Source organism: Bradyrhizobium sp. AUGA SZCCT0160 (assembly GCF_018130105.1).
In the GTDB taxonomy this organism is placed as follows: Bacteria; Pseudomonadota; Alphaproteobacteria; order Rhizobiales; family Xanthobacteraceae; genus Bradyrhizobium.
The window spans coordinates 1-56,094 of the sequence record NZ_JAFCMD010000033.1 but is presented as its reverse complement, the minus strand read 5'-3'; the positions used below and the strand labels follow the sequence as shown (position 1 = coordinate 56,094).

Genomic DNA, 56,094 nt, shown 5'->3' with positions numbered 1-56,094 from the left:
AAGGGTTCGACAAGGCTCGCCTTGGCTCCGTTGTCGCGCCAGATGACGTTGCGATGAAGGTTGTTGCCGCCCTCGCCCGAGGTCCATTCATAACCGATGAAAGCACTGAATCGGCCGGGCTCATTGGCTTCGTCGGCGGCCTTGATCGTTTCGCGCCAGGCGCTGCGATAGGCCGGCGTCCCCGGCGTGGGGAATCCCTTGGGCAGTTGGCCCCTGCCGAAGCTGGTGATGATATCAACGGCCGCCTGCGCACCTTTACCGGTACTGATTTCGTCGAACCATTTCCGACCCTGCGGCGTCGCCAACAGGACTGGGTCGCCCCCCATCAATTGCGGGAAAAAGCCCATGCCGTCCGAATGATCCGCGACCACCATGAAATCCAGCGGTCGCGAAAGTTTGGCGCGTTGACCGCTTGAAGCAATTACTTCCTCGCCCTTGGCAAAGCGGTAAGCGTCCTTTGGACCCAGGCGCGCGCCGAACGCGCCCGCGTCCATCGAGTACGAGGTGTGTGTGTGCGTATCGCCGAAGTAGGGCCGCGACGGAAAATTGCGCCCGGCATAGGGTGAATAAGGCGGCTTCGTCGGAAACACCTTATCGGCAGTCTCTTTGCTGAACGTGCCGATGTCCGTCGTCACATCCTCCGCGGCCACCGTGGTTGCAAACATGCTTGCGGCACAAATGGCGGCAAGTGTGGCTGCGGAAATCGAAGGCAAACGGATCATCATAGGTGCCCCTAAGAATTGGCTTTAATAAATTTCGAGCTATCGCGATGTTAGGCCTTCCCGAAACCGCTGGGAAGCGCGCAGAGCTCTATATGGTCAGGCATGCTACCGTTTCCGGAGTTGCCGTAACCGGCGCCTCCGTCCGAGAACGCCATATGGTCCATTACTTGGTAGCGATCCGGCGGGTGGGGGCCACAGTGCTGGTGGGCGCCATCGGCGAGATCGAGAATGTCAGCCAGGTATTCCAACCTGATGGCCGGTTGGCGGCTTCAAACTCGCCGTAACCTTTCAGGTTAAGATAACCCTGCATGTCGCCTACCGGAAACAGGAACCCGATCTGCGGCCCGATTCCCAGAACACGCGACCGGAAGCCGCCCAGGATCGGATGGGCGCCGAAGTCGTCCGTGATCTGTTGATATCCATACCCCACAAGACCTACGAACACCTGCTTCGACAGAAACTTCGAAGCACCCCAATCGATGTGGAAATCGATGCCGTTCTGGTAATTCGTATCCTTGTTCTTGAAATTATAGGTAAAACCCGCGACCGCCGAGAATTCATGCCCCGTTGCTGGATTGAAGTAGGTGTAGCCGCCGCCGCCATCGATGGCGGCGTGACCGATGCCGAGATTGGCAAGGCGGCTGGAATCGTAGGCGCCGACGGGGATGTCGCCCGTTACATAGGTCATGAAGTTGTGCACGCCGGCGTTCCACTTCAACGTCGCCTGCGGATAGAGGTCACCGACGGAAGTGATCGAATCTCCTAGGAAGCCAGTTCGAGTCGCGAAAAGGGGTCCGACCGCCGCCGTCAGCGTCCCATCGATGCTGGCGCTCGACCGCCCGAACAAGCCAGTTACGCCAATGGCCAACTGTCCGCCCAAAACAGGCGTTCCGAAGGTGTAAGTGGGATTGAGCAGAATGAGGTCGGCCTGCGCCTTCAGGTTCACATTCAGATCGACATTGACCGTCGCCGGGATTCTGCCGATCTGAATTTCTCTTGCAGCCGCCGCAGCGCCCGACGCCCCGACAGTGGTGTGATAATACACCTCCGCCATCGACCAGCCGGGCACGGTCGGCGCTGCTGCGAGGCTGCCGAAGCGGCCGGGGACCCAGTACGATACCCCGGCTTGATCGGCATGAACCGGCCCGGACAGCGTGCCGACCGTCAGCGCGGCGGCGCCGAGACCGGCATGCATGAGCCAGCGACCTGTCCTTAGCTGGGATTTCCCATGTGCCATGTCGCATCCCCCGCAGCGAGTTATGTCTGGACATGGATTGAATGCCTGACCGCATGTCAGTGCAATGCAAAAACGGATTGGCGGAAACGTCGCGCTTTGATGTTGCTCGAAAGCCACTTAGTGAAGACCGATTGAGCCAGGCCCTCTGGCATTGCACCATTGAGGCCGTGCAGATTGGCGGCAAACCGCGGTCCGCAAGCATCGCGCTGACCCAGCTATGAAGCACCATTTGCTATTTGGTCTCCTTCGACGCAAACTCGGCCAAGGCGAAAGGTAACTCAAGACCGCTAAGAAGTTTAATCTATTCCTGCGGGCTTATTGATCTTGCGAGGCCCATGTACGCGGATCGCGACAGTTATATCGATCTTCTAAAGCCAACTCTGCGCTCAGTTAGCAACGCGTTGCCGAAAAGTCTTCGAAGTCTTTAGGGCTTGCGAACCCGAGAAGGGCATTAAGAAAAAGCAGTGACCGAGAAAGGCTCCGGCTAAATCAGTCGGCGAAACAGAGGAGGTCAGGATGAAGATTCGGTTCGCATTATCGGCGCTACTGAGCACTGGGTTCATGGCCGCAGGCAGTGTACCGGCCAGTGCCGTAGTGTACTGCCAATACGTTTCGTATCCGGCTGGATGCATCGTGAGGCCCGGCGTCGTGCTGCGGCCGCGACCTGTCGCGCGAGCGGTGGTAACTCCCGGCCTCGGTGCCCCTGGTGTCGGAGTGCGGGCAGGAACGCCGATGAATCGTGGCGGTCCGGTAAATCGAGTCGGCAGGCGCTGATATTCCCGAAGAGTCATGCGTTGATGCATCCGGGCGAATACCTGCAAGACTGCATGTTCGTCGTTGGCCGAAGCTGACGGACGTAATGGCCCGCCTTTGTCCATGTTGTGCAAGCGAAGTATCTGCGCTGCCGTTTGCTTTCGCCTACTGCAGCGACGGTGTTGACCGATAGCCTTCACCTCACAGGGCTGATTGTGAGGCGCCTGACCGGGCTACGGCTTTGCGGAGGGAACATGATTGCAAAAGCAAGACGAGTGGCCCTGCTGCTGATAACGATCTTGGCTGTAACGCTTTTCGGTTCCTTAGCATTGGCGCAGACCGCACGCCCTGGAGCAGAAGCAACGGATGTGCAAGCGGCCGGCAAGATCGATTGGCGGGAGCAGTACGCCTACACGCTGGGTGTACAGGCCTATATCTTCGGCTTTCCTTACGTATATCTACCAAGCCTGCGGGCGGATTGGGTCACCCGGCCCAAGTCCTCTAGCGAATTACCGCTGTATGCACCCATCAATCATTTCAGCCATGTGAGAGCGCTGGCAGATGCGTCCTATCGGGGCGGCGGTTCGCCCAATCAGGACACGCTTTATTCGACGGCCTGGCTCGACGTCGGAAAGGAGCCGCTGATCCTTTCACATCCGGACATGGGCGACCGCTACTTCGCATTTGAATTGGCGGGCGTGGACTCGGACAATTTTGCCTACGTTGGCAAACGCACCACGGGCGGCAGGGCTGGAAGCTTCGCCATCGTCGGCCCCGGCTGGAAGGGCGAACTGCCGGAGGGGGTTAACGCATTGGCTCCGTCGCTGACACCGACCGTGCTGATCTTCGCACGGACGCTGATCGACGGCCCGGCCGATGCGAAGACGGTCAATGCGCTGCAGGATCAGTACTCCCTGATTCCGCTCAGCCTATGGGGAAAGAAGGACGCCATGCTGCCGGCGAGCCGCGACGTCTGGCAACCCTTCGATCCGAAAACCGATCCACGCGCCGAGTGGCGGACCATGAACCGCGCGATGACCGAGAATCCGCCCGAAGCGCGCCTGGACAAGTTGGTCGGACTGTTCGCAAGGATTGGCGTCGGTCCCGGGCAGGACATCGATCAAATGGACGACGCGACCAAGCGCGGACTCACACGCGCCGCAGTCGATGGCCGACGATTAATCAAAGCCGCCATCGATTCGGGCCAACTCGGCAGGCAGGTCAATAACTGGAACATTCCGCCTCGCACTTTAGGGCGCGCCGGGCTCGTGGACGATTTTCTGCTGCGTGCCTCGATACAGGCGATGGGCGGCATCCTCTCCAATGAGCTGGAGGAAACCGTTTACTACAACACGACGAAGGACGGCGCAGGACATACCTTCGATAGCGGGAAGAACTACACGATCCGGTTCGCCCCCGGCCAACTGCCGAAGGTCAACGCCTTCTGGTCGCTCACGATGTATGACCAGACCTTCAACTTCACGGACAACCCACTCAATCGCTATTCAATAGGCGATCGCACCAAAGGCTTGAAGAAGGACGCCGACGGCGGCTTGACCCTCTACATCCAGCGCACCTCACCGGGAAAGGACAAGGAGTCCAACTGGCTGCCGAGCACACAGAACGGCGCATTTTTTCTGATCCTGCGGACCTACATGCCCGGCGCCGAGATCATCGAGCAGAAGTGGGCGCCTCCTCCTGTCGTCGCGACGGCGCGGGAGACAAAGTAGTTTTCGATGGGAAGCGGTCGACTTAGCCCGCAGTACTCTCCGGGGTTTCTTCCGTTTCTGACTGAGTGCCATCACGAAGGGAGAGAATAAATGAAAATCCCGGCGCGGACAATTCTGATAGTCGTGGCGATGATCAGTCTAAAGTCGGTATCTCCTGCACAGGTGCCCAGCCTCTCGATGACCCCAGAGCAGTTGCAGGAGCTTGAGAAGAAGGGGTTTCAGGCAGACCCGAAGATCTTGCAGGATATCGCCACGGCCGGCCGACCACTCGGACGCTGGAAGGAAGGGCTCATGTTTGACGGCATCGCACCGATGCCGTGGCTGAAGAGCGCTGCCAACTGGACCCCCGGCACGGAAGAGGTGCAGCCGGAAGAAATCCGCGTGACCTTCATGGGGAGTTCGCCCTTGCCACGACCGGGCCAAATGGGCACGTCGATCTATGTCGAGCTAGGCAATGGCGACCGCTTCATCTTCGATTTTGGCCCCGGCTCCATCGCCAACTATTTGGCCTCCCGCGTACCTCTGAACCAGATCAACGACATCTTCATCACCCATCTGCATTGGGATCATTTCGCTTCCGTGCCGTATGCCTTCGTGTTTGGCGCCTGGGGTGGCCGCTGGCACGAAACCTTCCGGATCAATGGCCCCTCCGGACGGACTCCGAAACACGGCATCAATCATATGGTGTATCATATGAAGGAGATGTTGTTTTGGCACATGGAGAACTTCAGTGCCGGTAGCCCGATTGGCAAAGGCTATGACATCGAAGTCAACGAATTTGACTACAAGAATGACGGCGGCGTGGCCTACGAAAAGAACGGTGTAAGGATCACCCACTGGCAGCAATCCCATGGGAGCGATGGCGCCTCGGCGTATCGTCTTGATTGGAACGGCATGTGTGTCGCGTTCACCGGAGACGGTCGCCCCAATTCGCTGACAATAACGTACGCCAAGGGTTGCGACCTGCTGATCACCGAGATTCAGCCGGAGACGGTGGCCATCAGCTCTTCGGTGTCAGGCACCATGCCCCTGACTTCGCGCACTACCATTGATGGCTGGCATAATCCCGCCTACGCCGCTGGGTACCTCTACAATGAAGTGAAGCCGCGCCTCGCGATGGCAACTCACGTATCTTACGACGAGTACGTGATGCCGGAACTCGTGGCAGAAGTGCGCCACCATTGGAAGGGTCCGTTCCAGTTTGGTGCGCCGGACATGGTAGTCGTGAACATGACCAAGGACAAAATCTGGGTACGGGATGGCGTAGTGCCCAAGTATCCAAACATGGCGCCGCCCCAGTTCGACGTCTCGACATCGGGCGGGCTGATCATGCCGCTGCCGCCAACAACGCGCCGTGAGGTACAGTCGCAATCCATTCGTGACGCGGAAATCTCCCCGCAGAAATACTATCCGGAAGGCTATCATCCCCAGCTGATGCCCTGGTGGCCATCCGACAAGCCGATCTTTCTTCCCGAGGCGCTTGTGCCGGAGCAGATGAAGAAAAGGCCGAAGTAAGCATGCATGCTTTCGCTGATGAGCTAATCGAATAGGTCGGTAGCTTGTTACGGCACTTCTCGAACATGGCTAATCAGGGCGGGCGATGGCCGCTTCTGAGTGAAAAGCAGACTCGTTATTATTCGATTTGCGACTGGCCGCTCATGACGGATTGTGTTGAAAAACTCGACTGTTGAAGCCGAAGGAGATCGCTGATTCATTTCCCCTTGGTGGGTGGAGACTTGAATCGATGATGGGTCCTGGGCTGGTCGATCAGGCGGCACTGTTTTACGAGTTCTCGCTTGAGCGACATGTTCCGGCCGCTCACTTGCTGAGGGCAATCGACCGGTTCGTCGATTTGTCAGAGGTTCGGGGCCATCTTGCGCCATTTTATAGCTCGACCGGCCGGCCTTCGATTGATCCCGAACTGCTCGTCCGGATGCTGCTGGTCGGCTACTGTTATGGCATTCGCTCCGAACGGCGGTTGTGCGAGGAGGTGCACCTGAACCTCGCCTACCGCTGGTTCTGCCGGCTCGGCCTCGATGGCGAGGTGCCGGACCATTCGACCTTCTCCAAGAATAGGCATGGCCGCTTCCGCGATTGCGATCTGCTGCGCAAGCTGTTCGAGACCGTGGTCCGACGCTGCATGGCAGAAGGGCTGGTTGATGGGACGGCCTTTGCTGTCGACGCCAGCCTGATTGCTGCCGATGCCAACAAGCAGCGCTCTTCTGCCGGGTCTGATGATGTCGACTGGGAGGCCGTCGCCAGGACGCGCCGATCCGTCCGGGAATATCTCGATACCCTGGATGAGGCTGCCTGGGGCGCAGCCAGCGAGACGGTACCGAAGTTCATCTCTAGGTCGGATCCGGCTGCCCAATGGACCGGCGCTCACAAAGGGCATGCCTTCTTTGCCTACGCCGACAACTACCTGATCGACCTAAAGGCGGCGATTATTGTCGATGTCGAGGCGACGCGAGCTATCCGGCAGGCGGAGGTCGGTGCGGCCCGCACAATGATTGAGCGCACCGAAAATTGCCTCGGGCTGTGTCCCGAGCGCCTGGCCGCCGACAGTGCTTACGGCTCAGCCGAGATGCTGGGGTGGCTGGTCAACGAGCGCGCGATCGAGCCGCACATTCCGGTGTTCGACAAGTCGGCCCGCGACGATGGGACGTTCTCGCGTGGAGACTTCGCCTACAATCAGGAAGCCGATATCTACGTCTGTCCAGGCGGCAACGCGCTGACCTCAACCGGAACTCTGGTGAACGATGGGGCAACACTGCTCTATCGCGCCAGCAAATATGACTGCGACGCCTGCGAGCTTAAGTCTCGTTGCTGTCCGAAGATGCCCGCCCGCAAGGTCCCACGTTCAATCTACGAGAACGCCCGAGACGTCGCGCGCGATATCGCCAAGACTGAGGCCTACGTGACGTCGCGGCGTCAACGTAAGAAGATCGAGATGCTGTTTGCACATCTCAAGCGCATCCTGCGCCTCGACCGACTCAGGCTGAGAGGTCCATTTGGCGCTCAAGACGAGTTCCTCCTCGCTGCCACCGCCCAGAACCTCCGAAAGCTGGCAAAGTTGATCCCGCTGCCTGCCCCAATGCCGACCTGACAGCAAACAAACTCACGCGCGCTCTGATTCCTTGCAACATCCCAAATCGTTTGGGTCGCCGACTTCTTCAACACAATCGACGCGAAGCGGACGTTCGACGAAAAGTCCTAAGGCAGTCCTGCCAGAAACGGTAGCTATTTGGCGGTAGTGGGCCCGACGAGCAGGCTCGCTTTTGATTTATCGATTCCGGAACATGAGCACTCGTTCGCAAAGTGGTCAGGAGCCCGGCACACCACCGTTCCAAGCTAGGGGTGCGCCTGACTCGTCCGCCAAGCCCGTCATTGGTAGATAGGAAAGGCCCAGCGCCGCGTGAAAGTGCTTATGATTCTTCGTCAGATGGAGACGGTCGCGGCGGTAATAAGGTGCCGTGCCGGGTCGAGAGCGGCGAAATCCTGTGCATATTCAGCCGGCGGGTCATTCGAAACTCGGGTAGCCTAGGGAGCTACCGCGTCATGAGGTCTTATGCCGCCGAACCGCAATGTGCTGACCAATTTAATGGGCAGACGACGGACGGCACCTACCAGCGGTCGCGGATGTTTTTCTACCAAATCGCCGGGTCTTTTTGCATATTGGTATTGCAATTTAGCACTTCGAGGAGGGCGACAGTTTGAACCAGCGGCTGCTCCGTTCCCGAAGCAGGGCTGCGCCGAATCCACACGGCGTGCGCCGAGCTGGAGCGGACCACTCAGGCCCCGATGCCGCTATTGAGATGGCCCGCATCTTGGACGAGCCACCGGTACTGGTGCCCGAGGTTTTGCACGGCGATACGCGTCTGACCTCGAAATGGGCGCATGGCGGGTTGCAAGAAGATTACATGCGGGGCGTTGCTGGGCACGTCGCCGTCGGCTGCTACGAAGGACAGCACGAGATATCCTGGCGGATTGAAAACAAGCGTTTGACTTCCAGAACCAACGCGAAAGCTTTCACTCTCATTCCGAAAGGCGTTGACGGCTACTGGAATATTGCTGGCCCGGTGGTCGTCTCGCACGTCTATCTCACTCAGGAACGCCTCCAGGCATGCGCCGACGAGATTGCGAATGGGGGACGTGTCGAAATTCTTCCGCGTGTCGCTTTTGCCGATCCAGCGGCGGCGGGGCTGCTTGAAATTCTGAGTCACGAGGCGACGCGGGACAGTGCATCGTCCCGTCTGTTCGTGGAGCAGGCGATCGACCTTCTCTGCGCGCGGCTGATCCGGGAGCATTCATCATTTGGCGGCCTGCCTGCTCCCGTCAGAAAGGGGGGCCTTGCTGACTGGCAGGTGCGGCGTGTTACGACGTACATGCGCGAGAATCTCGAACAGCATATCGGGCTCAATGAACTCGCCGCTCTCGTCGGCCTAAGCCGCTTTCACTTCTGCACGGCTTTTCGGCAGTCGACCGGCCATACCCCGCATGCATGGTTGACCGCGCAACGCATGTGCCGCGCCCGCGAGCTTCTCACCCATTCAGATCTGAGTATCACGCAGGTCGCGCTTGCAGTCGGTTACGAGACGCCATCAGCCTTCACGGCGGCTTTCCGTACGATTGTCGGAGTGACCCCCTCGGGGTTCCGACGCTCTCTGTAGTGCCGGTGCAATTCATCGCAACACCGCGATAGTCGCCGCAAAATCCGAACGGTACGTGCCGTCGCACAATGCTTAACTCACGATGCTCATCTGAGGCGAAGGCTGGCTGCGCTTGATACGGCAGCGCGCAGCACCATCCGATCCGCTTCCGAGCGTCGAATTGTGGGCCATCCTGTCGCAATCAGAGAACGATCATCACCTCATAAACAGGCGAGCAGACGACCATGAAAAGCGAGAAGCCATTCAGCGACGATGCCGTCCAGATCGAACAAAACTGTGGCGGATTATCGCGGCGTGCGATCCTGCTTACGGTCGGAGGCGTGGCCGCTCTCGCGGCCGCACCGACCGCACAATCCATATCTGAACGGCCTCCCACCGCATCCACGGGAAGGGTCCGCCTGGTCGTCAACGGAAAGCCGCATGAGCTTGACCTGGATCCCCGCCGTTCACTGCTCGATGTGCTACGCGAAACGCTCGACCTCACCGGCACGAAGAAAGGCTGCAACCAGGGCGCCTGCGGCGCCTGCACGGTGCTTCTGAACGACAGGCGGGTCGTCTCCTGCCTGACATTGGCGGCGATGCATGACGGGGCTCAGATCAGGACGATCGAGGGCCTTGAAGCGAATGGCGAGCTTCATCCGCTTCAGACTGCATTTGTCGAGCACGATGGTTTGCAGTGCGGCTTCTGCACCCCTGGACAGATCATGTCGGGAATAGGCTGCATCGCGGAAGGTCATGCGGGGACGCCGGATGAAATCAGGTTCTGGATGAGCGGCAATATCTGCCGTTGCGGGGCCTACCCGGGGATCGTCGCCGCGGTCGCAGACGCTGCCAAAAGGGCCTGACCATGCTTCCATTCACGATCGAGAAGGCTACCTCCATCCAAGGCGCTATCGCCGCCGCGTCGTCCGGCCGGCGTTTTATCGCCGGCGGTACGACGTTGATTGACCTGATGCGGGAAGAGGTGGAGCGGCCGGAACACCTCGTCGACATCAACACGCTCCCGCTGTCCGACATTCGCATCGAGGGCTCCGATCTCGTGATCGGCGCGCTCGCCCGCATGGCCGATGTCGCAGCTCATCCCGATGTACAACGCCTGCATCCACTCGTCGCGGAAAGCCTGATTGAGGGCGCCTCGCCGCAGTTGCGCAACATGGCTTCGATCGGCGGCAACCTGCTCCAGCGTGCGCGCTGCCCCTATTTCCGGATGCTCGATGCATCCTGCAACAAACGCAGCCCAGGCTCCGGTTGCGCCGCCATCAATGGCCTCAATGCCGGCCACGCCATTTTCGGTACCAGCAATCATTGCGTCGCAACCCATCCTTCGGACATCGCCGTGGTGCTGGTCGCCCTCGAAGCTACGATGCAGGTGAGGGGACCGCGGGGCGAGCGTTCCTTTCCAGTCGAGGAGTTGTTTCGTTTGCCGGGCGATACGCCCCATCTCGAACACACCCTGCTGCCTGGCGAACTCATCCTCACGGTGCGGGTCCCTGGTAGCCCATACAGCCGGCGGGCGCGCTATCTCAAGGTGCGCGACCGTGCCTCCTATGAGTTCGCGCTGGTGTCCGCGGCCGCCGCACTCGACGTTGGTGGGGGAGTAATCCGCCAGGCGCGGCTCGCTGTAGGCGGTGTGGGCACGCGGCCGTGGCGCCTGGGCGCGGTGGAGAAAGCGCTGATCGGCAAGACGCCGGATCGCAAAGTGTTCGAAACGGCCGCCCGGTTGGCAATCGAAGGAGCCCGTCCCCTGTCGGGCAATCATTACAAGCTCGAACTCCTGCCCCGAACCATTGTCCGCGCTCTTGAAATGACGGGAGAAGCCGCATGACAACGAACGTGATCGGGAAGCCGCTGCCGCGCGTGGATGGTCGCGCCAAGGTCACGGGCGTCGCGCGATATGCCGCCGACTTCAACCAACCCGGCCAGGCCTGCGCCGTGATCGTCGGTGCCACGGTCGGTCTCGGCCGCGTGACCGGCATCGACACGGGGCCGGTTGAGAAGATGCCGGGCGTCATTGCAGTCATCACGCATCGCAATGCGCCACGCCTGCCATATGCACCCCATAAGAGCTACATCGATCCGGCCACGGGGGAGCGGCTGCATGTGTTGCAGGATGACCACGTGCGCTTCTATGGACAACCGGTAGCGGTCGTCGTCGCCGACACGATCGAGCAGGCGGAGCGTGGCGCTGCCGCGCTACATATCTCATACACACCCGAGCGGCCGATCATTGATCCTGCCGATGCACAAGCCCTGCCAGTCGTTCCGGAAGCCGGGAAGCAGCCAGATGCAAGGCTGCCGGCCGACACCGCGCGCGGCAGTGCCGACAGCGCTCTCGCGGACGCGCCAATGAGGGTCGACGAGATCTACGAAATCGCCCGCGAGAACCACAATCCAATGGAGCCACATGCCACCGTCGCGGCCTGGAATGGCAATCGGCTGACGCTGTGGAGCAAGAGCCAGTTCGTCGTCAACGAACAGGCCGAGGTCGCGGCCGTCTTCGGCCTGCCGTCCGAAAACGTACAGGTCATCTGTCCGTTTATCGGAGGCGCCTTCGGCACGACGCTCAGGACGTGGCCGCACGTGACGCTTGCAGCCATGGCAGCGCGGCAAGTGGCGCGCCCCGTCAAGCTCGTGCTCACGCGCAAGCAGATGTTCTTCATGACGGGCCATCGCCCCCGCACCTTGCAGCGGATGGCCCTCGGAGCCACAGTGGATGGCAAGCTCACCTGCATTGTTCATGAAGGCACCGGAGAGACGAGCCGCTACGAAGAGTTCATGGAGGCTCTGACGTCAGTCACGACCTTCCTGTACTCCACGCCGAACGTGCGGACCCGCTACCGGCTGCTGCCACTCGATATCGGCACCCCCAACCATATGCGCGGTCCTGGCGAGGCCAGCGGTGTATTCGCGCTCGAATGTGCCGTGGATGAATTGTCGTACAAGCTCGGGATGGATCCGATAGACCTGCGGCGCCGCAACGAGCCGGCGATCGATGAGGGCGAGAACAGGCCCTTCTCCAGCCGATCCCTCATGAAGTGCTATGACCTCGCCGCCGAACGTTTCGGCTGGTCGCGACGGTCACCCGAGCCACGTTCGATGCGCGACGGCCGGCTGCTGGTCGGCATGGGTGTCGCATCGGCGAGCTATCCGGCCTTCCACGCGCCGGCGAGTGCGCGGGCGCGGCTGCTCGCGGACGGCACGGCCGAAGTTGAAGTGGCGGCAAGCGACATGGGCCCCGGCACCTACACGTCCATGACGCAGGTTGCTGCCGAGACGCTAGGACTGCCTGTTGAACGGGTATGCTTCAGCCTGGGACGATCTGACTATCCGCCCGCTCCCTCCCATGGTGGCTCATGGACGATGGCCTCGGTCGGCTCTGCGGTCCGTGCCGCCTGCCTTGCGGTGCAAAAGGAAGCCGGAAAGCACCCCCAAAGCGGCCGACCCATCGAGGCAATCGCTTCGTCTCAACGCGATCCCGATGCCGCGGCCCGATTTTCGATGCACGCCTTTGGAGCCGTATTTGCGGAGGTGGCTGTGGATCCGGACGTCGGCACAATCCGGCTGCGCCGTGCTGTCGGCGCCTATGGTATTGGGCGCGTCGTTAATCCGCGACTGGCGAGGAGCCAATGCATTGGCGGCATGGTCGGCGGTATGGGCATGGCGCTGATGGAGCGCACGGTCCTCGATTCGCGCGACGGACGCCCGGTCAACGCCCACATGGCCGATTACCTCTTGCCCGTGAATCTCGACATTCCGCAACTCGAAGCGCACTTTGTCGAGGAGCTGGATCCACACGTCAATGCGCTTGGCGTCAAAGGCCTCGGAGAGATCGCGCTCGTCGGCATGGCTCCCGCCATCGCCAACGCCATCTTCCACGCGACCGGCAAACGTGTGCGCGCTTCGCCGATCCGAATCGAGGATGTATTGACCGTGTAGCTCCGATTCACGGTCTCGTGCCGCCCTCTCGCCGTAAAGCGTGGCGATCCCTTGATGTCCGCTAAGGTCAAAAGCGCTGTTGTCCGAATGCCCGCTGTTGGCGGATACTGTTGAAAAAGTCCTTTTGGGACGGCGGACGAAATTTTCTAGAGCCGCTCATGCGTTTCGTGCGCAACGACGTGAGGGACCTCGTCGCATCTCAGAAAAACGACCACGGCCGTTCGTACCAGCGCTACGGCCCATCCCAACTGTGGCGTTGTCCAAAAGTCAGCATTTGCGAGATTTTTGAGGTCATTTGATTTTCGACTTTTTCAACAATATCGGCGCAAAGCAGCCGCTGAGATGTGTGAAGCTTGATCTAGCTAACTCTCGATGGCTGGCCCCAGCTCAAACTTCCCCATGAATGGGTTGGATAGATTGTTCAATCTCTTCAATCAGTTGGAAGGCGGCGTGAGCACGACGTGTGCACCGACCGATCAAGGAAAATCTGCCGGCGACGAACGTCGGCTGAACTGAACGCGCTGTGTGCGAGCGGGAGTGGATGCCTTGGGAGGGACGATCGCATCCTGCAAGCGGCGAATTTGCAACGTCAATGTCGAGGGCTCAGTTCGCGGAATGATGAACCCTGGAATAGGAAACCCGAGGAGCCCGTCCACAGCGGGCATCTAGAGTGAACCGGCAGCGAGACTGTCCGGCAAATCCGCGTTTAGATCCAATTGTTGGGCAAGCGGGACCTCCGTCGATGCCAAGCAGAGGTCCTCTGCTCAGCCTGACAAACGTGATCCGCCGGTACGGCATGAAGCCAGCAGCGCCGGGGCAGCGCGAATCGGGGGTGTCTCCAAAGCAGTGCATCGCTCACGGTCATTTGTCGCGACGGTCCTCACGCACATGTGTCCGGCAAAGCCGCAAAACAGCGATTGAAGTACGATCGTAATGTAATATTATCATCGTAATGGCATTGAGCTGGGTCGCTGTTCAGCGACAGCGGAGTGCCGCAATCAGCTCCTTTGCGAGGATTTCATGTACCCCACGAGCGTCACTCAGATTGCATTGCAAGAAACCACAGATCTCACCTCGCTTGGGCTCGGAGACGCTGCAGCAGCCGTTCGGAACGGCGATATCACTTCAGAGTCCTACACCGCGGCGCTTTTGCAGCACGCCCGAGCGCTTGCCGAACTCAATGCCTTCACGACTATCAACGAGGATGCCGTGCTCGAGGCCGCGAGGGATGCCGACAAAGCGCATGCGGCCGGCTTGGCGGCACCGCTCCTCGGTGTCCCACTGGGGGTCAAAGACAGCTATCTGACAAAAGGGCTGCCAACGAGCCTGGGCCTCGATAGCTTGGCTCACTTCATTCCACGGGAAGACGCCGATGCCGTCCGTGCAATCAAGGAAGCGGGCGCCATCGTCTTCGGCAAGAACAATCTGGTGGAGATGTCCTACGGACTGACCGGCCACAATGAGCGCTACGGTCAAGTGAAGAATCCGCACGCCCGCGATCGCGTAACAGGCGGCTCCTCAAGCGGCTCCGCCGCATCCGTCGCAGCCGGAATCGTACCCGCCTCCTTGGGTGGGGATACAGTCGGCTCGATCCGGGTGCCCGCATCGTTTTGTGGCGTCGTAGGATTCAAGCCAACCACCGGGCGTTGGCCGCGCACCGGCGTTGCACCGATCTCCCACACGCTTGACACGACGGGCGCATTCGCCCGAAGCGTCCAGGACTGCATTCTGGTGGATCAGGTCGTGACTGGTGAACAGGCAGCAGAGTCTTTCGCCCGCGGCTACGGCCTGAAGGGAGCCCGACTGGCCTTCGCGCCGCGCCAGTTCCTGGATCTGCTAGACTCGGAAGTCGAGATCCGCTTCCGCGAGGTGGTTCGGCGGCTGCAAGACGCGGGCGCCGAGATCGTGGAGGTAGACCTCGGCGACGATTTCAATGCCCTCATTCAAACCTCGACATGGGGCATCTTCGCTTATGAGACGATGGGCGCGATTTCCGGATTCCTTCGCCGCCACGACATTCCGACCACGTTCGAGGCGATCTACGAGAGCCTCAAGCCTCAGCTTCGCCAAACGTGGGGGCACATCGTACTGCCTGGCGGTGCAGCCGCTACCTCGGCTGAGGACTATCAGACGGCGCTGAACGTGAGCCGACCGGAAATCCAGCGCCGCCTCAACAGGGCGTTCGTCTCACATGGAGCGCTGGCTATTCTGCAACCGACCACGCCCTGCACGGCGCCATTGATCGAGGAGCAGACGACGCTCCATATCGCGGGGCAGGAGGTCAGCTACCTCGCTTTGGCGAACCACACCGTGTCAGCGAGCAGTGTCGGACTACCGGGTATCAGCCTTCCTGCTGGCTTGTCTCGCGCCGGGCTGCCTATTGGCCTTGAGCTGGACGCCCCCTTAGCAAAGGATCGGATCCTTTTGAACATTTCGCGCCGGATCGAAGCTGTCTTGCGCACCTAACTTCGAGCAACTGCGACGTAACGGCACAAGCAACGAGAGAACGATGCGTTTCGAGAAGGGTCATAAGGAGGCGACACGACGGCATATAGTCGATGTCGCCTCGAAATGCTTCCGCCGGCACGGCATCTCGGCCGCTGGAATCGGCGGGATCATGGGCGAGGCCGGCCTGACAAAAGGGGCATTCTCTCCCCACTTTGAGTCAAAGGAGGCGCTGGTTCGGGAGGCGCTGGCGAGCGCGCTCGCGGAGCAGCAACATCGCCTCGACAATGGCAAGCGGAGCGGCCTCGACCTCGAAGGCGTGATTCGGGGCTACCTGAGCTGCGCCCATATCGAAAGCCAGGCTGAGGGCTGTCCCTCGGCGTCGTTGCTTCCGGAAATCGCCCGCCAGCCCTTGCCGACCCGACAGACCTACGAGCAGGGGTTACAAAGCTTCGTATCTACGCTGGCCGCGCTGCTTCCGGACAGCGGCTTTGCAACGAGCCGCCGACACGCGACGGCCATCTTCGGCCTTATTGTGGGAACCCTCCAGCTCGCACGGGCCGTGCCCGACGTCGCCGAGGCGGAGCAGATTCTGGAAGGCGGCGTCGAGGCTGCGTTGCAATTGGCAAAAACTCCATCTTGCTGATTTGGGAAGGCCGAGAGGCCCAACGTGGGCGTCCTTGTTGGACGCTCTGACCAGCGTCCGTTGCTGATGCCGTCCGCGTTTCGTCCACCGGCACGAGAGTGTCAGCGAGTGTGCGTCGTTCGAGGCTCCCTGAGGATGCAACCAATCTTGATGATTGATCTGGACAATACGAAGTCAGCCTTTCAAGCGAATGGCATCGATACCGTCGGTCAGGTGGTGATCCGCCGCCAGGCTTCTCGACCTCTCTCGAAACGCAGTTCCTTCGCCGATCCCAGCCTACTGCCTCGCTTACATGACAGCCGCCTTGACCACCGCTTGCACGTCGCTATCCAGCTGCTGCGCGATGGCATCGCCCTCGCGGGCAGGTAGTGTTGCGCAGCGCGTCGAGCTGGGTAGGGACCACCGGCCTTGGACCAAGCCGCACAGATAAAGACCTCACAGGTGCGTTAAATGATCAGGTGTTCGAGAAGAAGAGATGACGATCACCATATTATGAGTTCAAGATCACTAGCTATCCAGTGATAATCGCCGCTAGCGATTGAAACAGAGTCAAATCACATCAACTCCACAGCCGCGAGCCGTTGTCCGTGCTGGGCCACCAGTGAGAGCTGTCTGATAAGGAAGAATAAAGGAATGATAACCGATACGAAAGTCGTCACTGTCGACGGTGCAAAGATCGCCTATCGAGTGCAAGGGAGGGGTCCCGCCATTGTGATGGTAAACGGCACGGCCGCGTTGGATGTTCACTGGGGTCCTGTGATCCCGGCGCTGGCCAACCAAAGGACGGTGATTAGCCTCGATTATTCCGGTTCAGGCGACACGATTGATGATGGAGGCAAACTGACATTACGTAAGCTCGCAAACCAAATTGTTGGCGTAGCCAAAGCGGCGGTTTGAACCACTTCGACCTGGTTGGGCACTCTCTCGGGGCCGCAGTCGCCGTCGAAGTTGCCGCTACGAATCCGCACCTTGTTCGCTCGATGGTCACACACCTTTCCCGCCGTTCTGAACCCTTTGGCCGATCAAGCCTTTTCCAGGCGGCTCATTTTTCCCCAAGTACGCATAGCTCTGGTTTGAAACTAAGGGGTACGCCCTTAGCCCTCGGCATTTGCCACCCCGCTAAGTCGATTAGCGGAGGAGCAGCCAGATGGACGGTCTAACGCCGGTTGCGCCGACAAAAAGTACCCGCTCGGCTTGGGCCAATGGCCCTGCTGGCCGGCCGGCGATGCCCGTTCTCGCGGGCAACCGGAAGCGCTTGGCAGAGGCTCAATCCGACGCGATTGGGCACTTTTGGGACTTGGCGCTATGTCCGCGTTGAGTCCGTAATGCTTTGGCAAGGCGGACACTGGCGGCCTATCCATTGAGATCCACAAGATACACAACGTTAGTGTCACTTGATGGTTTGGTCGATTGCGTTGCTCGCCGATAAAGAGCTGCTTCTTCCGCGGTAGCCAACCTGACCTTCATCGTGGCCGTGGCGTCGCACAACGGCGTCCCATGAGACGTGATTTTGCTCAACTTTGTGCGTAACCTGTCGTGTTCGCGGAGACGTTCCGCGTCCGCGTGCCTCTTAGCCTGCCACGCAAGCGTGGGCCTGTCGTTGATCTTCGTGAATATCGAGAATGTGAAGCGGTGGTCCGTTTGATCTCCGCCTTCCATTTATACCTCAGATCAATCCATCAGCAGATCATAGTCCCGCGGGCAGGCGCGCCTGGGTCATTGTGGCGCCCGCAGAGGTGGATGTGCACGGACGTCGAATCCCTCGGCATCTTGCATCGGGGGCATGGGTCTCAGCAAAGCGGAACCTGCCTTGACTGTGTGGTCGATGGTAGTGACGGATCGGCTCCATCGCGGTTATTACGCTCAGGGACAGATCGGGAACCATCGGCTTCAGCCTCAGGGCTTGCATCTTTTATTCGACGAGGTGCGGCACTTTGCTTAAGTTGGGTTGTTGTTGACGTGAAAGGGGCGGGCGGCATTTGAGCAATCCTTGTGTGATGACTGGCCAGCAAGAGCATAATCGCCTGGCGGATTTTATTCGCCAAAACCAGGCCCCTATCGTTGAAGAATGGATAGAATTCGCGCGAACTATTTCGCCGGCCAGCGACAAGATGTCGAAGCTGGCCTTGCAGGATCATATCGTCGATATTCTTGGATTTGTTGCAGACGATATCGGGTCTGCACAGACGCCGCGTGAGCGGTTTGACAAGTCGCGCGGCCATGGCCCCAAGGACGGTCCGTTTTCCGAAAGCGCAGCAGAGGTTCATGCCGCTCTTCGCCTTGCCGATGGTTTTGACATCGATCAGATGGTTTCGGAGTACAGGGCGCTTCGAGCGAGTGTCGTCAAGCTATGGGTGGCGCGTCATCCGGCGCTCGCCAACACAGATATCGAGGATCTGACGCGGTTCAATGAATCGATTGACCAGGCCGTAACGGAATCGGTGGCGCACTATACGAAGACGATCAATAACTCCCGCAATTTGTTTCTGGGAGTCCTGGGTCACGACCTTCGCAATCCCTTAGGCGCGGTTTCCATGGGCGCGGAGTGGATTGAGCGATCCGGAACAACAAGTCCGAAGCAGGCGAAGGTAGTTTTGGGGATCAGGACGGCGGCGGGCCGGGCGACACAAATTCTAAACGATTTGCTTGATCTCACGCGCTCGTCCTTCGGCACTGAAATCCCGCTGGCCAGAACCAAGACTGACATAGCTCTGCTTTGTCAGGAGATTGCGGACGAGCACCGTGCCATCAACCCGGATCGGCGTTTTGAAGTCACGCATGAAGGCGATCCGATGGGGTCCTGTGACCCCGCGCGCCTGGGACAGGTGTTGTCCAACCTGATGGGCAACGCTGTCCAGTATGGCGATGTATCGAGCCCGATCACGGTAAGGGTTGCAGGCGACGATCCCGAGACTGTCACTATCGCCGTGCACAATTTCGGCATAGCGATCCCAATGGAAGCACAAGCGCTGATTTTCCAGTCCTGGATGCGCGGCCAGGACGTCCATCATCCACCTGAGCAAGGTACACACTTGGGCCTCGGACTTTACATCGCAAAACTAATCGCCGAAGCGCACGGCGGCGACATTTCTGTCACTTCGAACGAACAAGCAGGGACCACCTTCTCCATTCGGCTTCCTCGCGGGTGACGCCAGGCCAGGGTGGGTGAACTCACCGCGGTCTGCGGTAAACTCCCGCGGTCTACCGAAACTGCGGGTGATCAGGTCTGAACGCGCGTTCAACGCTGCGCCTAGTTGTGCAACCTGCTAAGCCGACTTGTCCGAGAAGCCTTTGATCGATGCGATGGCGTCCGCAAGGTCGCGCTCGAAGAAGGGTTTGGCAAGCCGCGGAATCGCCTGAGCCGGCCCGTCCGGCAACTCCGCGTACCCGGTCGCAATGATGATTGGAAGGTCCGGCCAGTCGCGGCGGACCGCTTCCGCGAGTTCGGAGCCGGTCATACCGGGCATCGCCTGATCGGTGACTAGGAGGTCGATGTCACCCTTCTCGCCGATAAGGGTTAGGGCTTCCGCTGCGCTCGATGCGGAAAAGACCGTGTGCCCGAGTTCTTCCAGCATGGCGAGTGTATTGAAGGCAACGAGGGGATCGTCGTCGACGCTGACGATCCTGAGCGCGCGCGTGACTGATGCGTCAGAAGGAGCGATGTCCCTTTTTTCCGGCTCATCTTCACCAGGAGCTACCGGCAGGCAGAGCTCGGCTGTCGTTCCCTCTCCGGGTTTGCTCTTCAGATATAATTTGCCACCGGTTTGCTCAGTCATGCCAAGCACCATCGGCAGTCCAAGACCCGTACCCTTTCCCACCCCCTTTGTCGTGTAGAAGGGTTCGATTGCGCGTCTCAATGTCTCTTCGTCCATGCCGGTACCGTTGTCTTTCACGGAGAGGCAAACATAGCGCCCCGGCTTAAGCCCCGGCTCATTCTGAACATTCCGCTCACGCGCGGAGATGACGATGGAGCCGCCCTGCGGCATCGCATCTTTTGCGTTCATCGAAAGATTCAGGATGGCGAGCTCAAGCTGGTTCGCGTCGGCCGACGCTTTCGGAAGGCCCAGCGAGAAGCGGGTTTCGATCTGTATGGCTGCGCCAAGTGAACTCTGCAGTAAATCGGCCATGCCGGCGATGAGTTCGGTGACGTTGACGGATTGGAGCTTGAGCTCCTGGCGCCGGGCAAATGCCAGCATCCGCTGCGTCAGTGCCGCGCCGCGCTGAGCACCTTGAAGAGCGTTTTCGATGAACTGGTGCATATAGGTATCGCTGGAGGGCATGCGGCGTTTCATCATCTCAAGACTGCCCTGGATGGCCATCAGCAGGTTATTGAAGTCATGGGCGACGCCGCCGGTCAGGTGACCGATCGCTTCCATCTTCTGCGACTGCACTAATGCTTCCCGAGTACGTTCGAGAGTCTCTTCCGCACTCTTGCGTTCGGTGATGTCCCGCGTGATCTTGGCGAAGCCGATAAGCGCTCCCTCGCCATCGCGGATCGCGTCGATGACGACATTCGCCCAAAACGTGGTGCCGTCCTTGCGGACGCGCAGGCCTTCCTTCTCGAATCTCGCGTCCCGCCGCGCTGTTTCAAGCGCGGTTGCGGGAAGTCCGGCTGCGCGGTCTTCCGCGGTATAGAAAACAGAGAAGTGCTGGCCGATGATCTCTTCCGGCTGGTAACCCTTGATTCGTTCCGCTCCCGCGTTCCAGCTTGCGACCATTCCTTCGAGGCTAAGGAGAAAGATCGCGTAATCAGTCACGCCCTGCACCAGCAGGCGGAACTGCTCCTGATTCCGTCGCAGGTCGGCTTCGGCTGCCCGCCGCTCCGTTAGGTCTCGCGTGACCTTTGCAAAACCGACCAGCTTGCCATCGCTATCGCGAATGGGATCGATGATGACATATGCCCAGAACCGGCTGCCGTCCTTGCGGACGCGGCAGCCTTCGCTTTCGAATTTGCCTTCGCGTTCCGCTGTTTCCAGCGCCCGTCGCGGCAGGTCCGTCTTGCGGTCCTCCTCGGTGTAAAACCGCGAGAAATGCTCGCCGATAATCTCGGACTCCTCGTAGCCCTTGAAGCGACGCGCTCCTGGATTCCAACTGCTGATAATGCCATGGGGGTCGAGCATATAGATGGCATAGTCCGTTACGGCCTCCACAAGCATGCGGTAGCGGCCTTCGGCCGACTGCGAGGCTTTAAATCGGTCTTTGCGTTCCAAAGCTTCGCCTGGCGATATAAGAATGTGAATCTCCTAACAAACATACGCGGAATGAGGCCAAACGTTCCACGACAAGGACTCGGCACCGGAGACTGCGTACGTTCAGGGTTCGAGCCAGGCCGAGCGAGTTCATCTTCTGGTGGCAGGCCCAATAACTTGCCGACCGGCAGACTTTCGACAAATGGATGATTTGCGCTGACGGGGCGAGGGCTCTGCCTGGCCGTCGCAAGCGTCGGTCACGCCATTTGCCCGACCGATCTTCTTTGACGCCACGGGCAACAATCCGCAGCGCCCCGTCAGGCAATGCTCGTTGCAGCTTCAGGCCTTGTCCGCAGAAGCCTTCATCCAGGTCTCCACCTCGGCCTCGTCAGGATCACCGGCGGGTGGATGGCACCGACCTCGGCGCTCAGTCATTACGCGCTCCTTTCCTCAAAGAGGTAGGCGGGAAGCGCGGGTGAGTTTCTCATCACCGATAAAAGCCAAGGGCGGCGGGGTGGAATTTAAATGGTAAAGTAGGAGTCCTGGCGGATAGACACGTGAGGGCAATATACACGGTACCGCAGCAGTGGTGCTGGCTTAATTAGGACCGAACCACTACGAGGTGGGTCATGACCGTTCACGGCGCCTTAGGACACACCGCTGTCAGCTTTTTTAGGAACTCAGCGCGTTGCGACGCTTCACCTTCCGCCGGGGAGGAGGGTTTTTTCATGTCGTGTATTTTGAAACCCGGTCGGGGCCGTCAGTCGAAAGACTGGCGGCCTTTGCCGTTGAGGCCATAATAGCAACACAGGCCGGGCGGCGGTGGTCGGGCAGCAGCTCTCTGCCACTACCTCCCTCGAACTATGGTGGGACCTATATACGAGTTGGCACTGCGAAGCGCAGAGACGTTTGCCGTTCTCTCCGCCGCGCGTTGGCCACCGACCCGACCACGAAGAGCCCCTTCGCCACCAAGTTCGGCACCTCGAGCGGTTGCGCAAGGCCGGCTCGGCGATTAGCGGATAGCGATCAGTCCAGTCGTGGCCGTTTCGGTTGAACGGCCGCACGCGCTTGCTCTCGCGTTGGACGATCAGCCGATAGCCGTCATGCTTGATCTCGTGGATCCAGTCCGGCCCGGCCGGAACGCGAGTGCCTGCGGCGTGCCCTCGCAACCGACTCTTTTCGTTGCTCGCTTTCGTGTGCGGATACAGAAGCGCGGCACGTATTATTTTGTCCTCATGTTAATTGCTATGTACAGTGCTGGAGCGCTTGAGCACTCTGCGTCCCCCAAGATCGCAATTATTGAAACAGCCAAACGTAAATCGTCGCAATGAGCTTGCTAAGTAAGTAGAGCCAACCTGCCATTGCGAGGACAACAGGAACAAAGAAGGCCACCCCGACGATCACTTGCTCTCGCCTTTGGCCGCTGGGGGGCATCGGCACTTCGACGGCCGTTTTTTCGCTGGAACTCATTACGCTCTCCGTGTCGGGAAAAAGCGGCAACTCTTGCTCGCTTCATAAGTTGCAAGGCGACGTCGCGCTTTCGCCACACCCTTTGATCCCGCCGGTGAACAGCCCAGCCCGGCTGCGGAGGACAATGCGAACCATGCAACGCTGTTCGCCGCGACCTCCATCAGATCATCCAGCGCGCCCCCGCTTTTGCTCCCGACGTCCCTCTCAAGCCGTTTTTACACGACCAAGACCCATTGCAGACAACAGGCTTCCGCTTGGCGACGACGCGGCCCGATTAGGGCGGAAGGATAGGAATAGCGGGCAGGCGCGGTGTCGGTTGGTGCCGCGGGTCGGGATCGCCGCAGGAATCGATTTCGAGCTCCCGGTAGACTCCTCAGCCTGGTGCGCAGGCGGGGTTTTAGTCAGGAGAAATCCGCCTCGAAGGGCGGCTTTAAGTTTAACCTTTGACGTCTACCCACGGGGCTGAGCTTCAACTGTTACTTCCGGTTCATGACCGTTTTGTTACAGGCGCCCCCGCCTGACTGCTTAGTCTGCTGTTCTCGACGGGTATCTGCATCGCAGCAGCCCGTTCTTTCCGTTCCTTCTTGGAAAACTCGCGTTCGCGTTGCTCGAAAGCCGCAAGCTCCTTTTGCGCCGCCTCAAGAAAGCGGTCACGCGGAGTTATTGCCAACTGAGTGTGTCCCGTCATTACGCACCCCACTGATTGCCCATTCTACCCAAGTGCGGGAACCTGGAATAGGTTCGGCCACGTAAAATTACGGAATGATGACGCGATGTTCACATGCCTGCTCGTGGGAGATGAGCAGACATACCGCAAGCGAAACGCGATGTTGCTGAATGACCCAGAGCGGACTTCGGGCCAGCGGACCTTTGATATGGCTGGTGCTCAATGTGCTTATGTCGAGGACGTTCGGATGCGCGCCTCTGTCCGAGCGATAAGGTTATCCTTGCAGCCGAACTGATAGGGACGAAAAAAGTACGGCCCGCCGAAGCGGGCCGCCTATATCAATCGATGACTTCGATGATCCGATGGGTACCTGGATCGACCAAGACGGTCCGATCATTGACGACGGTGTAGCGATACTTAGTGACACCGTACTCGCGCGGAACTTCGTAATACGTCACGCCGCTCGAGGGCAGATCAGCGCCAACTCGGACTTCGCGATCATAGCGGTACGAGCTGTGCTTTTGGCCTGACACATAGGTGCGGAAGCGCGGACGGGTCTCGTCCGAAATGCCGCCAGCGACTGCTCCAACGGTTGCGCCAACTGCAGCGCCGGCCGGTCCGCCCACGATAGCGCCGCCGACAGCGCCCGTTGCTGCACCGGTCGCGGCACCGCCTTGTGCAAGCGCGCTCGTTGAACCCACGAGGGCAATCAGCAAGCCTCCCAATATTACTTTCTTCATAACATCATTCTCCAATGTTGCATTGTGGGAAGCCAACAAGATCGATTGCCAATCGTTCCCGGCGTTAGCGGCGGTCCGTGGAAACTAGACGAACGTTCGTCGCCTGCTGCCCGGCATTGCGGAGACATAACGGCGTGAAATTCGGCCACACTGGCTTCGAGCAGTCTTCCGGGTTGTTCACTTTGTCGCTCGACGTGGTCGCTTCATCTGCGCGAGCACCTGTTGCCAGGAGAAGCAATATTGCGACAGCTGACAGGTTACGTTTCATTGACGCGCCTCTTTGCGAAATTCTAACCAAAACGAGAACAGACGTGCTGTGTTCCGATGAATTTTACCGAGCCAAGAAAAGCCCTGCCGAGTAGGGTGCTCGGCAGGGCTACGCAGAGAAGTCGATAGACGGCAAGTGGGGAAACTTGGTGGCCCGTCGAGGGTCTGCGTTCTTAACGATCAGTTTTCGGAGCAAACCTTAATGGACTTCATACCGGTCTCAGCTTCGGTTCGAGTCTTGAACGTGCCGTTATCGACAATCGTCGTGGTGGTCGTGGTCGGCTTCTTGTCGACAATGGTGCACTTCTTCGTCGTGGCGTCCCTGACCACGTAGAATTCGGTGGTTTGCGCGAACGCCGAAGTGACGGTAAAGGCGACGACAGCGGTCGAAAGCAAAAGCTTCTGCATGGTTTCCTCCAGGGGGTGTCTAAAAATAAGGTGCTAGTGGACAGCTCGAAGCAGGAAGTAGCTCGCGCCAGCTAAAACAACGACAGCAGGAACGGCCCAAAGAATAAGTACTGGCATGTACTTCTCCTCGTTATGCCCACGACGTTCGAACGCGCCATATTGCCACTTGTTCCCGACCTGGGGTTGGCCGATTGGTGTAAGCCAGGGATGGGTCAGGGAATCACGCCGCGTAACGCTTAACGAACGGCAGCATTCAGCGTGCAATAGCTGAAGGGTGGACGGAAAAGCAGCCGCACGGGGTTGCTTCTTAGTTTCGCTAGCCGAGGCAGACGCTGTCGGCCCCTTGATAACGAGCGATCTTAAGAGATCTGACTTCCCGCGAATAAACTAATTGGGTTGGTTTCCCGTCGCGCGCCCGCCCTCCACGCGCTTGCAACGTTTTCCCAGCGGGAACCCGGCCTAGGTTCACTCCGAAGTCGCTTGCCGTCTACCAGCTCGCGCAGCAAGGCGACGTGCTCGTGAGTTGGCTCAAGCAGGCTCGAGAGAGTGGGGTTGCAAAAAACGAAGCCGACCGAGCTTCAGGATGCGCCTCAGGTGCGCGAACCTCATCTCGATCCTCTTGCGAGCTCGCGGCGTGACTGCTCGAAGGCTTGAGCGTCCGCAAGCGAACGAGCAACATCTCGGGCGTTTCGTGGATGTCGCGTGGGTTCTTGCGCGCAAAGTCTTTCGGGCAGAACTGCGGTCTGAGTAGACACACATCGCAGTCGAGCTTGCTGGCAGGAAAACGACGTCCGCGTCTGGATCGAAAGCAGACCTCGGGCTCGAAGTATGGACGTAGAGCCTTATCAGGAAAACTGCGGTCTATGGTGAACTCCGGAACGGTTCGAACGGCGCTTCCGTCAGCAATTCATGCAAGCCATCCGTATGCTGCTCGCCTTTCGACAGGGATGCTTTTCAGGTTCACACCCTCGGGAAAGATATTACACACCGAGTGTGGCCCATTCAGTAGACGTTGCGCGGCCTGAACGTTAATCAGCGCTGACGTTCCAGACCCCGGCACGGCGGCAGGGAGCGCGATTGCCGGGATCGAACGCGTCGATACCCCCAAAATCGCGCAAACGACGCCCACAGCCGCCCCTAAACGCGGCACAACACCGTGGCCAAGTTTAAAATCACAGTGGCTTGCGCCGCTGAGCTTGGAAACGTGAGAGTGCTGCCGCGAAACGCGACGCGGCTTAACCTCTGGCTTGCGAGCGGTCGTCTGATTGGCGGAGTCGTTCGATTAGCGTTTTGAAGTGCGCGGGCAACTCTCGCTCCACTGTGAATGAAGCCCTCAGTCTCTCGCCAATTTCTCGAACGATCTCGCGGCTATGCAGGGAATCAATATCAATGGAGTTTTGCATAGCGGTATCTCCACGCCTGCGCAAAAATTCCAACATCCCAATTTTCGACACCTAGGGCGGCCCGCGCAAGAAGACAATCATCAGCCCCATTGCGACCACGCTGTATAAGCCCGTCACTGTAATGCCGAGACGCATACTGCTCATGATGCCCTTGGAAGGGAGCTTGACCGGTCTGCTGGGCATTGCACGTCCTCGCCGTTTGCCCTACCCGAATAGATCACGTCGAAGCCGGAAAATCGTTCCGCCCCCGAGGTGTATAAAATTGAACACTGGGTTCCACTGAGTTCCCGCATCCGAGAACCGGCACAGGCGTTCGCACGTCGAAACGCACTCCGAGGACAGGGACCACCCCCGACACCACCCGTCCCCTTGCACCGAGCCATCAGGCGAACAGTTAGGCGCCCGCCTGGGTGAACTTTCTCGATATGTATGTGAGCTGACGCACAGTGCTCGGTCGCGATAGGTCAGACAACGCGGTTTCCCGTGGATGGAGGGTTCAGCCATGACCGAATCTGCCAAGCGACGCGTAACAGTTGATGTGATAATCCTAGCGGTGGGAGCGGCAATCTTGATCGTTTCTGCCTTTGTGGGCGTGCTGTAACTGAAGGGGCGGCTTTCGCGTTCTCAGGCGAACAGTTCGGCCGCGGCCGGGGTGAACTTCACGAAGGTTCCGGACTCGTGCAGCAACAGCCAACCGCGTGATATCGCCAGATCAAGCCCGGCTTTGTATTCGGGGGTGGCACGCTCATGGTACAGCATCGGCCCGTTGATCTTCTCGATGTGGATGCGGCCGTCCTGGATTGCCTCGATGGTGTTGGCAGTTTCAAGCCGCTTGCGTGTGGCCTTCTCGGGAGCCGCGAACGGTCGATCGGTGCTGAACTTCATGCGAGCTTCGAATCCATATGTGCTTCGTGAACGTGACGGTCGGTTAGCGTATCGATCGTGGCGCCACAGAAACAGCATGCCTGTCCACCGGTTGATTGCGTCGGTAGCGGGACGCCAGCGGCATGCATCGCGTATTTCCAAGCCGTCCAGGCGCGCTGGCGCCGATACTCGACGAAGTCGGCTTCAGTACAGGTAGTTCTTCCTCGCAGTTTCGATGCCGGCCCGCGCCTCTTCGAAGCTTACCGCATAGCCGGAGCGGTTATGCCCGCGGTGTGATGCTGGGTAGAAACCGACGTCCCATCGCCATTGCTTAGCTTTGACGGGCAAGCCTGATTGGACCGCGATCGTGCCGACCTGGACGTCACCATAAAAGACGTGCCAACAGTCCGTGCGTTCGGGGTGAGGGCGTCGGGTGAGTTCAGGCATGCGCTGTTGAAGCGCGGCTCTGCACCTAGGGCAAATTATCAACCCCTTGGGGATCGGGGCGGCGCGAAGCTACAGGGCGTCGTGGCTGGTAAGCGGGGTTATTTCGATCTAGCTGGCCAGTCTTCCGAATTGGCCGCGATCCAGTCGGCGGCCTCCTTCTTTGTAGCAAAGTCCCCAACGTGGGAATCGGGTCCATTTCCGGTCACCACGACAACAGTCCAGGTGCCGGTCTTTCGCTGCTTTGGTTGAAACTCAGGCTTTGAACTGGCCATTTCCCAGCCCTTCAGGCTCGCCCGCGTCGTCGTAGGAGATATTCAGTAATTTCGCCATCAGGGCGGACAGACCCTGTTCAACCCCGCAGTAATCGCTAACCGCATCGGCGCGGGCTATTTTGAGTGCAAGCGCGGCCTCTTCGCTCAATAATACCCTCCCTAAGCGGGACATCCTTTCGCAACCAGAGCGGGCACGCAAGGGCCGGGGCGCAGAAGTGGCGGTTTCACCGTTCCTTGTAGTGATTGATATCCGCTCCCATCAATCGAAGATCATTAAGGCTAAGCCAGGTCACATCGCCGGGCGGCGTGTTTACCATGCGGCGAATGATCGACGAGGGGACAGTCAATTCTTCTGCAATATGGGCCATCGCCATAGTTGTTTTGCGAGACTCGGTACCATTCTCTGACGCGGCATGCACTCCAATGCGGGCGCGAACATATGCATACTTTGTTTCCCCTGCCGCGAAGATGAGAAAGCAAGCCGATGCGCAGGTTGCGTTTTGCCCTACGTTCGTGGACACTTTTGCAGACCTGACCACGTCTGCCAACCGGACACCTTCTAGTAAGTTACCTCCCTCCGAGTTCAATCGCACCGAGGTCACCAGTTTACCCGCATCAGTAGCCGCCTTGATGCGCGTTCTCAATAAGTCAGCATCACCCGGCGCAATATTGCCGGAGATGGAAATTTCTACATGATCGTCGTTGAGATTAAGGGGCTTTATCTCGGCGGCGGCGGCGACCGACACGCTCAGTGCGAGTAGTCCCGCTACAAGCCCGCAAACCGCAATTCTCCACTTTTTCCGCTCGCAGCAAACAAGGGGACTCATTTCTTCGCCTTCACTTCTCAATCAGGATTAATCGCGGCTTGCTTGTTCCGGGTAAATGCAAGACCAAGGAATCCTATCGCCACTAAAAGAGCCCCCGCGATCATTAGCCAGTACGGCAACTTGATCGACGACAGCAGATCCATTTATTTCCCCTTCCAGTGGGCAGTCGCAAGGAGCTTATCGGAAGAGTCTGTATGTTCGGTCCGCTGTGTTCGCCGCAATGGTGGTACCTCAACGTGGGTATGAGCACTTTTTGATCCTGCCGGCGCGAGGCTGGTCGCGCCTCCGCGCAACGGTTTATGCTCCTCCCCATGGGGCGGGTAATTTCATTCGTTGGTCGACGGGCGCTAGCACTTTGGGCTGCGCCCCCACACCTCGTTATCCCGACCGTTCGACTTTGAGCAGGTAATACAACCCGTTGGCCTTGGCTTGCTTTGCTGCACTGGTTCCGGACTTCATCTCTGTTGGGATGTGGGTAGCCCCTCCTGTAATTAAAGCGGCCACGGCCGACCAAAGACCGCCTGTCATATACCCGGCGGCGACGCCTGGAACGATCTTCATAGCTGACCGCCTAAACCAACCGGAGTTGCGCTTTTCCATCACCACCCGAAGTTCGTCGAGGCGGGCGCGATCTCTGTTCTCACAAAAAACTCGGCGTGTTTTTGGATGTTTCCGGCGTCGCGTTGCTGCATGAGGCCGCTGTTCAAGTCTTTGGCGTAACCCAGCATTGAACCTCGAAACGATCTAAGCTCAGCCGCGCTCTCGGCCCGAAACTCCATGAGATCCTGCGGCGTTAACACGGGAATTTCCGGTAGGAGTAGCCTGATTGATAAAATCGACAACATGCCGACCAACGCTTCAGCGTCATTGATGGGCGAAGCGGTATCAGAGAAAACAGGCAGATCAGGCGCATCGTTCACTAAAGGAATTCCGGTACGGGAAGACTCGAAAATGGCGTTAGCGAACTGATGGAAAGTTCCGCGATAAGCGATGCTGACGTCGCTCCCGGGCAATCCTTTGCTGTGAGCGGCATCAATACTTGGAGTGAATCCTGGAGGGGGTGGCCGCAGATGCCGTCATGGATTGCTGCTATGGTCTGCTGGGGATATCGCTTGTCTCCGAAAATTTTCGAGCCGTCCTGCTCGAATTCGCAGAAGCCTTTCAGATCGGGGACGTGTCTTAGAAACCTCAGAATTCCGATCAATTGCGCCGTGTCGTAATCCTTCTCCCATTCTTTTAGCCGCTCGATTTCCCTATCGACGGCCTTCTGGTCGAAGCCTTCAGCGGGTAGCGATGCGCCTGGAAAGTAGACTTTGTCGAAAACGAACCCCATCAGCGACAGGCTCGCTTGGTTGCGAGGCACCGGATGGGAGTGGTAAATGGCATCGAGCCTTAGAGGGTCACGGTTCATGGCGAGCAATCTAGCACGGCGCCCGCGGAGGTAGCCATGGGAGTTATTCGCTTTTCATTTGTCTCGTTTCAGCCTGCGCCTTCCCCAATGATGCTCTTTGGCGTTGGGATTGAACTGCCGCACCTCGTGGCGGTGGATTGCCTTCAGCGTCGCCATACGCGCCAAAAAAATCCAGGCAGCGCCGCGCTCCGCGGCGTTGGTCAGCATCTCAGCGGCAGTCGTCACCGCGGGCATATCGCGTTCTGATTTCGGGACGGTTTCGGCGAGATAGACGATCGCCTCGCGCAGCGTGTGAAGCTGGTTGCCGTCTGGCGTCTCGATCGGTTCATCGAACTTGCGTTGCCAACCACCGTCAGTCACTGGGTGAACTTTCTCGATCTGTATGTGAGCTGACGCACAGTGCTCGGTCGCGATAGGTCAGACAACGCGGTTTCCCGTGGATGGAGGGTTCAGCCATGACCGAATCTGCCAAGCGACGCATAACAGTTGATGTGATAATCCTAGCGGTGGGAGCGGCAATCTTGATCGCCTTTGTGGGCGTGCTATAACTGAAGGGGCGGCTTTTCGCGGTCTCAGGCGAACAGTTCGGCCCCGGCCGGGGTGAACTTCACGAAGGTGCCGCTCTCGTGCAGCAACAGCCACCCCAGATCAAGGCCGGCCTTGTATTCGGTCGGGCTGGCACCTTCCTTGTACAGCATTGGCGCGTTGATCTTTTCGATGTGAATGCGGCCGTCCTGGATGGCGTCCGTCGCATTAGCGATCTCTAGGAGCTTGCGCGTGGCCTTCTCTGGATCCGCATAAGGTCGTTCAGTCGAAAACTTCATCTCAGCATGCCCCCATAGCGCCGCGAATCCGCAGATGACTACCATGGCAATGATCGTGCGACGGCCGATCCGATTCAAGTTTTCCACTCCCTAATTCAGGCGGGCTCAGGATGCGCCTCATTAACGTGTGCCGCGGCGCTCGCTACATCGATCGAGGAGCCACACAAACAGCGTGCCCATCCGCTGGTCGATTGCGTCGGCAGAGCTAGGCCACCCTCATGCGTGCGATACTTCCAGGCAGTCCAGGCGCGCTGGCGGCGATACTCGTTGAAATCGGCTTCCGTGCATTTCGGGAGGTAGTCTTTCCGGGCGACATCGAAGCCCGCCCGCGCCTCATCGAAGCTCGCCGCATAGCCGGAGCGGTTATGCCCGCGGTGAGATGCCGGGTAGAAGCCGACGTCCCATCGCCATTGCTTGGCGTGCACCGGCAAGCCCGACTGGACAGCGATGGTTCCGACCTGCACGTCACCATAATAGACGTGTCAAGCGTCGGAGCGGCCGGGGTGAGGGCGGCGGGTGAGGGTGGACATGGGCTATTGAAGCGCGGGTGGCCGGCTCCGGCAAACTATCAATACGTGGTGGGTCGGAACGCGATCGACCCACAGCGCGTCGTATCACCCGTTCGTCGAGGAATAGGAACGGATTGCTCCGGCTTTGGTTCATATTGTGTACCGGAGGTTCACATGGATAGAGAAACCAAGCGCGAGTTTCTAATCATGGTTCTAAGCGCCACGAGCGCCATCCCGCTCGCCGCAGCAGTTGTTTTGGCCCTGAGTTACTAGGGTCACCGCCGGTAGACTGGCCCTGGTCATTTGGGTTGATGCCCCCAACTGAGACGGCCTTACTCACGCAACGGAATCAGGGTTTGGGCTTCGCCTTAAGCCCCCAGCTCTAGGGTGCTGCGGGCATTGGCTAATAGGTCAGCACCATCAATCGCTGCACAATCGCGCCGAGACAAACGAGTACAACGAGCAACTTGAGTAGATTCGCAAGCTTGGCGTCGGGTGCGAACTTTTCAATCGCCCAAAAGCAGATCGCGCCGACCACCACGATAATCAAAATCCCGATCAAAAGTGAAATCATTGTGCCCTCGTTGTGCTGTCGATTTTCATATAGCCTTCGCCTTCAGTCCGTCGGATCTCGACTTCGGCGCAATAATCGCCTGCTCAATTCTGTTACACAGGTCACAGCGATATTGAATGATGTCAATTCCCTCACGTCGGGGGAGCTTTTTTCGAGCCTCATTGTTTGATTGCATACGATGCAGCTAATAAGATCGATCAGCGGGCTTTTGTCGTCGTTGCCCGCCGTGCTCACTTCCCCTTCGCCATAGCGCAGCCTTTTAAAATTGCCTCTTTGTAAACGTCTTTCAGAGTTGGATCCGCAAGAATATCCTCGCCCGCGTTGAACGTTGTATCTTCAGCCCATTCCGCGCCAGGCAACGATTTAGACAAAGCAGCAGCGCTAGTTGCGTAAGCCACGCGGGCGGGAACCGGCGAAGCCGTATTCATTTTTCGTCCCTTGTATGCGCTGGCTGCATCTACCTCTTCAGCTAGCTTCTGCCACTCTTCGGCGATCTTGAGCCAGTTCGGCTTATCCCCTGGCAAGCGGGCTTGCAGGGAGCGCTGGCGGCAGTCGTCAGCGTTGCGCCGATATAGTTCGGCATCGCTCATTTCTACGCCTTCAGCCCCACATCGTTAAGACAGCCAGACATGCCGCGCCGCCCCAAACGACTGAAAGGCCAGCGATCAGCAGATATTCAACAGCGTCAAAATCGCGGGCTTTACGCATCGGACACCTCCTCTGCAGCTATTTCCCTTTTGACTTCAACCCCAAATCGACCAGCCGGCGGATGGCTTCGGGACGAGTAAGGCCTGGATCTTTCTGCTTCGCACTCCAAGCGTCAATCGCGTCAAGCTGGGGGTCGTGCATCTTGACCAGAATGCCAGTCCCGGGACCCGTCGTTTTGGGGCGCCCGGGCCTTTTTGCGATATCGCGAATTGACTTTGCCATGAATTCAAGATATCGCAAAAACAAGCCGAGGGGAAGGTACGAACTTCCGCCCGGGCTCTAACCCGGAGACCAATGCAGGTGACCATCCAGGCTGAAAGCGTGCATAGCACGCCACCCACAAACACGTCCGCAATTCTGGAGAAGACGACTAGCGCCCCCGGCGCCGTTCAATTGTCTTCACGTCCACTGATTCCCACCAGCCATCCTGGCGCATCTCAGCCCACCTCCGGGCGGGACGAACCGGAGCCCAGGTCTCTGGGTTCTTCCGACGGGACTGGGTCACCAACCTTGAGCAGGAGGCTCCTGATGAATCTGCTTGTTACAGGCGCCGGCGCGATCGCGTCGGCCGTTGCGCTGCCATCGTCCTCGCTAGCGGCACCATCGCGCGTTCGGGATGCCGTCGAAGTCGCCACGTCCGCGGTAGAGCCGGAAGGTCGCGTCCCCAGTATGGCCGAATTGCGTAGCTGGCCGTTCGATTATGGCTCTTTCCCGGAGTACCCGCCGGAGATCTTTGGAAAGCTACCGGAGGGATTCGTCCTCGAAGATCAGGGGATCGAAATTCATTGTTTTGGCACCGCGAGGCTATCGACGTCCTTGGCCGACCGATAGATGACTACGAAGAGCTATCCGCCTACTGCGCAGTCAAGAACAGGATTTTGGGGGCCGTTCTCTCCGCTCGCCCGGCCACGCCCGGTCAAGTAGCTGCCCAGCTTAGGGCCGTCGTGGCCGAAGTCGATTCTCTTGAAAATGGCGGGACCGTGCCTGTGTCGATCGAGGAGGTTTTGGACGTGCACGATATCGTCAAACTTTCAACGGACCTGAACAGAGCGACTGGGCCGATCACTCCCAAGAAGCATGTTGGAGCATTTCAACGTGACGGCAAACTCACGCGCGAGGGCCTGCTCGCCAGATACCAAAGCTTCTTGGTCCAGGAGCTCCAAACGGTGAGCCGGAATCTTTATGGTGAGCCGGATTTTGCGAAGCATCTCGTACTTTACGACCGTGCGGTGCAGGAGCGCTGCAAACCGGCAGGGGGTTGCGAAGGTCCATTTTTCGATGAAGGGGCGCTCCCGGACCGCGCCCGTGCGGTGCTAGGTAGCTTGGAGATCGATACTGAGATCGCCGACGCCTAACCAGGCGAACTATCAAATAAGCCCGGCCGGTTCACGCCGGCGGGCTCTCGACTAAATATTAACCGCCAGCCGCTAAATTCGAACCAATCGCGGAACGGACCCCAAAGCCCCCGCGAGAGTGATGCGTAAGGAAACCCGCCGGGGGCAGTTACCGGCGGGTTTTTCTTTGCCCGCGAAAACGGAGCCCTTATACGAGGCTGACAACGGCGAGAACAAGTTCGGGGCCGAATTCGCTCGATGCCAGCGCGATCAATGTTCCGGCACAGATGGCTAAAATGGCGGTGACTGTGAGAGCAATCATTTTGAATCCCCTGTTGTCAGTGACGAGGAGAGACTGCTCCGGCTTCGTTTCCGGACGACTGCGTGGGGGAAGGCAATCGGTTTCGTTCACCGAGACGTTATCTTCCGTAGGAATGTCGAAATGAGCCGCCCATGAAAAACCCCGCCCAAGCTGGCTGGCTGGGGGCGGGGTTCATTTCCAGAAAGATGCGCCCGGGACGGAACGCAATCAACATGATGGGGAGGGGCCGTAAAATGGAGCGGAACAATCCCTGACCGGATCGCTTAGTTATGCACGACCGAATGGATGCAACGTCCCCCCCGCGCTTCATTCGAGGAAATGTCGGCCCCAGTGTTCGCCCACCGCGCACGCTGGGGCCGTTCTTTGGAACTCCTAAGCGCCCCAAGAATCGAATCTGCGCTCCCGATAGATTCCTCAGCCCCCGACCAGGAGAAAACCCTGGCGGCCTTTGGTGCAGCGTGGCGTTCTCCGCGCCGGGGCCGTTTGCGCGCGCCGCTGATCGGAACGAAGTAGTGATTCGTGGTTTGGCTTGGCATGGGCCTGTATTTTTTTGACATCCAAATAGGGGACGCGCCGCGTTCTGTTGATGAGGAAGGCGAGCGCTTTCCCGACCTCGATGCCGCTCGAGTGGAAGCCGGCTTGGCACTTTGCAACTTAGGACGGGATTTGATGCAGTCTGGTCAGACGGTATCGCAGATCACGATTTGGGTCAGAGACGAGCGGCGAGGTAATGCTTGCCACGCTGGAGTTCCGTGCCGACTGAATTGACCAAATTCAGGGCGCTGCGGCGATGGCACTCTACAGAGCTCGTTTCCATCATCGTCGACCACGACAAGTCAACGAGGAGTTTCCCCGAAGCTATCGCATTCGCAATCAGCCGCGTCTTGGCGAATTCTCGCTGGAGGACCTAATTCTTAGCAGTGGGGGCTCCTAGGGCTTTCCAATCCTGAGCCCCAACTGAACGAAAAAGGAATAGATGGCGGGGACGATGGCGCTGTGTGTTCTGGCGTACGAGTTTTTCGATCTTCGACATATGTAAGTCCTCTATGATGCAATGCAACATTTGAGGATGCGTTCCGTTCCTATCAGTGCCTGCCGTTTTGTGAAAGCCTACTTGGAACAACGGATGGGTCAGCAGGTTCTCCTTGTGCAACGCAACAAGGAACAAAATGCCAGCTGCAACTCAGTCGTTTCGTCCGCCATCTAAGATTCTTATGATGCTTGAAGGGCGGCGCGCTCTCAGCGGATTCGGAGCTTTTCTGGGTGCGCTTCCGATTTTAAACTTGGTCCCAAAGGGGGACGGACATCCGGTGTTGGTGCTACCCGGCCTCATGGCCGGTGACGACTCCACATTACCGCTGCGCAAATTTTTGGAGGGCCGTGGCTACAGGGTTAGTGGCTGGGGGCTAGGCCTAAATCGTGGTCTTCGCGAAGGCGTCCATGATCGCATGCTCAATTTGGTGCGTGAACTTAGCGACCTGCACGGTGGAAAAATCAGCATAGTCGGTTGGAGCCTTGGCGGGATTTATGCGCGGGAACTGGCAAAGATATTGCCGGATCGCGTTCGTTCGGTGATTTCGCTGGGAAGTCCCTTCGGCGCCAGTCCCAAGTCCACAAATGCGTGGCGAGTTTATGAGTTCGCCAGCGGCCAATCGATTGACGACGCGCAGGATGTTGCGGTTGCGCCACCAGTTCCTACAACGGCGATTTATAGCCGCACGGACGGAATTTGCGCGTGGCAGGGTTGTGTAGAGGAAACCTCCGCTCAGGCAGAAAGCATTGAGGTGCAAGGAAGCCATTGCGGGCTGGCCGTGAATCCAGCAGCCGTCTATGCGGTCGCCGACAGATTGGCACAGCCAGAGGGAGGCTGGACCCCGTTTGATCGCAGTGGATGGCGAAGTCTCATCTTCCCCGATCCCTCGCTGGGCGCGCTCAAAGCGAGAAATGCATGAGGAGCACCTGAGCGATTGGTAAATCCAGTGGGGGGGCGAAGTCGCGGCCGCGCCAGTTCGCAAGGGCATGGAAGCAGACTTATGAATTGGGGGCGTTGCCGTCGCGATTGGCATAACGTTCGTTACAGCGGTCGTCGCCTACCTTGCTCTGAGGTTTTTCGCGTCGCTAACTTAGGCCAATTGGGACTGGGAGCAGTTATGACTGATGAGCATCAAATAAGTGCGATCATCGCAACGGCGTTACTCGATAGCTTTGGCGACCATCCCGAGCTTAAGGTGGAGTCTGAGGAGGCCAAAATAATTGCGAAGCGCATCCTTGGAGCGCTTGGGGATGCTGGCCTTCAAGCCACAGTGACGGTGCCAGCACGGCCATAACTTTGAGCGTCAGGCCGCGGGGTCACAATCATCTCGTGGCGATTCGCACGGACAGAAAGTCCAAGGGGTCGCCGAGAAGCAGCGAATTGATAGTTTCCATCTTCGATACCTTCGAGCCCTTGCCGGCGACAAGGATCGGGGTCGTCGATACGGAGATCGAGAAGACCGCGCCCATCGAGGTTGAGACCGCCCCGGACGGAGGCCGCGACGATCGCTCGTTCGGATGCAGGACATGCGAATGGTATGAGAACGTCGGAAGTATTTGCGCCGATCGTTCGGCGTCTTCGCCGAGGTCAGCCGGCCTTCTTTCCGTCCTGGTCCTGCAAGATCCGGACGAAGTCGGCCATGCTGGATTGGTCCCGCTGCTCCCCGGCGCGCGAGGTCGATGACGGCTCGCTGTTGGTCTTCGCGAGCCTCAAAATCCGCTGGATTACCTTGGTGAGCTGCTGCATGTGATGCCTAAAGATTAGCAAGTTGATCATACGCGCAGGCTTTCCAAAAGTTCCTACCAGTTAGCGAAATAGTTCTTCCCCGGACTGCCTCATTTCCGCTTATCCTGAGCGGGCAGGGCACCTTAGGAATCCCATGAAAGATTTGAAAGCCGAGCTGGAGAAGCTTCTCGTCAACGCTGAAGATTGCGAGTTAATCGCCCGCCTCGCGACCGACAAGGACAAGCGGGAAACGTTCAGCCGGATAGCCAAGCAGCTCCGCGGCATGGCCGATGAGCTGAAGGCCGAGATACTTGAGCGGTCAAAGAAAGCTCTGGTAAACGGGCACGCGGCGCCGGATGTAGACGCTCCCGAGCAGCGCCGACAATCATGAATCGCAACGCTTGGACCGATGAAGACAACGCGAAGCTGAGGGAACTCGTCGCAATGGGCGTCTCGATGGCCCGAGCCGCAGTTATGTTCCGCCGCACCATAGACGCCGTTCGCAGGCAGGCCCGGGTGATCGGCACGCCGTTTCGCGTGGCACCGTGAAGGGAAGGGCCGCCATCCCGCCAAGCCCGTCGGCGGAATGAGTTGGCTTAGTCGTCGATGGGATTGCGGATAGGCCCGACTAGGAGGCGGTACGAGGGGACCCACGCCGTATTCCATGTCTCCATGGTCTGGCCGCGCACTGAGCACTGGAAGCAGTCCACTTCGCGCCGGGGCGCCATCGCCTCGGTCCGCCGGTAGATAGCGCCGCATGTGCACTGCCGGTGCTGGTCCATTGGGCGGCTATGTACACTTTTGAACATGATTTACCTAGTTGGCAGGCTTCGTAATCCCAAGCCTTTCTTCGAAAGAAGGCGGTCGCATTCCTAACCCGTAGCGACACGCCGGACTTATGTTGGCGCGTATAGGCATGATGCTTGACGGTGGACGAAAAACATTATCTCCAGCCGGGTGAAGTGATTCAAGAAAGATTAGCTGAACGCAAAGAGCCACCCGTGTCAGGCGGCTCTTGCTACGCTCATTAGCTTTTGAAGTTACTCGCCGAACGCTCGACTAGCCAGGTTGGCTAACAAGCGTCATGCCAGTGAGTGGAGGTGCCTTAAACGCGTCGGGGGCGGCCCCTTCTGCTCCTGCTCCAGCGCGCGCCACGCAGCTTCGATGCGCTTATAGCGTCTCTCGGCGGGGGTGCCTTGCGATTGGCTCAGCAAGCTCTGCCCAGTTCTCGGCGCGCTTTAGGTACTCTTGGACTGATACATGGCGATGCCTGCTAGTGGGTGTTGGACTCCTGCCACTTCTCCAGGTCGATATCCGGCCGGTCGGGATCGAGTTGCTCCTTCTCGGGATTGCCCTTCCACGGCTCGTCCGTCTGGCTTGTGCGTTCCCCGGTCGGACTGCTGCTTCGGATCCTGCACCGGCGAAACCGGGGTAGGGGGCGTGTTCTCTTTGGGATACTGCTTTTCCATGGCCGATAACGAGAGAGCCCGCCGCAGGCTCCTATTCGGAAGCAACCATCGCGCGCGCCCGACGCTCAGGCTGCATGAAACAGATAGCCCCATCCTTGGCTGGCCGCCGCCATCATGATCGCCCGGTGGGTCGGCGAGGGCGCCGTCCACAGCGCTAGTGCTTGGTATAGTATTTTTCCTGAATGAGGAGGCCGCTCACGTCCGGCTCGTCAACTCCAGGGTCGCCCGCCCTGTTGCATTCGCACGGTATGCCGGCGCCGCACTCGCAGCCCAAACCCTTGTCCCATGAAAGGGCCGGGTGGTTCTCGCAGACCCAGCCCAGGCCGAGGCAGATGGGGCAGTTCTTGTTCATCAAAGAGTGTGAGGCGTCCGCAGGGGATTTGACTTGTCCTCGTTGCGCAGCTCTCGGAACGCCGCCTGCGAGAACTCGGCTTCGCGGCCTTCAGGCTTGTCCCAAATCTGATAGGCACGCTCCACCACTTCTTGTTCGGTGGGCTCGGACATGATGCGAAACTCCAGTTGGTGCACGGCCAGTCCGATCCCGTTAACGGCGGACCGTGCACAGGCCACCGACTGAGGAGACAGGGCCCGCATAATAATCCCAACCACTAACGTTGGTTCCTAAATCGGGATGTTCCTGACTCGAAAAAATGTTTCGAGTGAGCAGCATGAAATACAACTGGCCCTTGCTCATCCAGAGCCGGCTCTTGATGACGCGGTGGACATCGCGCTCGATTATCGTCGAAGTAGTCCGACGCATCGCGGACCTCATAGGGATAGCGCAGGAGCATGCCCATCAAGCCTTTGTCGCGGGCCTCAAGCGCGTTGACATGCTCCCGGCTGGTTAGCACCACGCGGGCAATTGCCACTTGATCAAGGGATCGGATAGTTTCTCGAATAACAGCTTATGCGCACCTGAGTTTGGTGCCCCCTTGAGCCGTGGATAGCTGCCAGTCTTCACTGCACCGGGGCCGCCCCAACCGCCGGTAACGGCGGTTGCCACCCGGGGTCAGCTCACGGCACGATTATCGCAACTAGACTGAACTTTCGAACTAGTTCCGAGTATCTCAGTTGGCAGCTTGAGGACGAAAAAAAGGTCCCAGCGCCTAAGGGGGACGAGCGCTGAGACCGTTTGAGTTGCGATGTCTAAATCCCATTAGTCGGGTATTGTATCTCGGTCCGATTGCCACTTGTTCCCGGTACAAATACCAACTTTCCGGAATTTCCTTTCCGACAGTGAACTCCGCTGTTAGGTTTTCGTTTGGCGCTCGCCATACCGCCGCCCGTGAGCGCTTGGTCGGAGATTTTTCTCTGACACGCCCCCGTCGCGCTAGCCCCCGGACGGGGGTTTGGGCCTTTTCTCCAGTACTTGGCAACCCGCCAACCTCGCGATCACACGGATTTCGTCAAACAGGCAAGCGAAGCATCATTGCAACGGCTGTGACGCCGCACACGATGATCGCTATAGTGATGCCGACTATAAGACCGGTGCTTGGCATCGTTCACGGATCCTCATCGGTAGGGCGCATCAATGCTCTACAAATGCTTGCGCAACTTGGCTGGGCAAAAGATATTGCCAGTTTTTCCCGTTGTTATGGAACTCCGCCTTTTATGAGGCGTTGCGCAAGTAGAAAGAGGTGGCGACATGAATGAAGGTGCGGAATTAGCAACCGCTGGTTTGGTCGTGGCATTTGCGGCTGTTTTGCTGGTCGCTTCGCACCTTTTTATGGAATCTCAGTCTGCCAAGCATCTCGTCAAAGGAGCAATTGATCTAAAAATAACGACCAATACAATCGCGAACTGGCTATGACCCGGGAGCGGCGAGGGAAAGCCGATGAGCGCAGGTAGCTGATCGCGCGGTGAGAGAAACAACAAACGTCTCTGCGCTTCGCAGTGCCAACTCGGATATAGGTCCCACCATAGTTTGAGGTAAGAAGTGGCACAGAGCTGCTACCCGACCACTCCCGCCCTGGCCTGTGTTGCTATTGTCGCGGCCCTAAACGGCAAAGGCCGCCAGTCTTTCGACTGACGGCCCCGACCGGGTTTCAAAATATACGACATGAAAAAACCCTCCTCCCCGGCAGAAGGTGAAAGCGTCGCAACGCGCTGAAGTTCCTAAAAAGCTGACAGCGGTGTGTCCTAAGGCGCCATGAACGGTCATGACTCGAACTTCGTAGTGCTTCGGAAGAGGTCCGAATTAAGCCAGCACTACTGCTGCGGTACCGTCCGTATTTTGCCCTTGGGCAAGCTTGGACGCTTTGTTGGCCGAAGCGAAGGCTCGCTTCGCGCTCGAGTACCACGCAGAGGCATCGCATTCTCGTGCGGGGCGACCGCCGCGCTTAAGTCCCAAATTGAACAAACCACTCTAACCGCGGGCCAGCAGGCGTCTTCGGCTCAATCTCTCGGAGCCGACATCATAGAGTCTGGAGCGCTTAAGCGCTCCCGTCGAATTTGGAGCTTTTGGATAGCTGTCGAAGCTTTCTGAGCCAGTCACAACGAAAGGGCTGGGGTGCGCCAGCCCTTTAATCAGCCTGAACAGATGTCAAGTCAGAAACGGTAATTGAGACCGAGCTTACCGGTATGGACGCCGGGGTCGCTATGAGCACTGGTAAAAGTAGCAACCGGAGCGCAGAAGCCGCCTGTACAGACACCGGTGGTATTATAGGTCTCGCGGGCCGCAATGTAGAGATACTCGCCTTTAACGCTCCAGTTACCGGCAAACGCCCATTCCAAGCCGGCGCCTGCCGCCCAGGTCGTCTGAGTGTGACTGTTGCTGAGGCTCGCGCTCGTCACGCCCACCGTCGATACGTAGTTATGGTTCTTCTCGACAAACGCGACGCCGCCCTTGCCGTAGAGCAGCAGCCGATCAATTGCGATACCCAGGCGGCCCGCAATAACGCCGTAAACGTCACCAATACGGGTAGAATCGAAGCCGCCCGGGGACAGGGCGGGGGGCGGCGCGTTGATATCGCGAACGGAGCTTTGCAGGTGGAGGTAACCTACTTCGCCCTCAAGGCCAAAAACCCACTGCGATCCAGGCGCCTGCCAGTTGTAGCCGACCGTGCCGCCGCCGATGAAGCTGCTACCCAACGAATAGTCGTTGGGGGTGGTTACGCCGGCAACTGTAAACAAGCCAAAGCAAGCTGCGCCAACTACGGTACACGGTTCAGTCGATCGAGCATTACGGTCGCCGGTCGCGCCTCCGACGAATCCGCCGATATAGAATCCGGTCCAGGTGAAGATAGGCGCAGCCATCGGCGCGGCTTTAACAGGCATACGCATGTCTGCGGCCATCGCAGGTGCAGAAATGACTACGGCCGCCGTCGCCAGCGTCAAAAAGATCGATCGCATTTGAATCACTCCCCAATCATTAGTTGAGGAAGGTTAGGGGATGAGAGGCGCCGCTGCTATGGCATGCATGCAACAGTCCCGCAAAAGTTGCACTGCCGACTGGGGTTCCGAGATGCGTCACGAACGGATCGGCTATTACATCCTGAACGGTCGCATCGCACAATACGCGCCCGGGAAATGGACAGTACATGGACGACAAAAGAGCAGAACTCTACACGAGCCCCGGTGGCAAATTTATCCGCGCGGACACTCTCGGTCGGATCCTAGCTCACTGGCGCTCCCTGAGGCGGCCTGACAAGGAAAAGCATTTCGTCAAAAATGACGGCGGACTGTACGTCGGCGAAGAGATAGATAATCTACACGGTAGAGATCGCTAGAAAATGTATGGCAACATGCTGTGATACTAACTGATCTTTGCTTTCGGAACCTTGCGGAGTTGGAGAACCGAAATGATAAAACGGTCAATGATTTGGAGCGCTCTGTTTTTGCTGAGTGCTGTTCCAGCATACGCATTGGATGTTCAAGCGTTGTTGTCCTCTCTTAAACAAGGGGGGCTTGTCATTGTAATTCGTCACGCTGCGACAGACGACAGTCAAAAGGATGTTTACCCGCTGAACTTCGGTGACATGAAAGCTCAGCGGCAGTTGAGCGAAAAAGGGCGCGAAGTAGCGCGCCAGATGGGGGCGGCGTTCAGAGAATTGGGCGTTCCGATTGGCGACGTTTACACTAGCCGTCTGAATCGGGCGGGTTGAGATGGGCAAGTTGTTGTCCGGCAAAGAAGTCGTCGGCGTCGAGGCAGCTTTTGGAATAGCCCGCCGACTCAACCCGGCGGGTTTTTCTTGCGCGCTTAGCTGCGCCCCATTTAGGATCGCGCCGGGGGCGATACACTGGAGAACGAACGTGGCGATAGGTACTGTGAAATGGTTCAATCCGTCCAAGGGCTTTGGTTTCATCCAACCCGACAATGGCGGAAAGGACGTGTTCGTACATATTTCGGCGGTGGAGAAGGCTGGCTTAAGCAGCCTCAATGAAGGTACGAAGGTGAGCTATGAGGTCGTGGCAAACCGCGGCAAGGAGTCGGCTGAAAACCTACGGGTAGGGTAGTGTGGCCGGCGAGCGCCAGCAGGACACCGAGGCAACAGATTGCCAGCGAGTTCTCGAACTGGCTGTTGTGCAGCGTGCGCCTGGCGGATGCCCCTCGCTTGGGCTTTGCGATCGCCGCCGGAGAGCGGAATGTTGTTGTGCGCGGCGACATGGCCATTTAACCCCGCTCCCGATGGGTCTACGAATGACCCCAGCCGTTGTAGCGTAGATTGTGCGTCCCCCTAGACGGAGTGATAACTAAGCGGCCGAGTGGCAGACGCTGGCTACCAAAGGCAAAAAAAAATCCCCAGCGTCTGCACAAGCGTGGCACGCGTCTGTATTCTATTTCTCGGGATAACGACGGCGATCAACGATCGGGGGCACTTTTTGGGAAACAGAATGTTAGAAGCTGATGGAAGAACGTCCATGCGAGGCAAGCGAAGATGGCGTGCTGGATAAGCTCCGGCGGCATGTTCGCATTCTGGTCGATATTGGGCGACTGGCGGGTGAGAACGCCGATTTAAATCGCTTCCTGGAACAGACCGTCGTCCAGATTGCCCGGGCGGTGGAGATCCACCATGTAAAGGTTCTGCAATATCGTCCGAGCACGTCAGATCTCCTCCTAGCCGCCGGTGTCGGATGGAAGGAAGGCGCTGTACGCTCTTCCACCTTCACCATCGATCTGCGTTCTGCGCCCGGGCGGGCATTTCAGACGGCTGAGCCAGTCAGCATCAGGGATTTCCGCGACCAAGACGAGTACATTGCGTCGGATTTCCTGAAGGAGCACGGAATCGTCTCGGTGACGAACGTGCCGGTACTGATAGATGGCGCGGCCTGGGGTGTGTTGGAGGTCGACAGTACCACGCCAAGGAACTTCACTGAGGATACGACGGATTTTCTGACTGCTGCTGCAGCCCTTATAGCGACGAAGATTCGCGGCAGAGAACGGCCGGAAGAAGCACGCCTAATGGTTGCCGCCGCCGAGGCCCAAAAGCGAGAGGTCTTACTTAGGGAAATGCAGCATCGGGTAAAGAATAACTTTCAACTCGTTCTGTCCTCCATTTCCATTCAGAAACGTAGGTACGCAGAGGAGGGGGCCCACCGCGCGCTGGATCACGTTGCGAGCCGCATCCATGCGATCTCTCTCGCTCATGATCAGCTTTCGTTTCGGGACGAAGGCCAAAACGTCCGGCTCTCCAATTATTTGCGCGCTCTTTGCGGAGCGATCCGTCAGCAGGTCGACGGTGTTGAGGTTGAGGTCGAATGCGACGAGCTCGAACTAAGTATTGATCGCGCCTTGCCGGTTGGCCTCATTTTAAATGAGACTGCGATGAACAGTATCAAGCATGCATTCGGCCCGGAGGGCGGAAGGATAAGCGTGCGCCTGGTAGGAGGCATCGGCTATGGTGAGGCCCGTTTGACGGTATCCGACAACGGCCGCGGCATCCAGAATTTTAACGAAAACGGATCTGGCCTCAAATTGATTGCCTCGCTTGCACGTCAGATCGGCGGCGCAGTTGATCAGGAAAGCAGCGATAGGGGGACGACAACCTCGCTCACGTTTCCATTGATGACGTGATATTCAAGCATCGTTCGCAACGCGATCACGCGATGCCACATGTCCGTAAAGATGCAAGTGTCGCTGATCGGATAAGTGCCGACTTCATCGCTTAATACTTAGTTCAACCATTTCATTCGAGAACTTGCGGAACATTGCGATCCGCTCTTTTGTGAGCTCTTCAATGACGCGGAGTAACTGAAAGGGCGACCTAATCGACGCAAGCCTCGGTCCGAATTCAAGCGCAAATTGCATGTTGGCTTGTGCCATTTCCAACAGCTTTGCTTGAAAAGCCCGCACTGTTACCGTGGCTGAAGAAAAATCAAAACCTTTCTTTAATTCCGTTTCGCTCATGATGTGTTTGACGGAGTCCTGCAGTGCCATCGCCGGACTCTCAAGCTTGCTGCGTTCGCGACGTGACGAATTCCGGAGCCGGCGTTCGTTTGGAGCAGCTAAACGTCATGACGAAACGCGAGCGCGGCGATCTAATTTATGGGGTCGTCGCGAGTGCGCTCGTATTTGTGTTCATGATCATCATGATTTTCTCGCGATGATGGTTTCGCTTGTCGGAGTTTACGCAACGGCGCGCCGGCCCAGTGTCGCTTGGTCTGGCGAGACGCTGACTTCGTCGGCGTCGCGTTCGGGACCTTACCTTTGGGATCCAAAGCAGTTGCCGGTGGAATTCGATCTGTCGTTCGATAATTTTCGGACGGTTCGCCGCCATGGCGCCGTATGCCTGGTCGCTGAATAGCGAATACTAACCCAACGTAACCCCATCGCCTCGCTAGGTCTTGGAACCGGGGCCACCGGCTAAACGTTGTCATAGCTAGAATTCCAAGCTGCGCAATTACGCAGCAGGCGGAGTAAGACGCATGGATACCACCACACTTCTCATCATTGTACTTCTTGTTCTGCTGCTTGGCGGCGGCGGCTGGTACGGCCGAGGACGCTGGTACTAAACGTTAGCTCGATCTGTTGTCGATCTCTCAGCGGGACCAAGACGACTACATGATCCCCGATGAGTGAAGGATCGCTGCATCGATCAGCGACGGCTTTGAGCACCCGACGGCAAGCGGGAACGCGCCGGTTCCGGTTGCAGTCGGCTAAAGGTCGAAAAGCCGAGATTAGCTAAATTCGTCAACTTCTTGTTCACCAATAATTGCCAACCTGATCGTCGCCTTACCGGGCTTGTAATTGCGTAATCGAAAAGCCGCCCCCGATCGTCCCGGAGGCGGCTTTTTTGTTTTCATCCGGGGCGCGCGAGACCGCACGTGAGTTTTCAGATCACGGTTTTGAAGGTGTTGGCCGGTCAAGTTGATGGGCGAGCAACTCTCGCCGAACTCACGCGACAGGTTTCTATTCTCATTTCCAGTGGCCCCGATTGGACCGATCGAACCAAACGGCTAGCTGCGCTTACGCCCGGCCTAAGCATCTTCGGTTCGCATTTTGTGACTGTCGATGGTGGCGGTTGGCAGATTACCGACGCGGGCCGGGCGTTTCTATTGTCACTCGAAACTCCAGCCTCGGCGATGTCCGAAAAGCCCTGCATTACTGCGGACGTTGTGCGGGCATCCGTTACAGCACACCTCGAACCGATGCCCGAGGCTTCGCCGCCGCCGTATGAAGGTCAACAAGTGCCCGAAGTTGCTGCACCACAGCCCATCTCTCAGCGATCCACGATGATGCGCCTGATCGGCATCAAGAGACGAGTCAAATCCTCACCTAATGCGGGACGAAAGCGGCGGTCACGTTAGCCGCCCCACGATGGCTCCCTTGCAAGCGTGACGGTTAACGTTCCGTCCGCATGTAGGAGCCCTTCTCAGAATAAAGATTCAATGGCGGATCATCGGCCAGGATGCGGGCAACTTGTGTCTTCTCGGGTCTCGTTTGCTGCGGACTCCAGAAGCCCCACACTTTCGAAACCTTCGGGGCCGCCGCCGCGAGATGGCTCGGTGCAGCAGTCAGTAAGATCAGTCGCGTGACCAAGACTGCACATGCGGCAGCGCAGGTCGACCATCGGACAGATTGCGCCAGATCAATGTGGCGAACGATCTTGTCGATAGCCGTGATAATCGACCGAGCGATACGGAGGGGTGCTGTTGAGGTTCCTACCAGAGGCCCCGGTACCCTCAGCCACGCGCGCATTTACGAGCTCTAACGGCACCGCGTTATCAGATCGGGCCGCCAACCCCGCGCGGCCTGGCACGGTTCCGTCCCAACCCTAGCCCACTACCGAGACGGGACCGTGCACGCAGCGGCGCCCACTGATCTGACCCTCAAACGCCAAACGAGTGCCTGATTTGTCGCAGCATCGACATGGTGCCGTCGGTGTACTTGCCATTGCAAACGTACTGATCTAGGTGCGATGCACCAAGCACCAGCAAAACTGCAATCACGAAGCCCTCGAACATAGTGGGCCTCCTATGGAGACCGGCAACCGGGCAGGTCGGGTTAAACTAGGAATTCGCTATCGCTCGAGCGACCTATCTGCAATGGCGCTAGGCTGACATCAATTCGTAGCAAAACCTTAAAGGGCGAGACGGCCCTTTGTGTCATAGAACCTGACGTATGCCGCCCTTCATCGACATCACTTCATGCCGCCGATCGAAACACGCGAGATGGTCGGTCGCCGCTAAATCGATCGTGGCGCCACAGAAACGGCGAGCCCGTCCGCTAGTCGATTGCGTCGGCAACGGCGGCTGGCTTGATGCATGGCGTATTTCCAAGCCGTCCAGGCGCGTTGGCGCCGGTACTCGATGAAGTCACCTTCGGTGCATCGCGGGAAATAGGCTTTCCAGGCAGATTCGAAGCCGGCCCGCGCCTCGTTGAAACTTGACCCATAGCCGCTACGGGAACGACCGCGATGTGATGCCGGGTAGAAGCCGGCGTCCCATCTCCATTGCTTGGCCTTGACCGGCAGCCCTGACTGGACCGCGATCGCGCCGACCTGAACGTCACCATAAAAGATGTGCCAGCAGTCGGAGCGTTCGAGGGCGGCGGTGAGCTCGAGCATGACCCATTGGAGCGCGCACGTAGCGGCTAGGCAAACGACCCCAGCGCTAGGGTTCGTAACTGCCGCGGCATACTCGGGATTGCGCTGTATCTTCAGCCGGAGCTGGACAAGCCGAACTGCTTTGCTCGTTTTCTGTACCGCCGTTGCAATCGAGCATAGACAGCTTGGCGTGTTCGATTCAGTTCAACAGCTATCTCGGCGGCTTCCTTTCCGGCATCGAGGAGCTCATCAAGCTTCTGCTCCCCTTCGGAGGTCCAACGCCGTCTCGCTGGACTCGGAGCTGTCATTTCTTTGCCTTGGGCGGGGCTTTTGTGGGCGGTGGCGCTGCAGCCTCGCGCTCCAGCCGCTCGGCCTTGAGACGCTCGCGGTTTTTTGAGAACGCCTTTTGCGCCATCTCGTGCTCTGTCATTGCCTTTTCGGCGTCGACCTGTCGGAATGCCTTACGCGCTTCGCGCTCCGCTTTGCTGATCGGCTTCTGTGGTTCAACTGCGGCCGGTGTCTTCGTCATTTCTTAGCCTTCAGCCCCATTTGTTGCCCTTTTACGCTACAGAATCGAGCAGGTTTGGCAGCGGCGGCATCTGGGCGCGTAGTCAGGTTGTGGATCAGGATTATTCGCGGCTTGTCTGTTCCGGACAACTACCAGACCAAGGGAGTCAATGGTCACTAAAACAGCTCCCGCGATCATGAGCCAATGCGGCAAGTCGATCGACAACAGCAGGTCCATTTAAGTATCCTTCGCTCCGCTGGATGGCGTCTCGCGGATCGGCCTAGGTGAATGTTTCGACGGTTTGCCAATCAAGATAGGTGTATGGGCTGGACCAAGCATAGACGTCGGTCTGGCAAAACTCACATTTGAAGCGGCCGCTCGCTCCTTGAGTCTGAGGCCTTTGAGTGGTCTGATAGCCTGCGCCGCACTGCGGGCAAACGAATATGACGATAATCGGAGGACGCATTCATAGTCTCCCATGGCGCGATTTGACTACCGCTTCGAAGATAATTGAGCGGCTCCGGGGCAGCTTCTCGATGGCCGCAGTAGACGCAGTAAATTGTACGCTTTCGCGACCACAGTGCCTTACGCTCGTTAGCCACCATCGGCCACTCGCCGCACTTTTGGGCACGCCATCAATAGATCCTCAGGCTTCACCCTCTGTCCTCCCGAATTACCAACGAAAGGCGGAACGAGTCGTTCCTGCCGAGTTACCCCGGCCGAGCGTTCTTCGGACCTCGAAATTATCCAGGCAGTGGCCACGGCGGCGCGCCGCGCTCGCCGGTCCCGTCGCGCTATTGCTCAGCAGTCCAAGCGCCATGGTGGCGCCAGTCATCGAAATGGGCGGGGAGTGCGCGTCGGCAGGTAATCGGTCCATGCGGCTTCGCAGGCTTTTGCGAGCCGCGGCGTAGTTTTCGGCCGTATAGCCATCGTGCTTGATCTCATGCAGCCAATTTTTGGAAGAGGGGACCTTGGTTGCGCGCGTCGGGATGCAGGGTTCGGACGACGATCTTCGCATCACCCTCTATCAGTATGGCTTGAGGTGGATTGCGCCCGGGCTCGGCGTTTTCTAATTGCAGAGACCGATCGTGTCATAGCCACGGCTACTGAAAGTGAAGACCTGCCGCTGTCTCGCAATTCAAGCAGCCGGCGATCATTCCTCCGTCCAAGGCCTGTTATTATTTCTAACCATCGCAAGTTCTAAGGCGTCTTGCAATTGACAGGCTGAGGCGCGGTTGCCGCCCTTGAGGGGCGGGCCCGCCAGTCTGCCGTTACGAGAATGCCTTGCTCGGACTCTTCAGCCAGCTTGTGGAGCAAGCGCGCTTTGTCCTGGTCGGGTTCGATGAGCGCTAAGCGACGGTATTTTACGGCTTTGGGATTACTCATGGGCAATTCCTCACGCAACAAAACAACGATCGGAAGATAGGAAGCGCGCCGACAAAATGGAGTCCTTCTAGGTGAGGAACCTGAACCATTTCCGGCCCGGGCCGTCTTATTGGACGGAGGTTGGCCATGGATTAGCTTGAGGACCCCCGCGACCTGGAGCGCAAGATTGAACAAGCGAGCCGTATAGCCTCTCGGGTAACAGACCAGACGACCTATCAGCGGCTTACCGCTTGAGTCGATCAACTAAGACAGAAACTGCAAAAACACCTTGCTGCCAGGCGATCTAAGGAAGAGATTAGAGCGCGCGCTCACGAACTATGGGAGGCACGGCCGCCCGGTTGGCCGGGACGAGGAGTTCTGGCTGCAGGCAGAGTCGGAGCGCGGGAAATCTCAAGACGAGTAGATCTGGGTGCGCCTTACGCCCTGACCGGGGCGATTTGCGCACAAGAGGAGGTCGCGATGTCAGTTCCCAAAAAGCCTCTGAAGTCCGGCGATTTTCCGGTCAATGCCGACGGCAAAAAGATCAAGAAGCAAGACGGCGTTCCGATTGCAGACACCGATGATCCGGCTGTAGCTGACGACATTGCCGAACGTCTTAACGACGACGAAGCCAGGCGCGAAGAAGATAGGTGGTCGGCGTGACATCAAAGGCGCCGATTCACGGGCTTTTACGGAAGAGGCCGCCAACCGAGCCGGCCTTACTTCGGGCGCGGAGGATGCGGCTGCCTTGGCGGGACGGCAATCCGGGGCACGAACGCGAAGCGCGTTGGCTCCGACAATCTCGATGGTTCCGGCGGTCTGTTCAGCCTCAGAAGCCATGAGGCGAGATACGCATAGCGCCGCCTAAGCGATTGCGGGAACGTTTCCTCAGGTCTGGGAGAGGTTCGTCCATCCCCCGATCATGCGCGCTTCAAAGTTGCTAAACGGTTGAGACCGACAAATGAGGCGGCCGACGGCGCACACCGGACCCTGCCTTTCGGCACGGTGCTGAAGGTCCAGAGCGGCGGCCGGTCGATCCAGGTCACGGTGACCGACCGCTGCCCGTTCACCGGCGCGTTTCTTGATATATCACCGGCAGCCGCAAACGCGCTTGGCTGCCGCTGTACTCATCGCAACGTGACCGCGACTGTCATGCAAATGGGATCGGGTGAGACCGGCGTCGCCAGCCGAAGCCGTCAACGCGGACCAAAGAGCGTGGCTTAGCCTGTTCATGGCGTCCTCGAAATATTAATCGTTTGACGAATTACCTGACATTGTTTGTCGGAGGTCAGGAATGCGATGTCGGATGCGTCACGGCCGCTTCCTATCCGCACAATGCCTTCGATCGGTGCAAGCCGTGTGGGATCGATAAGCCACCAGCTATCCTCGATGTAAACTTCGAAGATGGCGTGAAAGTCCGGCGGATCCAGTTCAAGTGCATAGGCGCTGACGGCTCGGGCGGGAATTCCCAACGCCCTGGTCAATGTGATCCCTAGGTGGGTGAAATCGCGGCAGACTCCAGCCCGATCAACAAACGTCTGTTCGGCGGTGGTCTGGGCATCGCTCGCGCCGGCGACATAATCGACGTGGCGATGGATCCATTCTAGGATCGCCATGATCCGAGCAACGCCGTCGCCAGCACTCGAGAACTCTCGTTGCGCAAATCGCATGAACTTGTCGGATGGACAAAAGCGGCTTGGTAACAGGAACGGCAGCACCTCACTCGGAAGCTCGGACCACACGTGTTGTAAACCGGATTGAGGAAGCAACCGTCGGAGATGGTTTTCAACCAAGGCCACGTATCGGATAGTTACGTCGCCGGAAAGGGATGCCCGAATACTTCGTTCTCCATAGGAAGTAGTGTCGGAAAGAAACCTGGCCGGCGGCTGGATGTCCAGCGATTCCGATAGAATGATTTGATCGCCTGTTCGCGAGGCTTCCAGATTCGCGATGACCTGCGTATCAGCGACGAAATTGTAGACAAGTTCGGCCTCGATTGAGAGCTTCATAGAATCCTCAATATCAGAAAGGGAAGTCGTTCACGACAAGACTTGCGCCGGAAACCATGGTCGCTTGGCTTCGTGATGTCGAGTTAGAAATAGAGACAGACAGGGGTCTCAGCAGCAAGGGAGTCGGACTTACGTAATGTCACCGTCGCACCGTCCAGACGTTCGAGGCAGGTTCTCTCAGCGCCTAATGGAGGGAGGCTAGATCGACGGGCGGCTTTGCTGCGGGTTGCGCCGTCAATTTGGCGCCTCCCCAGGACGCGACATGACAATGCCGCAGGCTTTGCCAACGGTGGAAACAAAGAACTTGCAAAAGCGGAACCCCCGCCGGTCTGGGAAGACGGCGGGGGTCATGCAGGAAAGATGGTACGAGGCTAAAGCTCGGAGTCTCTAGGTGTCGCGCCAAGGACCCGCAGATGGATCGAAGCGCGGATGCTAAGTTTCAGCAAGGCGATTTGGTGAGCAAGCCGCACAGTATTTCAGCGTTGATGTGTTGGAACAAAAGATCCGTAAAGCTTCGCGTTCGATTGCAACGAAGCAGTTGCCGATCTGCTGGTGGGGATGGACAAAGCCTCTCCGAATTGGCGGAGCTGACGGCTCGTTCTTAACATCCGATGAGAATGGCAGGTTCATACCGACCTCGTTGCTTCCGGCTTCGGTCCTATGGAAACATACACGGCGTTGGAGCGCGTTAATTTTGTAGTGAAGCTGGTGGCACCGCGGTCCGGAATATTTCCCGTTCAAGGCCTCTCCATTGAGACTGGTGGGCGAACCATTACTGGCGTTCGACCGGATCCGTCACATCCGTCGAACTGATCGAAACTAAAAATCTGCAGCATCAACCGCCTCACCTGCATTGTTACCTCGCATTCGCAAGCGAAAGGCTGCTTCTTGTGACGACAGCATCCCATTGACGGTCTTCCGCGGCAGGATAATTGATCAAGACGCAGTTCATGTATTCGTTGGCCCGGTTGCAGCGGTTATACCAGGTCCGCCCATTTCGAATGCTGGACACTTTGTACTGGATACCGGCAGGCGGCCGCCTCTTCGCAAGAAAAGTGGCAGGTGAGTCATTCTCAGGATTGGGAACGGACTGCACGGTCAGATCTGCCCGGTGGTCCTTTGTAAAGAAGCGCCGTCCAGTACTGCCATCCGGCGGGCCCGCGTCCTCTGTGAAAATAGTCACCGGAATATCTACTTTCGCTCCGGTTTCGAGAATGATGTACTTTCGCCATTCGGTGGTGTCCGCAAGGACCGCCGCCGGAAGGAGGGTGACAACCAAGGAAACGAGCAGCTGGTGCGGGGAGAGAGGTCACGAATCGTGATTCCAGGTCGACGCGAATCGCGACGAGGTCGATCCATGGTGGGCCGTCTGAAGAGTGACCAAGGTAGGCTTGCCGTCGTGCACCCAAAACGCCGGCTCAAGCTACTAAGAAAACGACCGCCCGAAGGCGGTCGTGGGAGTGCGTTGATCGGTCAGCAGTATGGCTGCCGCCTACCGGGGAAAAATAGGTTCGGGATCAAACTTTCTCGTCCGATCGACGATAGCAGTTGTCCAAGACTAGTTGCCTACAAATTAAATTTCAATTCTGAAATGGAACAGTTATTTTGATGAAGTTGCTCTTGCTACTCGCGCCAGGCGTTCTGGTCGATCGGCGTCTCGAACGGGTCCTCAAGTCACATGGTCGCCACCAAATCGACCAAAGGATCGCCTTGGACGAAGGTGCGAATATTGCACCGATCGCAGAGATCAAGCCGACCTCCGGCCGTGTCGCAAAATCGGCCCGTGTCGAGTGGGCCGTAAACCTCGGACGTCATGAAGCTTTCGTCTGCTTGCCGGCCTTAGCTATTCTGCTGTTCAAGACAACGACTACCAACTTGTCTGTTCGGTAGTATGCAACATTGGGTGCGGTCGGCCGTCGAGTTCGTCCATGCCAATGCCCGCTTTACCACTGAAGAGCGGACATCGACCGACGATGACGGGGGATGTCCGTTTATAAGCAATCCAGAGATTGTGTAATTGTGCATAGGCCGCGATCACCGCGGCCTGATTCCAGCGCATTTTTGTTTCCGCTGCTGGCACTTTTGAGACATGCCCGCCTATCCTGAGAATGTCCGTTCACCGGGGAGTCGCCGTGGTCCGGCCAAGCCAAGGCGAATGACAGGAGGACATCGGCCTGTAGCGCGATCCATTTTCTTGCTGCGAGACTTTCCGCTTAGCAGACACAAGCTAAAGTACCTCAGCGCAAACCTGGGCCACGCCGCGATCCGTAATTCCTAAACTGCGCGCAGCGCCGAGCGAAAGGTCGAGGACGCGGCCGCGTACCCAAGGTCCCCGGTCGTTGATACGAACCACTACGGACTTGCTGCTCGCAAGATCAGTTACACGAACTCTAGTACCGAACGGTAGTTTGCGGTGGGCAGCGGTCAGTGAATGCCGAATGAACGGGGCACCGCTCGCTGTTTTTCCTGTCGGATATGAATAGTAAGAGGCTTTTCCAGAAAAAACCCGGTTTGAAGGTCGAGGGGCTGAGCGCTCTTCCGGACGACGAGCCGTCTCCACCCCGGTCGGGGGTTGCTCTAGCGGAGGATTTTGTCTGGTCTTGTCGTGTGTCTCGGGTGCCGGTTCTGCGTGCGCTTTTGGAATGATAGACCATCGATCAATGAAGGTCTGTGCTGAAGCAGAATCTACATCTATGCACAACCAAGCCGGGACTGTCATAATCGCGACTATTCCCAAAATCAGGCGCATGGACGGCCTCCCAAACAAATAGAAACAAATGTAATAACGCAAGCTGTTGAGGCTCTGTTCCTGTTATGCAGGAATGAAGGGATATATACCGATGCTTCCAACTCCTACAGTTTGGTGTTTTAGGCGCACCGCAGCAACAAACGCCTATTTCCGAGGGTATTGCTTAAGTGAGAGTTTGTTGTTCCTGATCCACGTCGATGGAAGCGAGATTTAGATCAACCACGACTAGGCGCGACACCTAAGATCCCTCCATCAATTAGGCATTGCTCCCGGCCTTACTGCACGCGCGCTTATCTGTTGGCGCTTTTCGGACCTGGCGCCCCTCGTCGGCGATGTCCGATGATCGAGTAAGAGCAGAAGTCACGGCAGGCTTTCAAGGTGACGCGACTGACCCTGGCTGTGTGAAAACGCCGCTGCTTTGCTATTATTCTCTCGTGATTCTGCGGGGGAAGCTGATGCGGCGCTTCGTTGAGCAGGCGGATCGTGGGCAGTGGACGCTATTGCCCGAATGCCTTGATGATTTCATTGACGAGAGCAACCCCGTTCGCGTGATCGACGTGTTTGTCGATACGCTCGATTTGGCTGAGATGAGCTTTGAGGGAGTGGAACCAGCGGCGACTGGTCGGCCATCGTACCACCCCTCGGTTCTCCTCAAGCTTTACATCTACGGCTATCTGAACCGGGTGCAGTCGAGCCGGCGGCTCGAACGCGAGGCCGGGCGCAATGTCGAAGTCATGTGGCTGCTGGGTCGGCTCGCACCTGATCACAAGACGATTGCGGACTTCCGCCAAGACAATGGCCTGGCGCTGCGCAGGGTATGTGCGCGCTTCGTCGAACTCTGCCGAGAGATGGGTCTCCTCGCGACGGCGAGCGTTGCCATCGATGGCAGCAAGTTCAAGGCCGTGAACAATCGGGACAAGAACTTCACGCGGGCGAAGGTGGAACGGCGGCGTGCCCAGCTGGAGGAGAGCGTCGCGCGCTATCTGAGCCAACTTGACACGGCCGACCGGCAGGAGCCGACGGAGGCACTGGCCGCGAAGGTGACGAGGCTTACCGAGAAACTGACGAAGCTGAAGGAGGAAATGGGCAAGCTTGCCGTTTACGAGAAGCAGATGCTCGCTTCGCCCGACCAGCAAATCTCACTGACCGATCCGGATAGCCGTTCGATGGCGACGAGCGGGCGTGGGTCCGGCGTCGTCGGCTACAACGTGCAGGTCGCCGTGGATACCGAGCATCATCTGATTGTGACGCATGAGGTAACGAACAGCGGCTCAGATCGGGCTCAACTGGCCAATATGGCCAGGCAGGCCAAGGCTGTTCTCGAGACCGAGACGCTCGAGGCCGTTGCCGATCGCGGCTACTTCAGCAGCCTGGAGATCCTCGCGTGTCACGAGGCCGGCATCACGGTAACTCTGCCCAAGCCGCAGACGTCGGGTGCCAAGTCAGATGGCCGCTTCGGCAAGCAGGACTTTGTCTATTTGCCAGATGAGGACGCCTATCGCTGTCCAGCCGGGGAACAACTGCCTTATCGCTTTACGAGCGAGGAGGACGGCAAGCGGCTACGGCGCTACTGGACCACAGCCTGTCAGGAATGTTCGCTTAAATCGCAGTGCACGACAGGGCCAGAGCGGCGGATTCCACGATGGGAGCATGAGCATCTACTCGAAGCTGTGCAGCAGCGCCTTGATGCAAACCCACAAGCCATGCGCCTGCGTCGCGAGACGGTCGAGCATCCGTTCGGCACGATGAAAGCCCGCATGGGAGCGACACATTTCCTCACCAAAACGCTTCCAAAAGTAGCCGCCGAGATGGCACTCTCGGTCCTCGCCTATAACCTGACACGGGTCATGAACATCGTCGGGACCAAGCCGCTGATG

At 58.2% G+C, this 56,094-nt stretch carries 59 protein-coding genes and 2 pseudogenes; 28 read left to right on the top strand and 33 right to left on the bottom strand.

All coding sequences use genetic code 11. The features are described 5' to 3' along the window. Together JQ558_RS34260 and JQ558_RS34255 are read right to left on the bottom strand one after the other, a co-directional pair. Positions 1 to 725: DUF3604 domain-containing protein (locus JQ558_RS34260; RefSeq protein ID WP_212296462.1), on the bottom strand; the 725-nt coding region annotated here is incomplete at its 3' end. 160 nt (positions 726 to 885) lie between these two features. Beyond that, on the bottom strand, positions 886 to 1,917 hold the full coding sequence (locus JQ558_RS34255) for a transporter (protein ID WP_212215229.1): 1,032 nt from the start codon (positions 1,915 to 1,917) through the stop codon (positions 886 to 888). 558 nt (positions 1,918 to 2,475) lie between these two features. On the opposite strand from JQ558_RS34255, the gene JQ558_RS37665 reads away from it, so the two are divergent. The 14 genes from JQ558_RS37665 (at position 2,476) to JQ558_RS34195 (ending at position 19,288) form a co-directional block, all read left to right on the top strand. Then, on the top strand, positions 2,476 to 2,733 hold the full coding sequence (locus JQ558_RS37665; protein WP_249119800.1) for a hypothetical protein: 258 nt from the start codon (positions 2,476 to 2,478) through the stop codon (positions 2,731 to 2,733). 233 nt (positions 2,734 to 2,966) lie between these two features. Next, positions 2,967 to 4,442 carry a DUF1254 domain-containing protein gene (locus JQ558_RS34250; protein WP_212296461.1) on the top strand — a complete coding sequence of 492 codons (1,476 nt, stop codon included), beginning with the start codon at positions 2,967 to 2,969 and terminating at the stop codon, positions 4,440 to 4,442. A gap of 90 nt (positions 4,443 to 4,532) precedes the next feature. Next, positions 4,533 to 5,957 (top strand): guanitoxin biosynthesis MBL fold metallo-hydrolase GntH, encoded by a 1,425-nt coding sequence (gene gntH, locus JQ558_RS34245; RefSeq protein WP_212296460.1) that lies wholly within the window; start codon positions 4,533 to 4,535, stop codon positions 5,955 to 5,957. Positions 5,958 to 6,186: 229 nt separating this feature from the next. Then, positions 6,187 to 7,548 (top strand): transposase, encoded by a 1,362-nt coding sequence (locus JQ558_RS34240; RefSeq protein ID WP_212215011.1) that lies wholly within the window; start codon positions 6,187 to 6,189, stop codon positions 7,546 to 7,548. 607 nt (positions 7,549 to 8,155) lie between these two features. After that, positions 8,156 to 9,112 (top strand): helix-turn-helix domain-containing protein, encoded by a 957-nt coding sequence (locus JQ558_RS34235; protein ID WP_249119761.1) that lies wholly within the window; start codon positions 8,156 to 8,158, stop codon positions 9,110 to 9,112. Between the two features lie 224 nt (positions 9,113 to 9,336). After that, entirely contained in the window at positions 9,337 to 9,957 is a 621-nt protein-coding gene (locus JQ558_RS34230) for a (2Fe-2S)-binding protein (protein WP_212215009.1), read from the top strand. Positions 9,958 to 9,959: 2 nt separating this feature from the next. Next, entirely contained in the window at positions 9,960 to 10,937 is a 978-nt protein-coding gene (locus tag JQ558_RS34225; RefSeq protein WP_212215007.1) for a xanthine dehydrogenase family protein subunit M, read from the top strand. Continuing rightward, positions 10,934 to 13,048 (top strand): xanthine dehydrogenase family protein molybdopterin-binding subunit, encoded by a 2,115-nt coding sequence (locus JQ558_RS34220; protein WP_212215005.1) that lies wholly within the window; start codon positions 10,934 to 10,936, stop codon positions 13,046 to 13,048. Before JQ558_RS34225 ends, JQ558_RS34220 begins: the two co-directional genes overlap by 4 nt. Before the next feature lie 1,020 nt (positions 13,049 to 14,068). Continuing rightward, positions 14,069 to 15,514 (top strand): amidase family protein, encoded by a 1,446-nt coding sequence (locus tag JQ558_RS34215; RefSeq protein WP_212215003.1) that lies wholly within the window; start codon positions 14,069 to 14,071, stop codon positions 15,512 to 15,514. Between the two features lie 43 nt (positions 15,515 to 15,557). After that, positions 15,558 to 16,139, top strand: coding sequence for a TetR/AcrR family transcriptional regulator (locus tag JQ558_RS34210; RefSeq protein ID WP_212215001.1), 582 nt, complete (start codon positions 15,558 to 15,560; stop codon positions 16,137 to 16,139). Between the two features lie 147 nt (positions 16,140 to 16,286). Then, positions 16,287 to 16,508, top strand: coding sequence for a hypothetical protein (locus JQ558_RS34205; RefSeq protein WP_212296459.1), 222 nt, complete (start codon positions 16,287 to 16,289; stop codon positions 16,506 to 16,508). Between the two features lie 264 nt (positions 16,509 to 16,772). Next, positions 16,773 to 17,036, top strand: a complete 264-nt coding sequence (locus JQ558_RS34200) for an alpha/beta fold hydrolase (RefSeq protein ID WP_212214997.1) — start codon at positions 16,773 to 16,775, stop codon at positions 17,034 to 17,036. Next, positions 17,033 to 17,299 carry a hypothetical protein gene (locus tag JQ558_RS38455; RefSeq protein WP_409410617.1) on the top strand — a complete coding sequence of 89 codons (267 nt, stop codon included), beginning with the start codon at positions 17,033 to 17,035 and terminating at the stop codon, positions 17,297 to 17,299. Before JQ558_RS34200 ends, JQ558_RS38455 begins: the two co-directional genes overlap by 4 nt. 837 nt (positions 17,300 to 18,136) lie before the next feature. Next, a complete protein-coding gene (locus tag JQ558_RS34195) occupies positions 18,137 to 19,288 on the top strand; it encodes a sensor histidine kinase (RefSeq protein WP_212214996.1) in 1,152 nt (383 codons plus the stop codon). A 117-nt stretch (positions 19,289 to 19,405) separates the two neighbouring features. On the opposite strand, the gene JQ558_RS34190 is transcribed toward JQ558_RS34195, so the two are convergent. From JQ558_RS34190 to JQ558_RS34115, 18 genes and pseudogenes are all read right to left on the bottom strand, one after another. Next, entirely contained in the window at positions 19,406 to 21,349 is a 1,944-nt protein-coding gene (locus JQ558_RS34190) for a PAS domain-containing sensor histidine kinase (protein ID WP_283813794.1), read from the bottom strand. Positions 21,350 to 21,596: 247 nt separating this feature from the next. After that, positions 21,597 to 21,756 (bottom strand): annotated as a pseudogene (locus tag JQ558_RS37660) (SOS response-associated peptidase); the annotation flags it as partial. Positions 21,757 to 22,026: 270 nt separating this feature from the next. After that, positions 22,027 to 22,497: a hypothetical protein gene (locus tag JQ558_RS38450; protein ID WP_409363446.1), complete on the bottom strand. Its 471-nt coding sequence runs from the start codon at positions 22,495 to 22,497 to the stop codon at positions 22,027 to 22,029. Between the two features lie 127 nt (positions 22,498 to 22,624). Further along, the gene (locus tag JQ558_RS34185; protein WP_212214995.1) at positions 22,625 to 22,798 is read right to left on the bottom strand and encodes a hypothetical protein; all 174 of its coding nucleotides are present in this window, start codon (positions 22,796 to 22,798) and stop codon (positions 22,625 to 22,627) included. Positions 22,799 to 23,803: 1,005 nt separating this feature from the next. Continuing rightward, positions 23,804 to 24,205, bottom strand: a complete 402-nt coding sequence (locus tag JQ558_RS34180) for a DUF1236 domain-containing protein (RefSeq protein ID WP_212214994.1) — start codon at positions 24,203 to 24,205, stop codon at positions 23,804 to 23,806. A 447-nt stretch (positions 24,206 to 24,652) separates the two neighbouring features. Beyond that, the gene (locus JQ558_RS34175; protein WP_212214993.1) at positions 24,653 to 24,880 is read right to left on the bottom strand and encodes a hypothetical protein; all 228 of its coding nucleotides are present in this window, start codon (positions 24,878 to 24,880) and stop codon (positions 24,653 to 24,655) included. A gap of 2,027 nt (positions 24,881 to 26,907) precedes the next feature. Next, positions 26,908 to 27,168 carry a hypothetical protein gene (locus JQ558_RS34170; RefSeq protein WP_212214992.1) on the bottom strand — a complete coding sequence of 87 codons (261 nt, stop codon included), beginning with the start codon at positions 27,166 to 27,168 and terminating at the stop codon, positions 26,908 to 26,910. Positions 27,169 to 27,846: 678 nt separating this feature from the next. Next, positions 27,847 to 28,014, bottom strand: coding sequence for a hypothetical protein (locus JQ558_RS34165; protein ID WP_212296458.1), 168 nt, complete (start codon positions 28,012 to 28,014; stop codon positions 27,847 to 27,849). 76 nt (positions 28,015 to 28,090) lie between these two features. After that, on the bottom strand, positions 28,091 to 28,693 hold the full coding sequence (locus JQ558_RS34160) for an ATP-dependent Clp protease proteolytic subunit (RefSeq protein ID WP_212214989.1): 603 nt from the start codon (positions 28,691 to 28,693) through the stop codon (positions 28,091 to 28,093). 17 nt (positions 28,694 to 28,710) lie between these two features. Then, positions 28,711 to 28,836, bottom strand: coding sequence for an LPXTG cell wall anchor domain-containing protein (locus JQ558_RS34155; protein WP_212214987.1), 126 nt, complete (start codon positions 28,834 to 28,836; stop codon positions 28,711 to 28,713). 235 nt (positions 28,837 to 29,071) lie between these two features. Beyond that, on the bottom strand, positions 29,072 to 29,254 hold the full coding sequence (locus tag JQ558_RS34150; RefSeq protein ID WP_212214986.1) for a hypothetical protein: 183 nt from the start codon (positions 29,252 to 29,254) through the stop codon (positions 29,072 to 29,074). Positions 29,255 to 29,292: 38 nt separating this feature from the next. After that, a complete protein-coding gene (locus tag JQ558_RS34145) occupies positions 29,293 to 29,613 on the bottom strand; it encodes a hypothetical protein (RefSeq protein WP_212214984.1) in 321 nt (106 codons plus the stop codon). Continuing rightward, the gene (locus JQ558_RS34140; protein ID WP_212214982.1) at positions 29,613 to 30,104 is read right to left on the bottom strand and encodes a hypothetical protein; all 492 of its coding nucleotides are present in this window, start codon (positions 30,102 to 30,104) and stop codon (positions 29,613 to 29,615) included. Before JQ558_RS34140 ends, JQ558_RS34145 begins: the two co-directional genes overlap by 1 nt. A gap of 54 nt (positions 30,105 to 30,158) precedes the next feature. Next, a complete protein-coding gene (locus JQ558_RS34135) occupies positions 30,159 to 30,464 on the bottom strand; it encodes a hypothetical protein (RefSeq protein WP_212214979.1) in 306 nt (101 codons plus the stop codon). A gap of 212 nt (positions 30,465 to 30,676) precedes the next feature. Continuing rightward, positions 30,677 to 31,006, bottom strand: coding sequence for a hypothetical protein (locus JQ558_RS34130; protein ID WP_312014772.1), 330 nt, complete (start codon positions 31,004 to 31,006; stop codon positions 30,677 to 30,679). Positions 31,007 to 31,023: 17 nt separating this feature from the next. Further along, entirely contained in the window at positions 31,024 to 31,392 is a 369-nt protein-coding gene (locus tag JQ558_RS34125; protein ID WP_212215045.1) for a hypothetical protein, read from the bottom strand. 448 nt (positions 31,393 to 31,840) lie between these two features. Further along, on the bottom strand, positions 31,841 to 32,011 hold the full coding sequence (locus tag JQ558_RS34120) for a hypothetical protein (protein WP_209841672.1): 171 nt from the start codon (positions 32,009 to 32,011) through the stop codon (positions 31,841 to 31,843). A 230-nt stretch (positions 32,012 to 32,241) separates the two neighbouring features. Next, on the bottom strand, positions 32,242 to 32,601 hold the full coding sequence (locus JQ558_RS34115; protein ID WP_212215043.1) for a hypothetical protein: 360 nt from the start codon (positions 32,599 to 32,601) through the stop codon (positions 32,242 to 32,244). 646 nt (positions 32,602 to 33,247) lie between these two features. Here JQ558_RS34115 and JQ558_RS34110 point away from each other — a divergent pair. Then, complete coding sequence (locus tag JQ558_RS34110) at positions 33,248 to 33,550, top strand: hypothetical protein (protein ID WP_212215042.1); 303 nt, start codon at positions 33,248 to 33,250, stop codon at positions 33,548 to 33,550. A gap of 113 nt (positions 33,551 to 33,663) precedes the next feature. Next, positions 33,664 to 34,074, top strand: coding sequence for a hypothetical protein (locus JQ558_RS34105; protein ID WP_212215041.1), 411 nt, complete (start codon positions 33,664 to 33,666; stop codon positions 34,072 to 34,074). Positions 34,075 to 34,261: 187 nt separating this feature from the next. Here JQ558_RS34105 and JQ558_RS34100 read toward each other — a convergent pair whose 3' ends face one another. Continuing rightward, the gene (locus tag JQ558_RS34100; protein WP_212296457.1) at positions 34,262 to 34,465 is read right to left on the bottom strand and encodes a hypothetical protein; all 204 of its coding nucleotides are present in this window, start codon (positions 34,463 to 34,465) and stop codon (positions 34,262 to 34,264) included. A gap of 444 nt (positions 34,466 to 34,909) precedes the next feature. On the opposite strand from JQ558_RS34100, the gene JQ558_RS38445 reads away from it, so the two are divergent. After that, positions 34,910 to 35,143: a DUF6894 family protein gene (locus JQ558_RS38445; protein ID WP_409363450.1), complete on the top strand. Its 234-nt coding sequence runs from the start codon at positions 34,910 to 34,912 to the stop codon at positions 35,141 to 35,143. Positions 35,144 to 35,544: 401 nt separating this feature from the next. Next, positions 35,545 to 36,327, top strand: a complete 783-nt coding sequence (locus tag JQ558_RS34095) for a triacylglycerol lipase (protein ID WP_212215039.1) — start codon at positions 35,545 to 35,547, stop codon at positions 36,325 to 36,327. Between the two features lie 668 nt (positions 36,328 to 36,995). Here the strand turns inward: JQ558_RS34095 and JQ558_RS34090 are convergent. Further along, on the bottom strand, positions 36,996 to 37,154 hold the full coding sequence (locus JQ558_RS34090) for a hypothetical protein (RefSeq protein WP_212215038.1): 159 nt from the start codon (positions 37,152 to 37,154) through the stop codon (positions 36,996 to 36,998). 133 nt (positions 37,155 to 37,287) lie between these two features. On the opposite strand from JQ558_RS34090, the gene JQ558_RS34085 reads away from it, so the two are divergent. Further along, a complete protein-coding gene (locus tag JQ558_RS34085) occupies positions 37,288 to 37,524 on the top strand; it encodes a hypothetical protein (RefSeq protein ID WP_212215037.1) in 237 nt (78 codons plus the stop codon). Positions 37,525 to 38,953: 1,429 nt separating this feature from the next. Here JQ558_RS34085 and JQ558_RS34080 read toward each other — a convergent pair. After that, on the bottom strand, positions 38,954 to 39,106 hold the full coding sequence (locus JQ558_RS34080) for a hypothetical protein (protein ID WP_212215036.1): 153 nt from the start codon (positions 39,104 to 39,106) through the stop codon (positions 38,954 to 38,956). Between the two features lie 233 nt (positions 39,107 to 39,339). Next, a pseudogene (locus tag JQ558_RS37650) lies at positions 39,340 to 39,507 on the bottom strand (Ku protein); the annotation flags it as partial. A gap of 740 nt (positions 39,508 to 40,247) precedes the next feature. On the opposite strand from JQ558_RS37650, the gene JQ558_RS34075 reads away from it, so the two are divergent. After that, entirely contained in the window at positions 40,248 to 40,412 is a 165-nt protein-coding gene (locus JQ558_RS34075) for a hypothetical protein (RefSeq protein WP_212215035.1), read from the top strand. A 737-nt stretch (positions 40,413 to 41,149) separates the two neighbouring features. On the opposite strand, the gene JQ558_RS34070 is transcribed toward JQ558_RS34075, so the two are convergent. After that, positions 41,150 to 41,953, bottom strand: coding sequence for an outer membrane protein (locus JQ558_RS34070; protein WP_212215033.1), 804 nt, complete (start codon positions 41,951 to 41,953; stop codon positions 41,150 to 41,152). A gap of 449 nt (positions 41,954 to 42,402) precedes the next feature. Here JQ558_RS34070 and JQ558_RS34065 point away from each other — a divergent pair, with 449 nt between their 5' ends. The 3 genes from JQ558_RS34065 to JQ558_RS34055 all read left to right on the top strand — a co-directional run bounded on the left by JQ558_RS34065 (position 42,403) and on the right by JQ558_RS34055 (position 44,615). Beyond that, positions 42,403 to 42,705 carry a histidine phosphatase family protein gene (locus tag JQ558_RS34065; RefSeq protein WP_249119760.1) on the top strand — a complete coding sequence of 101 codons (303 nt, stop codon included), beginning with the start codon at positions 42,403 to 42,405 and terminating at the stop codon, positions 42,703 to 42,705. Between the two features lie 148 nt (positions 42,706 to 42,853). After that, positions 42,854 to 43,057 (top strand): cold-shock protein, encoded by a 204-nt coding sequence (locus JQ558_RS34060; protein ID WP_212215054.1) that lies wholly within the window; start codon positions 42,854 to 42,856, stop codon positions 43,055 to 43,057. A 391-nt stretch (positions 43,058 to 43,448) separates the two neighbouring features. Continuing rightward, positions 43,449 to 44,615, top strand: coding sequence for a sensor histidine kinase (locus JQ558_RS34055; RefSeq protein ID WP_212215031.1), 1,167 nt, complete (start codon positions 43,449 to 43,451; stop codon positions 44,613 to 44,615). Between the two features lie 84 nt (positions 44,616 to 44,699). Here the strand turns inward: JQ558_RS34055 and JQ558_RS34050 are convergent, their stop codons facing one another. Beyond that, a complete protein-coding gene (locus tag JQ558_RS34050; RefSeq protein ID WP_212215029.1) occupies positions 44,700 to 44,978 on the bottom strand; it encodes a hypothetical protein in 279 nt (92 codons plus the stop codon). 887 nt (positions 44,979 to 45,865) lie between these two features. On the opposite strand from JQ558_RS34050, the gene JQ558_RS34045 reads away from it, so the two are divergent. Beyond that, positions 45,866 to 46,348 (top strand): hypothetical protein, encoded by a 483-nt coding sequence (locus JQ558_RS34045; protein ID WP_212296456.1) that lies wholly within the window; start codon positions 45,866 to 45,868, stop codon positions 46,346 to 46,348. Positions 46,349 to 46,870: 522 nt separating this feature from the next. Here the strand turns inward: JQ558_RS34045 and JQ558_RS38005 are convergent. The 3 genes from JQ558_RS38005 to JQ558_RS34035 all read right to left on the bottom strand — a co-directional run bounded on the left by JQ558_RS38005 (position 46,871) and on the right by JQ558_RS34035 (position 48,115). Then, positions 46,871 to 47,005, bottom strand: a complete 135-nt coding sequence (locus tag JQ558_RS38005) for a hypothetical protein (protein WP_283814205.1) — start codon at positions 47,003 to 47,005, stop codon at positions 46,871 to 46,873. A 221-nt stretch (positions 47,006 to 47,226) separates the two neighbouring features. Beyond that, positions 47,227 to 47,607, bottom strand: coding sequence for a hypothetical protein (locus JQ558_RS34040; RefSeq protein WP_212215025.1), 381 nt, complete (start codon positions 47,605 to 47,607; stop codon positions 47,227 to 47,229). 283 nt (positions 47,608 to 47,890) lie between these two features. After that, a complete protein-coding gene (locus JQ558_RS34035; protein ID WP_212215023.1) occupies positions 47,891 to 48,115 on the bottom strand; it encodes a hypothetical protein in 225 nt (74 codons plus the stop codon). A 1,633-nt stretch (positions 48,116 to 49,748) separates the two neighbouring features. On the opposite strand from JQ558_RS34035, the gene JQ558_RS38440 reads away from it, so the two are divergent. From JQ558_RS38440 to JQ558_RS34020, 3 genes are all read left to right on the top strand, one after another. Continuing rightward, positions 49,749 to 49,883: a DUF2934 domain-containing protein gene (locus tag JQ558_RS38440; RefSeq protein ID WP_409363449.1), complete on the top strand. Its 135-nt coding sequence runs from the start codon at positions 49,749 to 49,751 to the stop codon at positions 49,881 to 49,883. Between the two features lie 56 nt (positions 49,884 to 49,939). Further along, positions 49,940 to 50,122 (top strand): hypothetical protein, encoded by a 183-nt coding sequence (locus JQ558_RS34025; protein WP_212215021.1) that lies wholly within the window; start codon positions 49,940 to 49,942, stop codon positions 50,120 to 50,122. A 285-nt stretch (positions 50,123 to 50,407) separates the two neighbouring features. Then, positions 50,408 to 50,683, top strand: coding sequence for a septal ring lytic transglycosylase RlpA family protein (locus JQ558_RS34020; protein ID WP_409363448.1), 276 nt, complete (start codon positions 50,408 to 50,410; stop codon positions 50,681 to 50,683). 5 nt (positions 50,684 to 50,688) lie between these two features. On the opposite strand, the gene JQ558_RS34015 is transcribed toward JQ558_RS34020, so the two are convergent. From JQ558_RS34015 to JQ558_RS38435, 4 genes are all read right to left on the bottom strand, one after another. Beyond that, complete coding sequence (locus JQ558_RS34015) at positions 50,689 to 51,468, bottom strand: transglutaminase family protein (protein ID WP_212215019.1); 780 nt, start codon at positions 51,466 to 51,468, stop codon at positions 50,689 to 50,691. Between the two features lie 856 nt (positions 51,469 to 52,324). Then, positions 52,325 to 52,747, bottom strand: a complete 423-nt coding sequence (locus JQ558_RS34010) for a hypothetical protein (RefSeq protein ID WP_249119759.1) — start codon at positions 52,745 to 52,747, stop codon at positions 52,325 to 52,327. A gap of 588 nt (positions 52,748 to 53,335) precedes the next feature. Continuing rightward, positions 53,336 to 53,527, bottom strand: coding sequence for a hypothetical protein (locus tag JQ558_RS34005; RefSeq protein ID WP_212296455.1), 192 nt, complete (start codon positions 53,525 to 53,527; stop codon positions 53,336 to 53,338). A 168-nt stretch (positions 53,528 to 53,695) separates the two neighbouring features. Further along, positions 53,696 to 54,187: a septal ring lytic transglycosylase RlpA family protein gene (locus tag JQ558_RS38435; RefSeq protein WP_212215047.1), complete on the bottom strand. Its 492-nt coding sequence runs from the start codon at positions 54,185 to 54,187 to the stop codon at positions 53,696 to 53,698. A gap of 485 nt (positions 54,188 to 54,672) precedes the next feature. On the opposite strand from JQ558_RS38435, the gene JQ558_RS33995 reads away from it, so the two are divergent. Next, positions 54,673 to 56,094: IS1182 family transposase (locus JQ558_RS33995; RefSeq protein WP_212296454.1), on the top strand; the 1,422-nt coding region annotated here is incomplete at its 3' end.

Excerpts from the sequence above, each read along its gene's own strand:
- JQ558_RS34255 (WP_212215229.1), bottom strand. The coding sequence starts at position 1,917 with ATGCATGCCGGTCTCGGCGCCGCCGCGCTGACGGTCGGCACGCTGTCC.
- JQ558_RS37665 (WP_249119800.1), top strand. The coding sequence starts at position 2,476 with ATGAAGATTCGGTTCGCATTATCGGCGCTACTGAGCACTGGGTTCATG.
- JQ558_RS34250 (WP_212296461.1), top strand. The coding sequence starts at position 2,967 with ATGATTGCAAAAGCAAGACGAGTGGCCCTGCTGCTGATAACGATCTTG.
- gntH (WP_212296460.1), top strand. The coding sequence starts at position 4,533 with ATGAAAATCCCGGCGCGGACAATTCTGATAGTCGTGGCGATGATCAGT.
- JQ558_RS34240 (WP_212215011.1), top strand. The coding sequence starts at position 6,187 with ATGATGGGTCCTGGGCTGGTCGATCAGGCGGCACTGTTTTACGAGTTC.
- JQ558_RS34230 (WP_212215009.1), top strand. The coding sequence starts at position 9,337 with ATGAAAAGCGAGAAGCCATTCAGCGACGATGCCGTCCAGATCGAACAA.
- JQ558_RS34225 (WP_212215007.1), top strand. The coding sequence starts at position 9,960 with ATGCTTCCATTCACGATCGAGAAGGCTACCTCCATCCAAGGCGCTATC.
- JQ558_RS34220 (WP_212215005.1), top strand. The coding sequence starts at position 10,934 with ATGACAACGAACGTGATCGGGAAGCCGCTGCCGCGCGTGGATGGTCGC.
- JQ558_RS34215 (WP_212215003.1), top strand. The coding sequence starts at position 14,069 with ATGTACCCCACGAGCGTCACTCAGATTGCATTGCAAGAAACCACAGAT.
- JQ558_RS34210 (WP_212215001.1), top strand. The coding sequence starts at position 15,558 with ATGCGTTTCGAGAAGGGTCATAAGGAGGCGACACGACGGCATATAGTC.
- JQ558_RS34200 (WP_212214997.1), top strand. The coding sequence starts at position 16,773 with ATGATAACCGATACGAAAGTCGTCACTGTCGACGGTGCAAAGATCGCC.
- JQ558_RS34195 (WP_212214996.1), top strand. The coding sequence starts at position 18,137 with ATGACTGGCCAGCAAGAGCATAATCGCCTGGCGGATTTTATTCGCCAA.
- JQ558_RS34185 (WP_212214995.1), bottom strand. The coding sequence starts at position 22,798 with ATGAGTTCCAGCGAAAAAACGGCCGTCGAAGTGCCGATGCCCCCCAGC.
- JQ558_RS34180 (WP_212214994.1), bottom strand. The coding sequence starts at position 24,205 with ATGAAGAAAGTAATATTGGGAGGCTTGCTGATTGCCCTCGTGGGTTCA.
- JQ558_RS34175 (WP_212214993.1), bottom strand. The coding sequence starts at position 24,880 with ATGCAGAAGCTTTTGCTTTCGACCGCTGTCGTCGCCTTTACCGTCACT.
- JQ558_RS34170 (WP_212214992.1), bottom strand. The coding sequence starts at position 27,168 with ATGAAGTTCAGCACCGATCGACCGTTCGCGGCTCCCGAGAAGGCCACA.
- JQ558_RS34160 (WP_212214989.1), bottom strand. The coding sequence starts at position 28,693 with ATGAGTCCCCTTGTTTGCTGCGAGCGGAAAAAGTGGAGAATTGCGGTT.
- JQ558_RS34155 (WP_212214987.1), bottom strand. The coding sequence starts at position 28,836 with ATGGATCTGCTGTCGTCGATCAAGTTGCCGTACTGGCTAATGATCGCG.
- JQ558_RS34150 (WP_212214986.1), bottom strand. The coding sequence starts at position 29,254 with ATGAAGATCGTTCCAGGCGTCGCCGCCGGGTATATGACAGGCGGTCTT.
- JQ558_RS34140 (WP_212214982.1), bottom strand. The coding sequence starts at position 30,104 with ATGAACCGTGACCCTCTAAGGCTCGATGCCATTTACCACTCCCATCCG.
- JQ558_RS34120 (WP_209841672.1), bottom strand. The coding sequence starts at position 32,011 with ATGATTTCACTTTTGATCGGGATTTTGATTATCGTGGTGGTCGGCGCG.
- JQ558_RS34115 (WP_212215043.1), bottom strand. The coding sequence starts at position 32,601 with ATGAGCGATGCCGAACTATATCGGCGCAACGCTGACGACTGCCGCCAG.
- JQ558_RS34110 (WP_212215042.1), top strand. The coding sequence starts at position 33,248 with ATGAATCTGCTTGTTACAGGCGCCGGCGCGATCGCGTCGGCCGTTGCG.
- JQ558_RS38445 (WP_409363450.1), top strand. The coding sequence starts at position 34,910 with ATGGGCCTGTATTTTTTTGACATCCAAATAGGGGACGCGCCGCGTTCT.
- JQ558_RS34095 (WP_212215039.1), top strand. The coding sequence starts at position 35,545 with ATGCCAGCTGCAACTCAGTCGTTTCGTCCGCCATCTAAGATTCTTATG.
- JQ558_RS34090 (WP_212215038.1), bottom strand. The coding sequence starts at position 37,154 with ATGCAGCAGCTCACCAAGGTAATCCAGCGGATTTTGAGGCTCGCGAAG.
- JQ558_RS34085 (WP_212215037.1), top strand. The coding sequence starts at position 37,288 with ATGAAAGATTTGAAAGCCGAGCTGGAGAAGCTTCTCGTCAACGCTGAA.
- JQ558_RS34080 (WP_212215036.1), bottom strand. The coding sequence starts at position 39,106 with ATGTCCGAGCCCACCGAACAAGAAGTGGTGGAGCGTGCCTATCAGATT.
- JQ558_RS34075 (WP_212215035.1), top strand. The coding sequence starts at position 40,248 with ATGAATGAAGGTGCGGAATTAGCAACCGCTGGTTTGGTCGTGGCATTT.
- JQ558_RS34070 (WP_212215033.1), bottom strand. The coding sequence starts at position 41,953 with ATGCGATCGATCTTTTTGACGCTGGCGACGGCGGCCGTAGTCATTTCT.
- JQ558_RS34065 (WP_249119760.1), top strand. The coding sequence starts at position 42,403 with ATGATAAAACGGTCAATGATTTGGAGCGCTCTGTTTTTGCTGAGTGCT.
- JQ558_RS34055 (WP_212215031.1), top strand. The coding sequence starts at position 43,449 with ATGGAAGAACGTCCATGCGAGGCAAGCGAAGATGGCGTGCTGGATAAG.
- JQ558_RS34050 (WP_212215029.1), bottom strand. The coding sequence starts at position 44,978 with ATGGCACTGCAGGACTCCGTCAAACACATCATGAGCGAAACGGAATTA.
- JQ558_RS38005 (WP_283814205.1), bottom strand. The coding sequence starts at position 47,005 with ATGTTCGAGGGCTTCGTGATTGCAGTTTTGCTGGTGCTTGGTGCATCG.
- JQ558_RS34040 (WP_212215025.1), bottom strand. The coding sequence starts at position 47,607 with ATGCTCGAGCTCACCGCCGCCCTCGAACGCTCCGACTGCTGGCACATC.
- JQ558_RS34035 (WP_212215023.1), bottom strand. The coding sequence starts at position 48,115 with ATGACGAAGACACCGGCCGCAGTTGAACCACAGAAGCCGATCAGCAAA.
- JQ558_RS34025 (WP_212215021.1), top strand. The coding sequence starts at position 49,940 with ATGTCAGTTCCCAAAAAGCCTCTGAAGTCCGGCGATTTTCCGGTCAAT.
- JQ558_RS34015 (WP_212215019.1), bottom strand. The coding sequence starts at position 51,468 with ATGAAGCTCTCAATCGAGGCCGAACTTGTCTACAATTTCGTCGCTGAT.
- JQ558_RS34005 (WP_212296455.1), bottom strand. The coding sequence starts at position 53,527 with ATGCGCTGGAATCAGGCCGCGGTGATCGCGGCCTATGCACAATTACAC.
- JQ558_RS38435 (WP_212215047.1), bottom strand. The coding sequence starts at position 54,187 with ATGACAGTCCCGGCTTGGTTGTGCATAGATGTAGATTCTGCTTCAGCA.